Origin of the sequence: Geobacillus uzenensis, from assembly GCF_002217665.1 — a bacterium.
Lineage (GTDB): Bacteria > Bacillota > Bacilli > Bacillales > Anoxybacillaceae > Geobacillus > Geobacillus subterraneus.
The window spans coordinates 57292-114962 of sequence record NZ_NEWL01000010.1 but is presented as its reverse complement, the minus strand read 5'-3'; the positions used below and the strand labels follow the sequence as shown (position 1 = coordinate 114962).

The window sequence follows — 57671 nt, the reverse complement described above, 5'->3', positions numbered from 1 at the left end:
ACGACAACGTTTCATCGGCGCGCGCCATCACTTGTTTGCTTAAGCCGAGCGAGCCGCCGATGACAAAAGCCACCTTGCTTTTTCCGTAAGTGGCGAGCTCATCAAGGCGGGCGGCAAATTGCTCGGACGATTTCATTTTCCCTTCAATGGCGAGCGCGATGACATGGGCATCGGGCGAAATTTTCGCCAGCAGCCGCTCGCCCTCGCGCTCTTTTATTTGCTCTTCCTCAGGTTCGCTGGCCCGCTCTGGCGTTTTTTCGTCCGCGACTTCAATGATCTCTATTTTGGCGTATGCGGATAGACGCTTTGTATACTCGTTCACCCCAGCGATCAAATATTTTTCCTTCAACTTACCTACAGCTATAATGGAGATATGCACAAGCGATCCCTACCTTATAAACAACTTATCAACAAGATTTATCCACATATGCACAATATATATCCACATGTTGTGCAAAAATATTAGTTTCCTACTACATATACAGCCTTTTTTTCACAAAAACTGCACTGTTTTTCATTGTTATCCATAGGTGCAATGTCGGGCGCCTGTTCGGTTTCATCCACATATTCGTCAATGGCGATATCAATATGTTCTTCACATGTGAATATCATCTTTCCCGCCCCTTTCCTTGTGGAAAAAAGAAGGAGCGTTTCCGCTCCCTCCATTTGTGTTTGTTTAATACGACTCGCGCGCTAATTTCAGCGTAACGGTTCGTTTCTCCCCGTCGCGATAAAACGTTACTTCCATTCGATCACCGATCGATTTTTTTGTGTACAAATACTTGCGCAAATCAAGCACGTTACGGACTTTTTCGCCGTCAAGCGCTACAATGACGTCAAACTGCTGCAAGCCTGCTTGCGCAGCCGGCGACATCGGGACCACCTGGATGACCGCTACTCCTTCCGTCACGTTCGGCGGCAAATGAAGCGTCGCCTGCCAATGATACGATGGGATGTCGCTGAGCGAGCGGAGCTCCACGCCCATGTACGGACGGCGCACTTGTCCGTATTTCTCTAGGTCAGAAATAATCGGGATCGCTGCATTGATCGGGATGGCAAACCCGATCCCTTCGACTGCTTCTTGGGCGATTTTCATCGAATTGATGCCGATCACTTGCCCTTTGATGTTCACGAGGGCGCCGCCGCTGTTGCCCGGGTTGATCGCCGCATCTGTCTGCAGTACTTCCGCGTTCCAGTCCGGTGCGCCGTCTTGATCCAAGTCGACTTCCACCGTCCGGTTCGTCCCGGAAATAATGCCTTGTGTCACCGATCCGGCGAACTGCAAACCGAGCGGATTGCCGATGGCGATGACCGGTTCGCCCGGCTTCACCGTATCGGAGTTGCCGAATGGGGCGACTTTTTTCACATGTTTCGCATCAATTTCCAACACGGCTAAATCCATAAGCACATCGCTGCCGAGCAGCTTCGCCGGCACTCTCGTTCCATCTTGTAAACTCACTTCCAGCTGGCTGGCGTTTTCGATGACGTGATGGTTCGTGACGACAAACGCCCGTCCGCCCACTTTCTTGTAAATGACGCCCGATCCGACCCCAGGTTCGCCGCCTTGCGACCAGAAGCCCGCTGCTTGAATATTGACGACGCCGACGACCGCATCGGACACTTGATCGATCGCTTTCGTCACCGCTGTCGTCACATCAACCGAAACACTTTGCCGGATGGAGGGGACTCCGTTTTCCTCTTCCCGTTCTTCTTCTCCGCCCTGTGGCGGCACGACATCGTACGGGAGGACGTCCCAACGAGAAAGCGCCGGGATGGACATAAGGACGAGCAGTCCCCCCAATACAGCACCGACAAGCGCAGAAACGAACGAACCGCTGCGCCGTTTTCGTCTCGTCTGCCCGTACGATTCATAATGGTCATCGTAATATCCCATGCTCACCATCCCTTCCTCATTCGTCTCCACTCCTCATTATAATCATGAACAGGAGAAAAAATCCAACAAATGCGTGTTCCTCAGTTTAGACAAAATGGTCATCATACATACGCCAATGCTGTCGCCTGGCGCGGATCGGTATCGTACAAACGAAAGCGGACACCGACCGCGAGCCCCCTTTGCTCGAGCGTTTGCGCCACGGTCATGCGCGCCAGCTCCTTCATATTGTTATCTTGGCTTAAATGGGCCAAATAAATTTGTCTCGTCCGTTCGCCAATCACATCAGCGAGCGCCAGACCCGCTTCTTCATTGGAAATATGGCCGACATCGCTTAAAATGCGGCGCTTGACGTTCCACGGGTACCTCCCCATTCGCAACATCCCGACATCATGATTGCTCTCCAACACAAATACGTCGGCGTTTTCAATCGTCTTTTTCATCCGCTCGCTCACATAGCCGGTATCGGTCAACAAGGCGAGCTTTTTCCCTCCGGAGTGAAAGACATAAAACATCGGTTCGGCTGCATCGTGAGAAACGCCGAATGATTCAACGTCGACATCGCCGAACGTTCTCACCGCGCCGAGCGGAAAGACAAACTTTTGCTCGGTCGGGATGTCGCCGACAGCCTGCTCCATGGCCCGCCACGTTTTTTCATTCGCATAAATCGGCAGACGGTACTTGCGGGCAAGGACACCAAGTCCTTTAATATGGTCGCTATGTTCATGGGTCACAAGCAGCGCGTCAAGCTGCTTCGGATGACGGCCGATTTCCGCGAATAACTGCTCCAGCTGTTTGCCGCTTAAACCGGCATCGACAAGCAGGCGCTGGCGATCCGTTTCGATATAAAAGGCGTTGCCAGTACTGCCGCTTGCCAGTACACTAAATCGCATGGTCATCTGTTTTCACTCCAGCACATTTCCTTGCTCATTAATGACTTGCCCTTCAAACGCATTAACAAAATAGTCTTCCTTCCGGTTGACAACGATATGCCATGTCGGCGTCAGCACTTGCGAGGCGGTAAATTGGACAAGCCCGTAGTAGCCAAGTTCAACCTTAGTAACGCGATCCCCCGGCTGCAAATGCCCCTTTCGATAAAGCGTCTCAATCGCCTTAATGGCCGGAACGATATCTTGTTTCCGTTCGTACTTTTCCAAGTCATCGAGCATCGTCTGTTCGTAGGAAAGGGCCTCCTTCTGCTCATTAACGTGGATGACGAGCTTGCTGTTTTCATTGCCGTAAATCATTTTCCCATCGTACACTTGGTAGCAAGTCACTGTTCCTTCCTGTTTATCAAACGACCAGAAGGCGTACTGTTCTCCGTTTAAGATGTGACGCTGTAAAAACTCGCGCAGTTGATATGGATCCTCGACGTTTAAGGCGACCGGATGGGTGAACGTCCCTTTCAACTTCGTTTCCCCTTTAATTTCTACTCTTTGTCCAGAGAGCTGTTTCGTATCGGCGGCGGTAAACGATCGGCTTTTGCCGCTCACATACGCCGCTTTCGTCACCTCTTTCGGCAGTTCGACATACGTAATGCCGTTCGCCTCGAGCTGTTCTTCAATCGTCGTTTCTAAAATGACGTCAAGCTGGCTGCTGTTTCGCTTTTCCATAAACTGATAGACTAAAAAGCAATCAAGGACGAGGAACACAATAATAAAAATCGTCTTCGTTTTATTCCAGTCCATTGGTTCCCCCTCCTCTGCTCTCTTCGCCAACGTTCACCTTTTTCCACGTTTGCCCGTACAAATAAAACCAAGCCGGTTCCAGACGGATCACCTTTTCCCGTTCCGGATCTTTGACGAGCTCATAGCCGATGGCGATATCTTTCACGAGCGCTTTACGGAAGCCTTTCATTTTTTCGAGCTGCTTGACAATATCGCGTCCGGACGGCAACGTTTTCGGGGTGCGGTTGCGGTCAGCAATTTCAAGACGGAACAGCGGGCGCTGGTATTTCATTAAATCGCTTGCTCCCCATGTTTCCACGATTTCTGACATGCCATATTCGTTGAAAACCGGATAGCCGTTCACAACCAGGCGGAAAATGACTTTCCGGTCTTCTTCACTCCAGCGGGCAAAATGGTACAGATCGGTCCAGCCGCCATGTTCGTTGACAAAATCGATGCTTTTTTGAATGAGATGGGTTTCCGGATTCGTTTGACTAATGTTCGAAGCGCGTGCTGCCGGATTGACATACAACAGCGTGCGTTGGAGAAAATCAACGCCCATCAGCCGTGAACCGTCCGTATACTCTTCACCAAATGGGATCAAATCTTTTTTGACAAAGCTCGGATCGCTAAACAGCGCCTCTTTAAATTTATCGACATCTAATTCATCGGTATAGTATTGCAAGCTGCTGAGCGCCACTTCGCTTTCCGGCAAGTAAAGCTGTTTCGTTTCGCTGACCGGATAAGCAAAATAACGGGGAAAATGGTTAGCTTCTTTCGCCAGCCGTCTGATTGCCGCCAGCGAAGCGTCACTGGCGGTTGCTTTATAAATGTTTTGCTTGTCCGTTGCCATAAAATACACTAGAAACTCATCGTCTCCTTCAAGTGGGACGAGAATACGGTCGAATGACAAATCGTCCAATCCTTTATCTTCGACAGTGAAAATTAACCGGTATATGTCAATGGGTATTTCGTCTGGATAAATAATTTCCAGGCGCTCCTTGCCATTTAAAAATGTCAAAAATTTCCCCGACGGGACAGAAGACGAAATGTTTTCGAAGTCGTCGAGCGTCCACTTTTTCATTTCTTTCAGCACTTCATTTTTCTCTTCTTCCTTCGTTACGGCATAGTGGACACCATTTTTATGGATGAGCATCTGCTTCGGCTGCACAACCATCGCCGTATCCACTTGCGTGTTGCTCACGGAAACGTGCTGAATGTACTCGTCGTTTTGCAGCACGTCATATTTCGGGTGGTATGTCCATAAAACGAACGTTAACGTAATGCTGATCAGCACGAGCACTGTCAACACGACTGTTTTGATCGCCTCATACATCGTACCAGTCATCCTTTTGTTCTCGGTCTAACGGCAACGTAAAGTAAATCGTCGTCCCTTTATGTTCTTTACTTTCCGCCCAAATCGTCCCGCCGTGGGCGAGCACAACTTCTTTGGCAATGGCCAGTCCGAGGCCGGTGCCGCCCAATTTGCGCGACCGCGCCTTATCGACCCGGTAAAAGCGCTCGAAAACTTTAGCCAAATCGGCTTTCGGAATGCCGACTCCTTCGTCGCTAACGCTGACGATGATCTCATCTGCCAGCTCGCGCACGCGGAACGTAATCGTCCCGCCGTGAGGAGAGTATTTTAATGCGTTGGAGATAATGTTGTCCAACACTTGCGTAATTTTATCTTCATCCACTTCGATGAAAATCGCCTCGCGCGGAATTTTGCGGACAAACCGGATATTGTCGCTTTTCGTCAGCTCAAACCGATCAATAATGTTATGAAAATAAGCTGAGAAGTTGATCCACGTTTTTTTCAGTTTATAGTCTTTGCTGTCGAGCTTCGACAGATGAAGCAAGTCATTGACGAGCCGAATCATTCGTTCGGTTTCGTTTTGCACGACTTGAATGAACCTTGGTGCGATCTCCTTGTCTTGCCAGGCGCCATCCGCTAACGCTTCTAAATAACTTTTCATCGTCGTCAGCGGCGTGCGCAATTCATGCGACACATTGGCGACGAACTGCCGCCGCTCGCGGTCGATTTTTTCTTGCTCGGTAATGTCGTGCAAAACGACGATCAACCCGTTGACAAATCCGCCCTCTTTTTGAATGACGGACAACGATGCGCGCAAAATATACAATTCCTCATCCGTGCTGAAATCCAAAATGAGCGAATCGCGCTCCTCGAGCAGCGTTTCAAACGTATATTGATCAGCGATGCCAAGCACATCGACAATCGAACTCGACAGCACTGTTTCACGTGAAACATTCAAAATGTTGATCGCTGCGTCATTAATCAAAATCACGCGGCCGCGGCGGTCGGTCGCGATCACTCCATCAGTCATATGTGTCAGCACCGACTCAAGTTTGCGCCGCTCCCCTTCGGTCGTCGCCTGCGCTTCTTGCAGCTTTTTCGTCAAGTTGTTAAACGTCATCGCTAATTGGCCAATTTCATCATAGCCATACACCTTCACCTTGCGGGAAAAATCGCCTCTCGTCATCGCCAGCGCTTGCCGGCGCATATCGGAAATGGGCCGGGTGATCGTGCGCGACAAAAAAATGCCGAGCACGGCGGTAATGGCGAGGGCGATCCCCGTCCCGGTCGCCAAAATCATATTAATTTGCCGCATTTGTGAAAAGACGTTTTCCATTGAGGCGATGACGTAAATGACACCTTTGACTTCCCCGCTCGTTTTGATCGGCGTTGAGGAAATGTACATGCGATAGCCTGTCTTCGAATCGAGCAGCATCCGATCGACAATTTCCCCCGTGACGAGCGAACGTTTCACATAAATCTCCGTCGTTCGCTTTCCGACGATGTTTTGCATGTACGGGTTGGATGTCGCCAATACTTTTCCTTTCTCATCGATGGCGCGCACTTCTGAAATATCTTGGGAAACGAAATCATGAAGAAGCGAACGGATGTCTTCCTCCAATATCGGGCTTTTCTCATCCCGCTCCCGATTCATTGCCTGCTCCACGTTATAAGCAAGCAGCGTCACCCGTTCGTTCAATGAGCTTTTGAAGTTTTGCACAAGTTCCGTTTCCAACTTGCGGACGAAGTAGACGCCGATAATTTGCATGGCGATGAGAATCAACAATACATAAATGATGACAAACTTAAAGTGGATCGAACGAAATGGGCCTACTTTTTTCATCTCGGTTCATGACTCCTGTTCTGGGTTGCGCAAGTAGTAGCCGACTCCCCGCCGAGTAACGATCCATGACGGATGGGAAGGGTTGTCCTCAATTTTTTCGCGCAGCCGCCTTACCGTCACATCGACCGTGCGCACATCGCCGTAATAGTCGTAACCCCAGACCGTTTGCAGCAAGTGTTCGCGCGTCATCACCTGGCCAATATGTTTCGCCAAGTAATGGAGCAGTTCAAATTCGCGGTGAGTCAATTCGATCGTTTCTCCGCGCTTTTGCACGACGTAGGCGTCCGGTCGGATCACAAGCGGACCGATGACGATTTCATTCGTTTCGTTATCCTCCTCTTGGGAGGCCGTTTGCGCATGGCGGCGCAAGTTCGCTTTCACCCGCGCCAACAACTCGCGCGTGCTGAATGGCTTTGTCACGTAATCGTCCGCCCCCAGCTCCAGCCCAAGCACTTTATCAATCTCTGAATCTTTCGCCGTCAGCATAATGATCGGCATATCATATTTTTTTCGCACTTCGCGGCATACTTCCATCCCGTCTTTTAACGGAAGCATAATATCAAGCAAAATTAAATCCGGCATCGTTTCTTCAACTTTTTGAAGCGCTTCTTCACCGTCGTAAGCGCAAATGACTTCGTATCCTTCTTTTTGCAAGTTAAATTGCAAAATATCCGCAATCGGTTTCTCATCATCAACGACTAAAATGCGTTTTTCCATCTGGCTCACATCCTTCCTTCGGCGATGGAATGCTATCATTACTAATTTACCATGTTACGACGATGAAATCACTCTTTGCTGATTGCCATTTTGAGGGGCGGTTGGACGATCTCCCGCCTCTTAAAGGTTGGCAGCTTCGAAAGCATCATTCTCCCGCGCGAAAACGATGAAACAGGCATAGACGCACACGCATCTATGCCTGTTTCCTATCCGCTGCCGGCCGCTTACGCGTAGACGCTGCGGACAACGTTCGTTTGCGAGCGATCCGGGCCGACGGAGAAAATCGAGAGCGGAATGCCGGTGAGCTGGGAAATGCGCTCGACGTAATGGCGGGCGTTGGCCGGCAGTTCGTCTAGGCTTTTCACACCGGTGATGTCTTCCGTCCAACCCGGCAGTTCTTCATAAATCGGCTCGCATTCAGCCAATACTTTTAAGCTGGCCGGAAATTCCTCGATCACTTCGCCGCGGTAGCGGTAGGCAACGCAAATTTTCAACGTTTCAATACCGGTTAACACGTCAATCGAGTTGAGCGACAAGTCGGTAATGCCGCTCACCCGGCGAGCATGGCGGACGACGACGCTGTCAAACCAGCCGACGCGGCGCGGGCGGCCAGTTGTTGTCCCATATTCGCGGCCGACCTCGCGGATGCGGTCGCCGATTTCATTGTGCAGCTCAGTCGGGAATGGTCCGTCGCCGACGCGCGTCGTGTACGCTTTCGCCACTCCGACGACATGCTTGATTTTCGTCGGGCCGACGCCGGCGCCGATCGTCACCCCGCCAGCCACCGGGTTCGACGACGTGACAAACGGATATGTCCCTTGGTCGATATCGAGCATGACGCCTTGCGCCCCTTCAAACAAGACGCGGCGTCCTTCGTCGAGCGCATTGTTCAATACGACCGAGGTGTCGCAAACGTACTTAGCGATTTGTTGGCCGTACTCGTAGTATTCTTCGAAAATGTCTTCCAGTCGGAAGCCTTCAACTCCGTACACCTTTTCAAACAGCATGTTTTTCTCTTCCAAATTGCGGGCCAGCTTTTCCGCAAACACATCACGGTCGAGCAAATCGACGATGCGGATGCCGATGCGCGCCGCTTTGTCCATGTATGCCGGCCCGATCCCTTTTTTCGTCGTGCCGATTTTGTTCGCGCCTTTCCGCTCTTCTTCCAGCCCGTCCAGTTTTAAATGGTACGGCAAAATGACGTGGGCGCGGTTGCTGATGCGCAAGTTGTCGGTCGAAACGCCGCGCTCATGCAAATACGAAAGTTCAGCGACGAGCGCTTTCGGGTCGACCACCATTCCGTTGCCGATGACACAAATTTTGTCTTTATAAAAAATGCCCGACGGGATTAAGTGCAGCTTATACTTTTCCCCGTTAAACACGATCGTGTGTCCAGCATTGTTTCCTCCTTGGTATCGGGCAATCACTTCCGCATTTTCCGATAAGAAGTCAGTAATTTTTCCTTTCCCTTCATCGCCCCATTGTGTGCCGACAACAACAACTGACGACATGGCGAGCACCTCCAGTTTCCTCGGTCTAAACATTGTAAGTGTAACAGTTTTCAAGCATAAAGTCAATGAAACACGAACATTAAAAACGATTATAAGTCCTTTTATTCGTTTATTTACCGAGACAATGAAAAGATGCGCCCGCCGTCGGCACCGCGCTGTTTTATGCTCCCGGCGGAATGTGCGCCTCATCGAAGCGGCGCTCTAAGTTGACAAATTTATTATACTCCTTGATAAAAGCGAGCTGCACGGTTCCAACCGGACCGTTGCGCTGTTTAGCGATGATGATCTCGATAATGTTTTTGTTCTCGGAATCTTTGTTATAGTAATCGTCGCGGTATAAAAAGGCGACGATATCCGCATCTTGCTCAATGCTTCCGGATTCGCGAATGTCGGACATCATCGGCCGCTTGTCTTGGCGCTGCTCGACGCTGCGCGACAGCTGTGACAAGGCGATGACTGGCACCTCAAGCTCGCGGGCGAGCGCCTTTAACGAACGGGAAATTTCCGACACTTCCTGCTGGCGGTTTTCTTTGCTGCGGCCGCTTCCTTGGATGAGCTGCAAATAGTCAATGACAATCATGCCAAGGCCGCTTTCTTGTTTCAGCCGGCGGCATTTGGCGCGAATATCACTGACGCGGATGCTCGGCGTATCGTCAATGTAAATGCCAGCGTTCGATAAGCTTCCCATCGCCATCGTCAGCTTGCCCCAATCTTCCGGCGTCAGTTTGCCGGTGCGCAAGTTTTGCGCATTGATGTTGCCCTCCGCGCAAAGCATCCGCATCACAAGCTGTTGAGCGCTCATTTCTAAACTGAAAATGGCGACATTTTCGTTTGTTTTCGTCGCCACGTTTTGCGCGATGTTTAAGGCGAACGCCGTTTTCCCGACCGATGGCCGGGCGGCGACGATGATCAAATCGCTCCGCTGAAAGCCGGATGTCATCCGGTCAAGCTCAGTAAACCCGGTCGGGATGCCGGTAATTTCCCCGCTCCGGTTGTGAAGCATCTCAATGTTGTCGTACGTTTGAACGAGAATGTCTTTAATATTTTTAAAGGCGCCCGAATGTTTTCGCTGGGAAACCTCCATAATTTTTCGTTCTGCTTCATCAAGGAGAAGGTCGATCTCGTCTTCTCTTGTATAGCCATCTTGAGCGATCGATGTCGCCGTGCGGATGAGGCGGCGAAGCACCGATTTTTCTTCCACGATGCGGGCGTAATATTCAACGTTGGCCGCTGTCGGCACGGCGTCGGCGAGCTCGCTTAAGTATGAGACGCCGCCGATTTCTTCAAGCTGTTCGGAAGCGGCAAGTTCCGCCGTCACTGTAACTAAATCGACCGGCTCGCCTTTGTCGGCGACGCGAAGCATGGCGTGGAAAATTTTTTGATGGGCCGCGCGGTAAAAATCTTCCGGAATCAACATTTCCGAAGCGAGCGTTAACGCAGTGGGATCTAAAAACACGGCGCCAAGCACAGCCTGCTCGGCTTCAATGCTCTGCGGAGGAATTCGTTCAGAAAAAAGTTCGCTCATCGTTTCACCACCTTTTCCCCTATTCGCCGATAAGCAAGGAAGCCCCGCCGCAGCGGGCGGGGGCATCTTCGCATCCGGGAGTGAACCGTCACCGTTATTTTTGTTCCGTCACGTGCACTTTTAACGTTGCTGTCACTTCCGGATGAAGCTTCACCGGCACGTTTGTATATCCGAGCGCACGAATGGCATCGGCAAGCTCTATTTTCCGCTTGTCGAGCTTCAGGCCGTGCTGCGCTTGCAGCGCTTCGGCGATTTGCTTGCTCGTGATCGAGCCGAACAAACGGCCTCCCTCGCCTGCCTTCGCCGCAATTTCCACCGTCAGCTTTTCAAGCTGCTCTTTTAACTTTTTGGCATTCGCCAGCTCTTCTGCCGCTTGACGCTGTTCCTTTTGTTTTTGCGCTTCAAGCGCTTTTACATTCGCCGGCGTCGCTTCAATGGCCAGCCCTTGTTTAAACAAAAAGTTGTTCGCATAACCGTCGGCGACGTTTTTGATTTCCCCTTTTTTTCCTTTCCCTTTTACATCTTTTAAAAAGATGACTTTCATGCTGGCTTACCCCCCTCAAAATAATCAAGAATGGCTTCACGCAGCTGCCGCTCTGCCTCTCCGACCGTCACCCCGGAAAGCTGAGCGGCGGCATTCGTTAAGTGCCCGCCTCCGCCAAGCCGCTCCATAATCACTTGCACATTGACATCGCCGAGCGAGCGGGCGCTGATGCCGACCGTCCCATCTGCCCGCTTGGAAATGACGAAAGAGGCGGCGACGCCGCTCAGCGTCAGAAGCGTATCGGCGGTTTGCGCGATCAACACTTGATCGTGCACCTCGTTCTCGCCCCCCTTGGCGATGGCGATGCCATGCTCGTCGATCGCTGCCCGCTCAATCAGCTTCGCCCGTTTGACGTAATTGGCTACGCTTTCCCGCAGCAGCTTTTGCACAAGCACCGTATCCGCCCCTTGGGCGCGCAAATACGACGCCGCATCGAACGTCCGTGAACCGGTGCGGAGCGTGAAGCTTTTCGTATCGACGACAATGCCGGCGAGCAGCGCTGTCGCTTCAAGCATCGACAGTTTCACCCGTTTCGGCTGATACTCCAACAACTCCGTAACGAGCTCAGACGTCGACGAGGCGTACGGCTCCATATAGACGAGAATCGGCGCCTCGATAAATTCTTCGCCGCGGCGATGGTGGTCGATGACAACGACATGGTCGGTGCGGTACAACAGCCGCTCTTCAATGACAAGCGACGGCCGATGTGTATCAACGACGATCAGGAGCGTATCTTCCGTCACGAGCTCAAGCGCCTGTTCCGGCTTCACGCACCTTGCCCATAACTCAGCCTGTTTTTTCATTTCCTCAAGCAGCCGCTGCACCCCAGCATCCGTTTTCGCAGCATCAATGACAAGAAATCCTTCCTTTTGGTTCGATTGAACGACTTTTAAAATGCCAATGGCGGCGCCGAGCGCGTCCATATCCGGATATTTGTGCCCCATGATGAGCACTTTATCGCTCTCGGCGATCAGTTCGCGAAGCGCGTGGGAAATGACGCGGGCACGGACGCGCGTCCGTTTTTCCATCGGGTTCGTTTTGCCCCCGTAAAACTTGACTTTTCCGTTTCCTTGCTTAATCGCCACTTGGTCGCCGCCGCGCCCTAACGCTAGGTCTAAGCTCGACTGGGCGAGCGTCCCAAGTTCTGGAAGCGAGGACACGCCGGCGCCGATGCCGATGCTTAATGTGAGCTGAACCTGCTGTTTTGCCGTCTGCTCGCGCACTTCATCCAAAATCGAAAACTTGCTTTTTTCCAATTGGGTCAGTATATGCTCGTTTAATACGGCAATAAATCGGTCGGATGACGTTCGTTTTAAAAAGATGCCGTAATCATTTGCCCAACGATTTAATATAGACGTGACTAGGCTGTTCATTTGGCTTTTCGCCTGGTCATCCATCCCTTGGGTAATCTCATCGTAATTGTCGAGAAAGATGATCGCCAATACTAGCCGCTCCGCCTCATACCGCCGTCTCATCTCCATATGTTCGGTGACATCGAAAAAGTAAAGGAGCCGTTCAGAGCGGCGGACGATCACTTTCAGCTGTTTTCCATTCAGTTCAATGATTTTTTCGTCCGTTTTGCCTTTTTTGACAAAGGCAGCCAACGGCTCGGAAAGTTCAGCGAGCGGGCGGCCCACTAACGTCTGTTCGTTAAAGTAAGCCGCTAAAAATCGGTTCGACCATTCGATTTCGCCTTCCTCATCGATGAGCATAATGCCGATCGGCATCCGCATCAGCGCTTCCTCGCCGACTTTTTTTACTCGGTGCGACAGGTTGGAAATATATTGTTCGAGCTCCTTGTGTAAAGAGCGTTGCGACCAAATAACGTAGTAAAGCAAAAACCCGACGCCGAGAAGACCGACGAGCCCAAGCAACCATTGAAAATAAAACAAGCCAACAGCCATGAGCACCGCCAGAGCGGCTAACGCATAGGACGGATAGCGGTACGCTTTCCTTTCATAAAAATGGAACATTCAAGTCAGCTCCTACACTGAAGAAATGGCTCACCTTATCCAATTATTATATGCGGCGGCGCAAATCAAATCCTAAATCAATTATACCGAATATCGCCACAAGATAAAGTAGAAAAGGCAGGAATAAGCAAATAACCGTCCCCGTCACAACAACGCCTTTCCCTACGCCTTTTTTGTGAGCGGCGTAGTACAAAAACGAAAACCCTTGGACAATCATGGCCAGCTGCAACACATAAGAGACGTTCAAGACGGCAATGTACGGAAATGTCCCCTCTTCAAGCGGGAGTAGGGAAAGAACGAGCACAAGGACGTAGATCCATAATACGCTTTTGGGCAAGGAGAGCTCACGAAACGGCGGCCACGTGCCGACCGGGAGCTTCAGCCGTTTCATGACAGGCAGCGAGACGATGATCGTCACGTACGCCAGCGCAAACGAAGCGACGACAAACAAAGTCGGAATCATGTAGCCGATCAAGACAATGGCTTGCTCAAACTGTTTTTTCATCTCCGCTGGTGGCGCTTGGCCCATTCCTTCCATCACGCGCATGGCCGTATCAAACGATTCGCGCACTAGCGCGAGCGTATCTTGAATCATATCCACTTGCAGAAACTGAATCGAGATGATGTAGTCAAGCACAATGTTGGCTAAAAATACGAGCGCGCCAACGAGCAAAATAAGATAACGGTTTTTCTTTTTCGCCAGCATCGCACCGACCGCTATGCCAACGGTTCCGAACATGAGCGCCATCGGCAGCGACAAAAGCGAGCCGACTAGGCCGGAAACGACAAGCGCTGCCGCAAGCAGCAGCCAGGCGGGAGCGAGTCCGTGGCGCATGGTAAACACCATAAACGGAAGCGCTAAAAACAAGGCAGCGACGAAACCAATGAATGGCACATATAACGCGAGCAAAAACAAAACGGCAAACAGTGCAAGTTCAATCGCTGCTTCGGTGAGAGCATGCGTCTTTCGCAATGAACGTTCCCCTTTCTAACTAGTTTAACCAGCATAACATAAATAGAAAAAAGCAGTAAGGTCCCCCTTACTGCTTTTTTTCGGCTCACTCGTCCGCAACGTACGGCAAGAGTGCCATTTGGCGCGCGCGTTTGATCGCGACCGTTAATTTGCGCTGATATTTCGCGCTCGTTCCCGTCACGCGGCGCGGTAAAATTTTGCCGCGTTCGGAAATGAATTTTTTCAGCAAATCGACGTCTTTGTAGTCGATATGCGTGATGTTATTCGCCGTGAAATAACATACTTTACGGCGTTTGCCGCGTCCGCCTTTCCGTCCTGCCATTACCAATTTCCTCCCTTCTGCCTCTGTTTTGTTATCAAGTGAACTCCCCACCACCTACGCTTCGCTTAGAGGCAGGGTCTTCAAGCGACTTGTGCGTGTTCGCCGAACAGTACGCCACACACAAGAAATCCTTTCCGCTTCCCTTCGTTCCGACGGTGTCCGTTCGAACCATCAACGGTCCGATTCGTCGGCGATTGTCAGCCGGCATCCGTCTTCCGCCTGCTCATTAGGCGATCGGCCTGCACATTCCTTGAAGCAGGAGACTTGTTTCGAAAATGACGTTAAAACGGCAAATCATCGTCAGAAATATCGATCGGCTGGCCGTCATTGGCGAAAGGATCTTCATCGATGCGGCCAAACCCTTTTTCATTCGGATATCGGTGGTTCTGATCTTGTCCGAATGGGAATGGATCCCCATAGTAGCCGCCCGCTGCTGCCCCTCGTTGCTCGTTGCTTCCTTTTGGCTCAAGAAATTGGACGTTATCAGCCACCACTTCCGTCACATACACGCGCCGGCCTTCTTGGTTTTCATAGCTGCGGGTTTGCAGCCGGCCGTCCACCCCGGCCAAGCTTCCTTTTTTCAAGAAGTTGGCGACGTTTTCCGCCTGGCGACGCCAAACGACGCATTGGATAAAATCGGCTTCCCGCTCGCCCTGCTGGTTCGTGAACGGGCGGTTGACCGCGAGCGTAAACGTGGCAACAGCCACTCCGCTTGGAGTGTAGCGCAACTCCGGATCTTTCGTTAACCTGCCGACTAAGATGACACGGTTAATCATCAGAACCACCTCTTAACATGTCCAAAAAATTATTCTTCTTCTTTCAGGACGATATGACGGATGATATCTTCGCTAATGCGCGCTAAGCGGTCGAATTCTTGCACGGCTTGCGGTTCTGCCATGACGTTGAGAATCATGTAATAACCGTCGCGGTATTTTTCAATTTCATAGGCTAAGCGGCGCTTGCCCCAATCCGTCACATTCGTAATCTCCGCGCCGTTTTCTTTCAACACGTTGTTGAACCGTTCGATGACAGCTTGTCTCGCTTCATCGTCCATGTTCGGGCGGATGATGTACATAATTTCGTATTTTCTCACGCTCGTCACCTCCTTTTGGTCTAAACGGCCCTTCCGCTGAAGGGCAAGGAGCAATAACCATTACTCACATTCGTTGATTATACCATGACTAACAGCGATAAGCAAGGGAGTGTCTCGCATTCTGTCCGCGCAAACATCTTCCAGCACCACTGCTGAAAACAGCGCACGAACGGGAGAATGGTTGCTTCGGCAAATGTTATCTTTTCCCCGGACATACCGTTATGTTACACGTTAAACCGGAAGTGCATAATATCGCCGTCTTGCACTTCGTAGTCTTTTCCTTCGAGGCGCACCTTGCCGGCTTCGCGCGCCGCAGCCATCGATCCGGCGGCAACTAAGTCGGCGTACGAAACGGTTTCAGCGCGAATGAATCCACGCTCAAAGTCGGAATGAATAATGCCGGCGCACTGCGGCGCTTTCATTCCTTTTCGGAATGTCCATGCCCGCACTTCCTGCTCGCCGGCGGTGAAAAACGTCGCCAGCCCGAGCAAGCTGTAAGCGGCGCGGATGAGCTGGTCAAGTCCAGACTGCTCAATGCCGAGCTCTTGCAAAAACTGTTGTTTTTCTTCGTCGCTGAATTCCGCAATTTCCTCTTCAATTTTAGCGCAGACAACGATGACCTCGGCGTTGTCGTTCTTCGCAAACTCACGCACGGCAACGACGAACGGGTTGCTGTTTGGATCCACAACATCCTCTTCCCCGACATTGGCGACGTAAAGCATCGGCTTTGTCGTCAGCAAGTGCAGCTGTTTGACAACCTTCATTTCTTCAGCGGCAAATTCGATCGTGCGCGCCGGCCTGCCAGCTTCAAGCGTCTCTTTCAACCGCAGCAAAATGTCGTGTTCAAACGCGGCCTCTTTATCTTTTTGCTTGGCGATTTTGCCGACCCGCTCGATTCGTTTGTCAACTGTCTCTAAATCGGCAAAAATAAGTTCCAAATTGATCGTTTCAATATCGGCGAGCGGATCGACTTTGCCGGCAACATGGGTAATGTTTTCATCGTTAAAACAGCGGACGACTTGGCAAATCGCGTCCACTTGACGGATGTGCGACAAAAACTTGTTGCCGAGTCCTTCCCCTTTGCTCGCGCCTTTGACGATGCCGGCAATATCGGTAAATTCAAAGACGGTCGGCACGGTCCGCTTCGGCTGGAACATTTCCGTCAATACGGTCAACCGCTCATCAGGCACTTCGACGACACCGACGTTCGGTTCGATCGTGCAAAACGGATAGTTGGCTGATTCAGCTCCTGCCTTTGTAATCGCGTTAAACAACGTCGATTTGCCGACGTTCGGCAAGCCGACGATTCCTGCTGTCAATCCCATTCGTTCCACTCCTCTTTCCCGTTCACATCTTCCCTCATTATATGGGCTGGCGCGAAAAATGACAAGCGTACCGCCGGCCCATCACAAAAAAGCGGTTTTAAACCGTTTGCTTTGCTTCCGGCACGGTTTTTTCAATGTTGACCAAACAGTCATAAAGCGCGCTGCCGCAGCCGTTGTCCGACTCCAAATCCGACGTAAGCACGTTAACCGGCCCGCCAAACGCCCCCCATTGTCCTTCGTGAATATTGATTGTTCCCGGATAGGCGCCATCTAGCACTTTGACTGTGCCGATGAGCGAGCTGCGGTCGTTGTAGACGCGCGCTTTGTCGCCATCAGTGAGCCCTTTGTCGGCAGCCACATCGGCCGCGACTTCGATGCGCACCGTCTGCAGCGCCGGAATGAGCGGATAGTGCTGCGAATGGTTCGACCGGAGCGGGTGGATCGTCAACAGCCGGTACGGATATTTTGCGGCCAATGACGGATTTGACTCTTTTGATTCAGCCGGATACATGATGGTCAGCCGGCCATCTTTCCCTTTTTGTATTCACCCGCTCTTTCAACATCCGCCCGCGCCCGCAAATGTTCCCTTTCGTGATCGGGTGTTGTTCATCGCCGTCAATGCGCACAACGTTTCCGTCCTTCACCGTCACTTTCAGCCCGCATACGTCCCAGCAATTGAGCGGGCACGACGTCACATGTGTTGTTTCCATTGTTTCCCCTCTTCCCCTCTTCTTAAACAAAAGAGCATGGGACAACTGCCCATGCTGTGGTGGCTCACTTTCTTTATTCCCCATGCTTGACCAGCACTTTTTTCATTTTGCGGATAAACTCTTTGCGCGGCAAAAGAACGCTATGGGCGCACCCTTCACATTTAATGCGGATATCGGCGCCTAAACGGATCACCTTCCAGCGGTTCGTCCCGCACGGATGCGGTTTTTTCATTTCGACGATATCGTATAAACCAAATTCTTTCTCCTCCATCCGCTCACCCCCATGTTACAACGATTGTTCTCTTTGCGGCTTCGCCGCCGACTGTTCCTCTCCATCGCGGCGGTGCAGCACGAGTCGTGGATACGCAATCTCGATCCCCCGCTCGTCTAAAAGCATCTTCACCTCTTTGCGAATGGCCCTTCCTACACCGATATGGCGCATCGGTTTCGTTTCACACGTAATGCGAAGCACGACTTCCGGACCGGTCACATTTTGCACGCCGAGCAGTTCCGGCGGCGCGACCATATCTTCATATTTTGCCGGCAGCTGCGGCAGGAGCTCGCGAATCGCCTGCTCCGCCGCTTCAATATCCTCTTCGTAGGCGATGCTGACGTCCACAACTGCCAAGCTGTTGTGAAGCGAATAGTTCGTCACTTGCGTGATGCTGCCATTTGGCAAAATGTGCACTTCTCCAGTCCAACTTTTGATTTTCGTCACCCGCAGCCCGATCTCTTCTACGTACCCTTCAAAATTACCGATGCGAACATAATCGCCGACCGCAAACTGATCTTCAAAAATGATGAAAAACCCGGTGATGATGTCTTTCACTAAGCTTTGCGCCCCGAAGCCAACGGCCAAACCGACGACCCCAGCCCCGGCCAGCAGCGCTTTAACGGGAACACCAAACGTATCTAAAATCATCAATAGCGCAATAAAATATAGTACGTACGTAATGACGTTGTCGAGCAGCCGCGCTAACGTCATCTCCCGGCGTTCCGAAATGCGGATCGGCGCCCTTTGGCGCACTTTAAACGCATTATGGACGGCCATTTTCAACACTTTCACCGCTATGGCGCATATGAGTAGGATAAGCACAATCTTGAGCGCCCCTGTTCCGATCCGAATCCACAGCTCCTCATCCGTCAAAAACTCAAACAACCGACTAACTGTTCTTTCAATCATACTCAACGCTGGCGACACCTCTACCTTTTTTCAGTCTGCGCTTTTTATTTTAACAAGACAGACCGTTGATTTGTAGTCATGCACCGGACGAAAAAGAAAAACAAACGTCAACATGTATATCATTCTTTCATTTTCCGTATACTGTTAATACTTTTGAATCGAAAGTAGGAGTGAAGCGAATGAGCATACCGTCGATATTTTTCTCTTCCAAAGAGGAAAGAGATCGCGTTTTTTACGATGAACAAGGGGCGGCGTCCTCGATCGCCTGGCGGATCGCCTCGCTGCTTCCGGATCCGCTCGTCCAGCCGGTCGCCATCGTCTGCATCGGCACAGATCGTTCGACCGGCGATTCACTCGGACCGCTTGTCGGCACGATGCTGAAAGAGAAGCCATTGACCCGCTTTCACGTATACGGAACGCTTGAGGAACCGATCCACGCCGTCAACCTAGAAGAAAAAGTAGGAGCCATTCAGCTCATTCATCGCGATCCGTTTATGATCGCGGTCGATGCTTGCCTCGGGCGGCTGAAAAGCGTCGGCGCCATCACCGTCGCCAAAGGGCCGGTTCGCCCCGGAGCCGGGGTGAATAAGCAGCTTCTTCCCGTCGGCGACGCCCATATTACCGGAGTAGTGAATGTGAGCGGATTTATGGAATTTTTCGTCCTGCAAAATACGCGCCTTCATCTCGTCATGAATATGGCCAAAACGATCGCCAACGGCATTTATGAGGCGGAGCGGCATCTCATCCGAAAGGAGCGGCTCGCCGCCCATCCGCTTCCAAAAGACCGCCATTCATTATGGTAGGCGGCCCATCCCCCTCTTGACAGGCTATTCAAGAAGGGGATTTCTTTTCTCCTCGCCTGAAAGGAGGCAGCCGCAACGGCTAAGCGAGCGAAAGAAGGAAAACAGCTGCCGCCGTTACAAGAATGCTCGGAAGCAAATTGGCCACACGAATGTTCGTCAAACCGAGCATGTTCAGTCCGATGGCTATAATTAAAATTCCCCCGGTCGCTGTCGATTCAGCGATGAACGAATCTAACACTTCCTTTGGCACAAACCGCTCGATTTGCGTCGCCAATAAAGCGATGCCGCCTTCGTATATGACCACGGGCAGCGCAGAGAACATGACGCCGATGCCAAGCGTCGTCGTCAAAATGACGCTCGCAAAGCCGTCCAAAATCGATTTCGTATACAAGACGCTATGATCGCCGCGCAACCCGCTGTCGAGCGCCCCGACAATCGCCATCGCACCGATGACAAATAACAACGTCGCGCTGACAAACCCTTTCGCAATGCTTCCTTCCCCGTTGCCGCCAACTTTTTTCTCGAGCCATTGGCCGAGCCGGTTCAGCTTTTCTTCCCAGTTCCAAATCTCCCCGAGAATGCCGCCGAAAACGAGACTGAAAATGACGACGAGAAACTGCTCGCTTTTCATTCCCATCTGAATGCCAAGAAGCGCTACCGCCAGCCCGATGCCTCCCATTACCGTCTCTTTTACCCGTTCGGGAATTCGGTGAAACCATATCCCGATCAAAGCCCCGACAACAATGCTTATCCCGTTGACAATCGTTCCTAGCAATACCATGCTGTTCAATCCCCTCTAGCAAAAATAGATCGGCCTTTATTAAGGGGCCGCTCTACTCATCGAACTGCACGTCGAGCAGTTCCAATATTCTCTCTAAGTCTTCCGGGGAAAAAAATTCGATTTCGATTTTCCCTTTTTTCTTCGTCTGTTTAATCGTAACGTTCGTGCCGAATTTTTCGCGCAACAGCGACTCACTTTCCCGGAGAAACACGCTTTTTTCCGGCGGTTTCCGTTTCGATGTTTCACGTGAAACATTTTCGTTCATTTGCTGGACCAGTTTTTCGAGCTGACGGACGTTCAGCCCGTCGCGAACCGTTCGCTCGACGATGAACTTCATTTTTCCTTTTTGCTTTAGCCCTAAGAGCGCTCGACCGTGTCCCATCGACAGCTTGCCGTCAACGAGCAGCTTTTGTACTTCCGGAGGAAGCGACAATAGGCGCAAATGGTTGGCAATGTGCGGGCGGCTCTTCCCGACGCGGCTGGCGATTTCCTCTTGAGTCAAGTGCAGCCTGTCCATCAGCATTTTATACGCCATCGCTTCCTCGATCGGATTTAAATCCTCACGCTGCAAATTTTCCAACAGGGCAAACTCCATCATTTGCTCGTCCGTTAACTCACGCACGACAACGGGAACCGACGGCAAATTCGCCTCCTTCGCCGCCCGGTAGCGGCGCTCGCCAACGACGATTTCAAACCCCTTCGGCGAACGGCGGACGATGAGCGGTTGCAGGATGCCGTGCTGCAAAATGGATTGTTTCAGCTCCTCAATCGCCTCGGGCTGAAACGTTTTCCGCGGCTGATATGGGTTCGGATGGAGATCAGAAATGCTTACTTCGAACACCGTTTCCTCTTTCCCGTTGAGCGCGAGATTGTTAAACAGCGCATTGATGCCTTTGCCGAGACCTTTAGCCACGTTCAAGCACCTCCTTCGCCAGTTCCAAATACACTTCCGCTCCCCGCGATTTGACATCGTACAAAATAATCGGCTTGCCGTGGCTTGGCGCCTCACTCAGCCGCACGTTTCTCGGGATGATCGTTTCGTACACCTTTTCGCGGAAGTACTTTTTGACTTCCTGAATCACTTGCAAACCTAAATTCGTCCGTGCATCGAGCATGGTCAACAAGACGCCTTCAAGGCGCAAATCGTAATTGAGGTGCCGCTGCACGAGTCGGATCGTATTCAGCAGCTGGCTGAGCCCTTCAAGCGCATAATATTCGCACTGGACAGGAATCAAGACAGCATCCGCCGCCGTCAACGCGTTTAACGTCAGCAGCCCTAGCGAAGGAGGACAGTCAATAATGATAAAATCATAGACCGCTTTGAGCGGCTCGAGCGCGTTTTTGAGCCGGATTTCGCGGGAGATGACCGAAACGAGCTCAATTTCTGCACCTGCAAGCTGAATCGTCGCCGGAATCACGTATAAGTTTTCAATGTTCGTCGGGCGGATGACATCTTTTGCTTTCATATCGCCAATAATGACGTTGTAAATGCATTCGTCAACATCGCCCTTTTCAATGCCGATTCCGCTCGTTGCATTTCCTTGCGGATCAGCGTCAACAAGCAGCACTTTTTTTCCGAGATGCGCCAAACAAGCCGACAAGTTGACGGCTGTCGTCGTTTTTCCGACTCCGCCTTTCTGGTTCGCAATAGCAATGACTTTGCCCACGGTGCCACCTACCTCTACCTCTTACTCATAAATTCTATTTTATCATGAAAAGAAGAAAAATGACTTTGTTTTCTGAAAGAAAAAACCCCATCAGCCGCGCTTGATGAGGCAAAAGGTAACTTCGTTATTTTTTGGCGATGCGGATTGTAATTTGATAATAATCGTCAAACTCTTCTTCTTCGGAATGGACCGACACCCCGCTATTTTCCACCATGGAAAGCGATTGGCGGATCGTATTGACGGCGATGCGCATATCGCGGCTGAACGCCTTTCGCTTCGGCTTCGGCTTTCGTTCGCCTGCCTCGAGCATCTTTAGCACCCGGTCTTCCGTCTGTTTGACGTTTAATTGTTTATCGATGATTTCTTGCAGCAGTTTCAGCTGTTTCTCTTTATCTTTCAACACGATCAGCGCGCGCGCATGGCGTTCAGTGATCATCCGCTGCAGGAGCGCCTCCTGCACTTCTTGCGGAAGCTTGAGCAGGCGCAGCTTGTTGGCGATGGTCGACTGCCCTTTGCCGAGGCGCTGGGCGAGCGCTTCTTGCGTTAAATCATGGAGCTCGATCAATCTCGCATACGCCATCGCCTCTTCGATTGGCGTCAGTTCCTCACGCTGCAAGTTTTCAATGAGGGCGACGGAGGCGGTTTCTTTATCGTTTAAGTTTTTAATAATAGCGGGGATTTCCGTCCAGCCAAGCTTTTGCACCGCCCTCCATCTTCGCTCGCCGGCGATGATTTCAAATTGTCCGTTTCCGCATTCGCGGACGACGATCGGTTGAATGATGCCGTGCGTCCGAATTGTCAACGCCAGCTCGGCAATTTTCTCTTCATCAAACACCGTGCGCGGCTGAAAACGGTTCGGGATAATGCTGGCAACCGGAATGTGGCGAACTTCCTCCCTCTCTTGCTTTTCCCCCGCCTCTTCTTGCTCTTTTTCTCCAAAGCTGAACAAGCGTGAAAACGGATGCTTCATCCCCCTACACCACCTTTGGACATACTTGGCCAAGTTCTCTGTTTCGCCCGGCAGGCGCCGCTGCTTATGGCCATCTTCGTTTTCCTCAGCACGGGACGCAGGGCGGGAGCCGCACAGCCCCTTTTCCCTCTGCCTCTCCCACCGCGCCCGCAAAACGTTACTGAATCGGTTGTTTGTTTGGCGTCCCCGGTTTGCGCGGGTATTGGGACGGCGTCTTTTTCGTTTTATGGACGAAAATAACCGTCCGTTCGCCCTCCTCAAACGGCAACGTGAACGTTTTCGCCGCCGCCACTTCCCCGCCGAGCACGGCGATCGCTTTTTTCCCTTCTTTCAACTCTTCAGGTGCCGAAGCAGCTTTCATCGCGATGAATGTACCGCCGACTTTCACAAGCGGAAGGCAAAGTTCAGCAAGCACCGGCATGCGCGCCACCGCCCTGGCCGTAACGACGTCGAACGATTCACGCATCCCCTTTTCGCGGGCAAACGTCTCCGCGCGATCGTGATAAAAGGCGATATCCGTAAGCCCCAGTTCTTCGGCAAGATGCTGCAGAAAGCGGATGCGTTTTTGCAGCGAGTCAACGATCGAAACGCGCAAGTGCGGAAAACAAATTTTCAGCGGAATGCTTGGGAATCCTGCCCCAGCGCCAACGTCGCAAAGCGAGAACGGCTCGGAAAAGTCGTAATAAAAGGCCGGAGAAACGGAATCAAAAAAATGTTTCACATACACGCCGGGCTTGTCCGTAATGGCGGTCAAATTCATCTTCTCGTTCCATTCGACGAGCAATTCATAATAGCGCTCAAACTGCGCAAGCGCCTGGGAAGAGAGGGAAATTCCCCTCTCTTCAAGCAAGGCTTGAAATTGTGTCGCCTCCATAAGCCAATCCTTTCCCTCATGTTTATTCATTCGACACACGCGCGATTCTTCCTTGTTCCAAATACACTAATAATATCGAAATATCGGCCGGATTGACGCCGGAAATGCGCGATGCTTGGGCAATCGAGAGCGGACGCACTTGTTTCAGTTTTTGCCGCGCTTCGGTCGCCAGTCCTTGGATGGCGTCGTAGTCGATATCTTCCGGGATTTTTTTGTTTTCCATTTTTTTGAGCCGTTCGACTTCTTGCAGCGATTTTTGGATATAGCCTTCATATTTGATTTGAATTTCAACTTGCTCGGCGACTTCTGGAGCGATGTCTTCGTCAGCCGGAGCGAGTTTTTGGATATGTTCGTACGTCATTTCCGGACGCCTTAGCAGATCAGCGGCGCGGATGCCGTCTTTCAACTCGCTTCCGCCCGCCTGGCGGATCACTTCTTGCACCTCTGGCGTCGGTTTAATGATGACCGTTTGCAGCCGTTTTTTCTCCCGTTCGATCGCCTCTTTTTTTGCCAAAAATGCTCGGTATCTCTCTTCGGAAATCAGGCCGATCCGATACCCGAGCTCGGTCAAGCGCAAATCGGCGTTGTCGTGGCGGAGCAACAGCCGATATTCGGCGCGCGATGTCAGCAGGCGGTACGGCTCGTTTGTCCCTTTGGTCACCAAATCGTCGATCAAGACGCCAATATAAGCGTCCGAACGGCTTAAAATGATTTCCTCGCGGCCGAGCGCGCGGTGGGCGGCGTTAATGCCGGCCATAATCCCTTGACCCGCCGCTTCTTCGTAGCCGGATGTGCCGTTAATTTGCCCGGCGGTGTACAAGTTTTTCACCAGCTTTGTTTCCAACGTCGGCCAAAGCTGTGTCGGCACGATCGCATCGTACTCGATCGCATAGCCGGCCCGCATGAGCTGCGCTTTCTCGAGCCCTGGGATCGTCTCAAGCAGTTTGCGTTGGATATGTTCCGGCAAACTTGTCGACAGCCCTTGCACGTAGACTTCTTCCGTTTCCCGCCCTTCCGGCTCGAGGAAAATCTGGTGACGAGGCTTGTCGTGGAACCGGACGACTTTATCTTCGATCGATGGGCAATAGCGCGGTCCGGTTCCTTTAATCATGCCGGAGTACATCGGCGACAAATGCAAATTTTCATCAATGATGCGGTGCGTTTCCTCTGTCGTATACGTCAGCCAGCACGGCAGCTGGTCGGTGATGTATGTTGTCGTCTCGTATGAAAACGCCCGCGGCTCTTCGTCTCCCGGCTGAATTTCTGTTTTGCTGTAGTCGATCGTCCGGCTGTTGACGCGCGGCGGCGTGCCTGTTTTGAAACGGACGAGCTCGAACCCAAGCTCTTCTAAATGCTCGGACAACTTGATTGACGGCTGCTGGTTGTTCGGCCCGCTTGAATATTTAATATCGCCGATAATAATTTCCCCCCGCAGAAACGTCCCGGTCGTAATGACGACCGCTTTGGCGTAATAATGGGCCCCTGTTTGTGTAATGACGCCTTTGCAGACGCCGTCTTCGACGATGAGCCGCTCAACTTTCCCTTGCAGCAGCGTCAAATTTTCCTCATTTTCGAGCGTCTTTTTCATTTCCCGCTGGTACAGCACTTTGTCAGCCTGTGCCCGCAGCGCGCGGACGGCCGGACCTTTGCCGGTGTTAAGCATCCGAATTTGAATGTATGTTTTATCAATGTTTTTCCCCATTTCCCCGCCGAGAGCGTCGATTTCACGCACGACGATCCCTTTCGCCGGTCCGCCAATCGACGGGTTGCACGGCATAAACGCAATCATGTCGAGGTTAAGCGTAATGACGAGCGTTTTCGCCCCGATGCGCGCCGCCGCCAAAGCCGCCTCACAGCCGGCGTGGCCGGCGCCGATGACGATGACGTCATACGATCCTCCGTGATACTCCATTTCGTTTCCTCCTTGCTTATTTTCCTAAACAAAATTGGGCAAACAGCTGATCAATCAAACTTTCGTGCAATGTATCGCCAACGATTTCGCCAAGCAGCTCCCACGCCCGGCGCAAATCGATTTGAACGAGGTCGACCGGCATGCCGGCGTCAATGCCGGAAAGCGCATCATCGATCGCCTTTTTCGCTTGCTCGAGCAACGCGATATGGCGGGAGTTCGAGACATAAGTCAAGTCGCCGGCTTCTAGTTCACCGCCAAAAAATAAATCGGCGATTGCCTTTTCGAGTTCATCAATCCCTTGTTCGCGCAATAGTGATGTTGCCACAATCGGCCGGCCGGCCGCAAGCTCTTTGACCCGTTCCATATCAATATTTTCGGGCAAATCCGTTTTATTGACGATTACGATGACATCCATTCCCTCTGTCATCGCAAACAGCCGCTCATCCTCTTCGGTCAGCGGTTCATGGTAGTTCAAAACGAGCAAAATTAAATCAGCCCGCTTCAACATTTGCTGCGAGCGCTCAACGCCAATCCGCTCAACAACATCTTCTGTTTCGCGGATGCCGGCGGTGTCGATCAAGCGGAGCGGCACGCCGCGGACGTTGACATACTCTTCGATGACATCGCGCGTCGTTCCCGGGATATCGGTGACGATCGCCCGGTTTTCGTGAGCGAGCGCATTTAACAGTGATGACTTGCCGACGTTCGGCCGTCCGATAATGACCGTCGCCAAGCCTTCGCGCAAAATTTTCCCTTGGGCGGCGGTCGACAGCAGCTTTTCAATTTGTCCGCGCACGTATTCTGCCTTCTCCTTCAACAGACGCGGCGTCATCTCCTCGACATCATCGTATTCTGGATAGTCGATGTTGACTTCAACGTGCGCCAACGTTTCTAAAATGGTCTGCCGCAATTCGCGGATTAATGTCGACAACCGCCCTTCCATTTGCTGCAAGGCGACGTTCATCGCGCGATCCGTTTTGGCGCGAATCAAGTCGATGACTGCTTCAGCTTGGGATAAGTCGATGCGCCCGTTCAAAAACGCCCGCTTCGTAAACTCCCCCGGCTCAGCGAGACGCGCCCCGTTCGCGAGCACAAGCTGCAACAACCGATTCACGGAAACGAATCCGCCATGGCAATTAATTTCTACTACATCTTCGCGCGTAAATGTTTTCGGCGCCCGCATGACCGATACCATGACTTCCTCGACGGTTCGTCCGCTTTTCGGGTCAACAATATGCCCGTAATGAATCGTGTGTGACGGCGCATCTTTCAGCCGCTTTCCGGTCGGGCTGCGGAAAAGCCGATCGGCGATTTCTATCGCCTCGTCCCCGCTCAGGCGAACGATGGCGATCGCCCCTTCCCCCATCGGCGTTGAAATGGCGGCAATCGTATCAAATTCTGTCATGGCTTGTTCACCTCGCTTTTTCTCCGTTCCATCTATATCCACAGCTTTTTCGCCGTATTCACCTTGTGAATTTTTGCTTAGTTCAATTTTAACTTATCCACATGTGAATAACAATATGGCACACTTCTCCTGATTGTCTAAAAATGAATAGGGCCCGCCGCAAACCGGAACGCGCAGTTGTTTACACCGGGTCTATGTTGCGTTAGACATAAACATATCGGCATCTCGCCGCTTAGAAAAACGGAAGCCAAAACAAAAAAAGAGAGGCCTCCTCTATGTGGTTTAGAGAGGTGCCTCTTTCCTTGACGGTTGTTTTTTGCCTACGGCGGGCGAAACGACGATCGAACGGTGCGGATCAGCTCCGATCGAGTAGGTGGAGACATGTTTATGGCCGGCCAGTGCCGCATGAATGATTTTTCGCTCATGCGCCGGCATCGGCTCAAGCTTGACTTCTTTCCCTGTCTTGACCACCCGGGCTGCCAGCTTGTGTGCCAATTCGACAAGCGCCTGTTCTCTTCGTTCGCGGTAATTTTCTACATCGACGGTGATCGACACGTATTCATCGGCATGGCGGTTGGCGACGAGCTGCGCCAAAAACTGAAGCGCGTTTAACGTTTGTCCGTGTTTGCCAATCAGCAAACCGATCGGCCCCCCTTGAACGCGGAGCGTTACTTGTTTGCCGCGGCGGACGGCCTCGACGTTTGCCCCTTCCGCCCCCATTTGCACGATAACTTGTTGCAAAAAACGCACTGTCTCCTCAACCGGATCGATTTTCAGCACCGCTTTCACAACCGCCGGCCGGCCGCCAAACAGGCCGAACCAGCCTTTTTTCCCTTCATCGATCACGACGATGTCCGCGCGCTCCCGAGGTGCACCGAGCTGTGTGAGCGCCAGCTGCACCGCTTCTTCGACCGTTGCGGCAGTCGCGGTAACTTCCTTCACTTTTTCGCTCCTCCTGGATGGGCAGAAACAGTCGGCCCTTTAATGAGATATGTTTGCACGATGGAGAAAATATTTCCGACAACCCAGTAAAGCGACAAGGCGGCCGGGAAGTTGATCGCAAAAATGACGATCATAATTGGCATCATCCAAAGCAGCATCGCCATTTGTGGATTTTGCTGAGCCGAGCCGGCCATCATTATTTTTTGCTGGATAAACATCGTCACTCCAGCGATCACCGGCAAAATATAGTACGGGTCCTTTTCGCCAAGGTCAAACCATAAAAAGTTATGCTGGGCGATTTCCCTTGTGCGCATAATGGCATGGTAAAAACCGATTAAAATCGGCATTTGAATTAAAATCGGAAAGCAGCCGGCCATCGGGTTGACGCCATGCTTTTGGAACAATAACATCATCTCTTGCTGGAGCTTTTGTTGGGTTTGCGCGTCTTTAGAACTGTATTTTTTGCGCAACGCCTCGATTTCAGGCTGAAGCGCTTGCATCGCCTTCGCATTGCGCGTCTGTTGAATCATCAGCGGCAAGATGAGCAGGCGGATGAGAATGGTAACGACAATGATCGACAGCCCGTAGCTTCCGCCAAGCATCTCGGCGACGTATTTAATAAGCCAAGAAAGCGGATAAACGATATACTCGTTCCAAAACCCCTTGCTTTCTCGGGTGATCGGTTCATTAATCTCCGTGCATCCAGACAACATGGCAGCCAATGCACTGAGCAATACAATGAATGTAATTCGCCTTTTCACCTTCTTTTTCCTCCCACATGTACAAGTTCATGTATGTATTTTACCACCTTTTTTTGCCGCGTGGAGCATTTTTTCAAGCCGAATCCGACGTTCGGCCTCCCTTTTTCAACCCCCCGGCTTTCCGCAGCACATGGACCAAACTCTTTTTTACTTCGGCATAGCCCATTTCAGCCGCAGGCTGTCTCGCGATAATGACATAGTCCTTGCCAGGAACGACTTGTTCCTTTAACTCGAGAAAACATTGGCGGATGTATCGTTTAATTTGGTTTCTGACAACGGCCTTGCCAAGCTTTTTGCTGACCGAAAGCCCGATGCGAAAGTAAGGCTGCTCCGGGCGGTCAAGCGTATACACGACAAACTGCCGATTGGCCGTCGAAACGCCCCGTTGAAACACTTCTTGGAATTCCTCGTTTTTTTTGATCCGATACTTTTTTTTCATTTTCCCGAAACACTCCATTTGCCTAATTTCCCAGCGGCAAAATGTTGAGAAAAAAGACCACTGATGCTTCAGTGGCCTATTATGCAGACAATACTTTTCTTCCTTTGCGACGGCGACGCGCCAATACTTTTCTCCCATTTTTCGTGCTCATGCGCGCGCGGAATCCGTGCACTTTGCTGCGCTTCCGTCTATTTGGTTGATACGTCCGTTTCATCTATGACACCTCCCTAGGGAATAACTGTTACGGGCAGTCTTTCTCATTATATTGAACAATCTTAGCAAATGTCAACCGCCTTCGCATTTTTCTTGCCTTCATCAGCGGTGTGGATAATTTTTCTCCCCTAAATAACAATCCACAACATTTATCGACATTTTTTTCACATGTTCAACCGTGTGGATAGCGATTTTTTCACAACCTGTCCGTTTTGTGGATAATCAAAAAATTCCGTTGCAACAAGCCGCTTTATTTGCTATTATTATTGTGTTTTCACTATGAATAACCGTGTGGATAAAGAAAGATATCCACATTTTGTGGATAGACTGTGGATATATTTTTGCACAACTTGTTTATAGTGTTGTCCACAGATGGTGGATTTTGTCGAAAAGCCGCCTTGTTTCCTTAATATATTTTTTCCACAAATTATTTTTTAAACGAACGATTATCCTCTGACCAAGGGAGGGGCAACGGGTGGAAAATATCCATGATTTATGGGATCGCGTGCTCGGGGAAATTGAACAGAAAATCAGCAAGCCGAGCTTTGAAACTTGGCTCAAATCGACGAAAGCCCACTCTTTACGAGGTGACACGCTCGTCATCGTAGCCCCAAACGAGTTTGCTAGAGACTGGCTTGATTCCCGCTATTCCCATTTAATTGCCGAAACGATTTACGCGATTACCGGCGAAGAGCTGGCGGTCAAATTTATCATTCCGCCAAACCAAGCTGACGATGAATTGGAGTTTCCGCCGTCGGCGAAAAAACAGCGAAAGCCGTACGAAGAGGCGAACGACTTCCCGCAGAGCATGTTAAATCCAAAATATACGTTCGACACGTTTGTCATCGGCTCTGGCAACCGGTTTGCTCACGCCGCCTCGTTAGCGGTCGCTGAAGCCCCGGCCAAGGCGTACAATCCCCTCTTCATTTACGGCGGAGTCGGGCTCGGAAAAACACACTTAATGCACGCGATCGGCCATTACGTAATCGAACATAACCCGTCCGCGAAAGTTGTCTATTTGTCTTCGGAAAAATTTACAAACGAGTTTATTAACGCCATCCGCGACAACCGCCCTGACGACTTTCGCAATAAGTATCGGAATGTCGATGTTCTGCTGATTGATGACATTCAATTTCTAGCTGGAAAGGAACAAACACAGGAGGAATTTTTCCATACGTTTAACACGCTGCACGAGGAAAGCAAACAGATCGTCATTTCGAGCGACCGGCCGCCAAAAGAAATTCCGACGCTTGAAGATCGCTTGCGCTCGCGCTTTGAGTGGGGGCTAATCACGGACATCACGCCGCCCGATTTAGAAACGCGGATTGCCATTCTTCGCAAAAAGGCGAAGGCGGAGGGGTTTGACATCCCGAACGAGGTCATGCTTTACATCGCTAACCAGATTGATTCAAACATCCGTGAACTCGAAGGTGCTCTCATTCGGGTCGTCGCCTACTCATCGCTCATCAATAAAGAAATCACGGCTGACCTGGCAGCGGAGGCGTTGAAGGATATCATTCCAAGCGCGAAGCCGAAAGTCATTACGATCCAAGACATTCAGCGCGTTGTTGGGCAGCATTTCAACATTAAGCTCGAGGATTTTAAAGCAAAAAAACGGACAAAATCGGTCGCGTTCCCCCGGCAAATCGCCATGTATCTCTCCCGTGAGCTGACCGACTGCTCGCTGCCGAAAATCGGCGACGAATTTGGCGGCCGCGATCATACGACGGTCATCCATGCCCATGAAAAAATATCAAAGCTTTTGCAAACCGACACGCAGCTGCAAAAACATATAAAGGAAATCCAAGAAAAGCTGAAGCAACTGTGAATAACCAGCCTTGTTTTATGCACAGCCTATCCACATGTGGACAGGCTGTGCTTACTTCGCTTTTCTTGCTTATCCACATACTAACAAGCCATACGACTATTACTATGATTTTTATTTTTATATTTTTATAATTTATTTCCGAACATCAACAAAATGGGGAGGAACGACAAGTGAACATTTCCATTGACCGCGAAGCGCTGGCGAAAAGCGTCCAAGACGTAATGAAGGCTGTATCGACGAGAACAACGATCCCGATTTTAACCGGGATTAAGCTGACGGCAACCGCCCGCGGAGTGACGCTGACGGGAAGCGACTCTGACATTTCGATTAAGTCGTTTATTCCGCTCGAAAAAGAAGGACGCTTGCTTGTTGATGTAAAAAGACCAGGAAGCATCGTACTGCAAGCGCGCTTTTTTGCCGAAATCGTCAAGAAGCTGCCCCAACAAACGGTTGAAATCGAAACCGAAGACAACTTTTTGACCGTCATTCGCTCGGGCCACTCGGAATTCCGTCTCAACGGCCTAAACGCTGAGGAATATCCTCGTTTGCCGCAAATTGAAGAGGAAAACGTGTTTCAAATTCCGGCTGATTTGTTAAAAACGGTCATCCGACAAACTGTATTTGCCGTATCAACATCGGAAACACGCCCAATCTTGACAGGTGTCAACTGGAAAGTCGAAAACGGCGAACTGATTTGTACGGCAACAGACAGCCATCGCCTGGCGATGCGCAAGGTGAAAATCGAAGCGGAAAACGCTGTTTCGTATAACGTTGTCATTCCGGGGAAAAGTCTCAACGAACTAAGTAAAATTTTAGATGACGGCAGCGCTCCGGTCGATATCGTTATTACGGCCAACCAAGTGTTGTTTAAGGCGGAACATCTTCTATTCTTTTCTCGGCTGCTTGACGGAAACTATCCGGAGACAGCCCGCTTGATCCCGAGCGACAGCAAAACGAACATGGTCGTCAATGCAAAAGAATTTTTGCAGGCGATCGATCGGGCGTCCTTGCTTGCGAGGGAAGGAAGAAACAACGTCGTGAAGCTGGCGACGCTCCCAGGAGGATTGCTCGAGATTTCTTCGATTTCTCCAGAAATCGGAAAAGTAACTGAGCAGCTGCAGACGGAATCGATTGAAGGTGAAGAATTAAACATTTCCTTCAGCGCAAAATACATGATGGATGCGCTGCGGGCGCTTGATGGCAACGATATTCAAATCAGCTTCACAGGGGCGATGCGGCCGTTCTTATTGCGCCCGCTCCATACGGACTCGATGCTTCAGCTTATTTTGCCGGTAAGAACGTATTGATTCCGCAGCTTTGCGCGCATAACGGGTGTGCTGTCTTGAGCATGGCTCTTTTTATGCCCGATGGGGAGGATGGGAATGTTTGTTGTCCTCGCTCATCGGCTTTCTTTGCGAGTGGAAGAGTTTTTCGGTAAAATAAAAGAATAGGCAGTTTGAAGGAAAGCGAGCGATACGCGGATGGAACAAAAGGTAACGATTATAACAGAAACGATTACGCTAGGGCAGCTGCTGAAGCTGATGAATTTGATCGAGACGGGCGGCGCAGCCAAATGGTTTTTACAAGAGTATAATGTGTTTGTCAACGGCGAAAAAGAAGACCGACGCGGCCGGAAACTGAAAGACGGCGACCGGGTCGACATTGAACGGATCGGCACGTTTATCGTCACGCAGGTGAAGTAGGTGAAGGCCGAGTGTTTCTAACTAACTTAACGTTAACGAACTATCGCAATTATGAACATGAAACGTTAAGCTTTGACCGGGGCGTAAGTATCATCTTAGGGGAGAACGCCCAAGGAAAGACGAACATGATGGAGGCCATTTATGTTTTGGCCATGGCAAAATCGCATCGCACTGCCAACGATAAAGACCTTATCCGTTGGAATGAAGAATATGCTAAAATAGAAGGAAGAGCGGAAAAACGAAGCGGTTCTTTAGCGCTTGAACTGACGATCTCGAAAAAAGGAAAAAAGGCGAGATGCAACCATATTGAACAGCAGCGGCTCAGCCAATATGTCGGCCATTTGAACGTTGTCATGTTCGCTCCTGAGGACTTGAATTTAGTCAAAGGAAGCCCGCAAGTGCGGCGCCGGTTTGTCGACATGGAGATCGGGCAAGTATCGCCCGTTTATATACATGATTTGAGCCAATATCAAAAACTGTTGCAGCAGCGCAATCATTACTTGAAAATGATGCAGGCGCGTGAGCGAAGCGACGAGGCGGTGCTCGATGTATTAACCGAGCAGCTCATGGTGCTGGCGGCAAAAATCACCTTGCGACGCCGCCAGTTTTTGTCGTTGCTCGAGCAATGGGCGATGCCGATCCATCACGAAATCAGCCGCGGCGCCGAACGGCTTCACATCCGGTACGAACCATCGGTCGACGTATCAGAAAAGGCAGAATTGTCGAGAATAGTAGAGGCATACAGCGAAACGTTTGCCGCTATGAGGGAGCGGGAAATTCAGCGGGGAACGACGCTTGTCGGCCCACATCGCGATGATATCGCGTTTATTGTCAATGGAAAAAACGTACAAACATTCGGCTCCCAAGGACAGCAGCGCACAACGGCGCTGGCAGTCAAACTGGCGGAAATTGAGCTTATCTTTTCTGAGTTAGGCGATTACCCCATTTTATTGCTCGATGATGTGTTGTCGGAACTTGATGACTTTCGGCAAACCCACCTCCTTGATGCAATCCGAAAAAAAGTGCAAACTTTTGTCACTACAACAAGCATCGACGGCATTAAGCACGACATCATTCAAGAAGCGGCCATTTATCGAGTTCGCTCCGGTTCGGTAACCGCCTCTTCTTGACTGTGGAACGTTGAACGTTTGCAAAGAAAGCGTAGGTGATATGGCATGACAATGGAACAGCGGGTTGAGCAGGCGTACGATGCGAGTCAAATACAAGTGCTTGAAGGCCTCGAGGCGGTTCGAAAACGCCCGGGGATGTACATTGGCTCGACAGGACCAAAAGGATTGCACCATCTCGTCTGGGAAATCGTCGACAACAGCATCGATGAGGCGTTGGCCGGCTATTGCACGGAAATTCATGTGACGATCGGAGAAGATAACAGCATCACTGTCGCTGACAACGGACGAGGCATTCCGGTTGATGTGCATGAGGCGACGGGGCGTCCGGCTGTTGAGGTCATTATGACTGTCCTTCACGCCGGCGGAAAGTTCGGCGGAGGGGGCTATAAAGTGTCCGGCGGCTTGCACGGCGTCGGCGCCTCGGTTGTGAATGCCTTATCGGAATGGCTGGAAGTTTATGTGTACCGCGACGGAAAAATTCACTACCAAAAATATGAACGGGGTGAACCTCGCACCGACTTGCAAGTCGTCGGTGAAACGGACCGGACCGGGACGACGACCCGTTTCAAGCCGGATCCGGAAATTTTTACAGAAACGACTGAGTTTGACTATGAGACGCTGGCCACCCGGCTGCGCGAGCTCGCTTTTTTAAACCGCGGCTTGAAAATTATCTTGACGGATGAACGGGTCGACAACCGGAAAAACGAATATTTTTATGAGGGCGGCATCCGCTCTTACGTGCGCCATTTAAACCGCACGAGGGAAGTGCTGCATGAGGAGCCGATTTATATCACTGGCGAGCGCGACGGTATCGCCGTTGAAATCGCCTTGCAATATAACGACGGCTACACAAGCAACATTTACTCGTTCGTTAACAACATTCATACGTATGAAGGGGGCATGCATGAGTCCGGCTTTAAAATGGCGCTGACGCGCATCATCAATGACTATGCGCGCAAACAGCAAATTTTTAAAGATAACGACGCCAATTTGACCGGTGAGGATGTGCGCGAGGGGCTGACGGCCATCGTGTCGATCAAGCATCCATCTCCGCAGTTTGAGGGGCAGACGAAAACGAAGCTTGGCAACAGCGATGCGCGCACCGTGACAGACGCCGTCTTCTCCGAGCAGTTCGAGACGTTTTTACTTGAACACCCGGCCGTTGCCCGAAAAATTGTCGAAAAAGGCATGATGGCGGCGCGCGCCCGGTTAGCGGCGAAAAAAGCGCGCGAACTGACACGGCGGAAAAGCGCGCTCGAAATTTCCAACTTGCCCGGCAAGTTGGCCGACTGTTCGTCAAGAGATCCATCTATCAGTGAGTTGTATGTCGTTGAAGGCGATTCGGCGGGCGGTTCGGCGAAACAAGGGCGTGACCGCCATTTCCAAGCCATTTTGCCGCTGCGCGGGAAAATCATCAACGTTGAAAAAGCGCGATTGGATAAAATTTTGTCGAACAATGAGGTGCGGGCGATCATCACTGCGCTTGGCACCGGTATCGGGGAGGATTTCGACATCTCGAAAGCGCGTTACCATAAAGTCATTATCATGACCGACGCGGACGTCGACGGCGCCCACATCCGCACGCTCCTGTTGACGTTCTTTTACCGCTATATGCGCGAATTTATCGAGCGCGGCTACGTCTATATCGCCCAGCCGCCGCTGTATAAAATCGAACAAGGAAAACAAGTGCGCTACGCTTACAACGACCGCCAGCTCGAAAAAATTCTTGCCGAGCTGCCGGATCAGCCGAAACCGACGATTCAGCGCTACAAAGGATTGGGCGAAATGAATCCGGAGCAGCTTTGGGAAACGACGATGAATCCGGAAACGAGAACGTTGCTGCAAGTGAGCTTGCAGGACGCCATTGAAGCGGACGAAACGTTTGAAATTTTGATGGGCGACAAAGTGGAACCGCGCCGCCAGTTTATTGAAGAAAACGCCCGTTATGTGAAAAACTTGGATATTTAAGGCTGAAAAAGAGAGGGAAGCGGCCGCCCTCCCCGCTTCACCTTGCCGACGGGGCCATCCGGCGCGCGAGCGAAGCGGCGCCCGCCATCCGTTCGTTTCTGCCGCCGATTAGGCAGACCGGAACGGAGGAGGTTCAAAAGGGAGGTTTGGACGAATGGAAGAACATGAACAACCGCGCATTCGCGAAGTGAATATTAGCCAAGAAATGCGTTCTTCGTTCCTCGATTATGCAATGAGCGTCATCGTTTCACGGGCCTTGCCGGACGTGCGCGACGGATTGAAACCGGTGCATCGCCGCATTTTGTACGCCATGCACGATCTTGGCATGACCGCTGATAAACCGTACAAAAAATCGGCCCGCATCGTCGGCGAAGTGATCGGGAAATACCACCCGCACGGCGACGCCGCCGTGTACGATACGATGGTGCGCATGGCACAAGATTTCAACTACCGGTACATGCTCGTTGATGGGCACGGCAACTTCGGATCGATCGACGGCGATGCCGCCGCCGCTATGCGTTACACAGAAGCGCGCATGTCGAAAATCGCAATGGAGCTGTTGCGCGATATCAATAAAGACACGATTGACTACCAAGACAACTATGATGGCTCGGAAAAAGAGCCAGTTGTGCTGCCATCCCGGTTTCCGAACTTGCTTGTCAACGGTTCATCGGGCATCGCCGTCGGGATGGCGACGAACATTCCGCCGCATCAACTTGGCGAAGTGATCGACGCCTTGTTGGCGCTAAGCCAAAACCCGGAGATGACAGTCGCTGACTTAATGGAATACATCCCTGGGCCTGATTTTCCGACTGCCGGACAAATTATCGGCCGCAGCGGCATCCGCAAGGCGTATGAAACTGGACGGGGTTCGATTACGTTGCGCGCCAAGGCTGAGATCGAGCAACACGCCAACGGCAAAGAAACGATTATCGTGAGCGAACTCCCTTACCAAGTGAACAAAGCGAAACTGATTGAACGAATCGCTGAACTTGTGCGTGAGAGAAAAATTGACGGGATTACTGATTTGCGCGACGAGTCGGACCGGAGCGGGATGCGCATCGTCATTGAAGTACGGCGGGATGCCAACGCGAAAGTCGTTTTAAACAACTTATACAAACATACAGCATTACAAACGAGTTTCGGAATCAATATGCTCGCCTTGGTCGACGGCGAGCCGAAAGTGCTGAACTTAAAAGAGTGCTTGGAGCATTATTTAACCCATCAAAAAACAGTTATCCGCCGACGGACGGCATTCGAGCTTAAAAAAGCTGAGGCGCGTGCCCACATCTTAGAAGGCTTGCGCATCGCTCTCGATCACCTAGATGAAGTGATCGACCTCATCCGGCGTTCACGAACGACGGAAGCTGCGCGCGAAGGGCTGATGGAGCGATTTTCGCTCAGCGAACGGCAGGCGCAGGCGATTTTGGATATGCGTCTGCAACGGCTGACCGGCCTTGAACGGGAAAAAATCGAACAAGAATATCAAGATCTTGTCCGTCTTATCGCCGAGCTGAGAGCGGTGTTGGCTGACGAAGAGAAAGTGTTGCAAATTATTCGCGACGAGCTTAGCGAGATTAAAGAGCGGTTCAACGATGAGCGGCGTACCGAAATCGTTGTTGGAGCCGTCGAACAGCTCGACGATGAAGACTTAATCCCTCATGAGCATATTGTCATTACGCTCACCCATAAAGGCTATATTAAGCGTCTGCCTTTATCGACGTATCGGAGTCAGAAGCGCGGCGGCCGGGGCGTGCAAGGAATGCACACGGCGGAAGACGATTTTGTCGAACATTTGCTCATTACATCGACCCACGACAACGTGCTGTTTTTCACGAACAAAGGGAAAGTATATCGGGCGAAAGGCTACGAAATCCCGGAGTTCGGCCGAACGGCCAAAGGGCTGCCGATCATTAACTTGCTTGAGCTCGATAAAGATGAGTGGATCAACGCGATGATCCCCATTGAGACATTCGACGACGAACGTTACCTTGTGTTTGCGACAAAACAAGGGATCGCCAAGCGTTCTCCACTTTCCTCCTTCGCCCACATCCGCAACAACGGGTTAATTGCTATTCATTTGCGCGAAGGGGATGAGCTGATTTCCGTCAGGCTGACGGACGGCAAAAAACATTTGATCATTGGCACGAAAAAGGGGATGCTCATCCGCTTCCCGGAAACCGACGTCCGAACGATGGGCCGCAGCGCAACCGGAGTCAAAGCGATCACGCTCGACGGCGACGATGAAGTCGTTGGCATGGAGATTTTAGAAGATCACCACGACGTGCTTGTCGTCACGAAAAAAGGGTTCGGCAAGCGCACCCCAGCTTCGGAATACCGGGTGCAAAGCCGCGGCGGCAAGGGATTGAAAACGTGCAATGTTACAGAAAGAAACGGTTCTGTCGTCGCAGTGACAACGGTCGTCGGCAACGAAGACTTAATAGTGATTACGACCGGCGGCGTGCTCATCCGCATCGCGGTCCATGATATTTCCCGAACAGGGAGAATTGCCCAAGGCGTCAAACTCATTCGCCTCTCCGGCGAAGATGAACACGAATGCGTCGCCACCGTGGCGAAGGTACCCGAGGAAGAAAAAGAGGAAGAGGAAAACCATTTGGCTTAGTTTCTATGACGTTCCGGCCACAAAGGCACGGAGCGTCTTTCCTTTTGGTGCTGAAGCACTCCCATTACAGGAAAAATCATGTTAAGATAAACATAAATGTTATAGGCAGAGGTGCATAAACCGATGGTGCGCGTTAAATTGGACCAGCTTTGCGAAGGCTGTGTGCTTGCTGAGGATGTGCTTGGCAAAACAAAAAAACCGATCATGTTGAAAAACACGGTGATCACGAAGCCCCTGCTGCACGTGCTCAGCAAGTTTCTCATTGATGAAGTGGAGGTCGAACCAGTACTAGTCAATGGTGAGCCCTTCCTTGGGGGCGACCCCTCCTTGACGAAACCCGACGAGCGGCCGGTTATGCTGTATTTAGAGGCAGTGCAACAGTATAAAAGGGTGTTTCAGTCATGGCAATCCGGGTTGCCGGTCGATATCCGCGAAATAAGAGAGATCGCCATCCCGCTGTTCAACAAAATGATAAAGCATAAACGAGAGTTGCTTGTGCTTCATCATTACACAACAAAAGAAGAATATTTATACCATCACGCTGTCAGCGTTGGTTTGCTCGCCGGGTTTCTAGCCATGCAGCTCGGCTACGGCCAAGGCGAATGTCACCAAATCGTGCTTGCTGGCGTTTTATCTGACTGCGGCATGGCCAAAATAAGCAGCCAAATTTTGTTGAAGCCTTCGGCGCTTACCGAGGCAGAGTTCCGTGAAATAGAACAACATCCTATTTTTGGTTACCGAATGGTGCAAAAAATTGCTGCGTTAAACCAAGGAGCAAAATTAGCTGTGCTGCAACACCACGAGCGAAATGACGGCAGCGGATATCCGTTGCGAGTCAAAGCGGAAAAAATTCATCCATATGGCCAAATTATTGCAGTCGCTGACGTATACTATGCAATGACTTCAGAACGTCTGTACCGCCGCAAGCAGTCCCCCCTTCGTGTTATTGAAACAATGCAGCGGGAGCAAGCGGGCAGATTAAATACAGAGGTGGTCGCTTTGCTTTTCAACCATCTAGTCAGCTTGCAAACGGGAACTATGGTCAAACTATCAAACGGTGAAACAGCTGAAGTAGTATTTACTCAGCGCGACGAGCCACTAAGGCCGATCGTCAAGGTGATCGAAACTGAAGAGTTGCTTCCGTTAGCCGAGCACCGAGATCTGTACATCGAGGAAATCTTATCACCTTGATTGAGAAATCCCACCTTAAACCAAAAGCGGGAGATGGATCATCTATTTTCTGTGAAAATCCCGTCGGTAAGCGGTGATTTTCATCCCCGGGTGGAGGGCAAAACGTTGCCCATGGACTTTTTTGTGAACCGTTTATCCAAAAAATACCGTTGCATAAACAACAACAACATGATACAATCAATTTTGCTTGCGAAGACAACGAAATAAAAAAACACTATTGACTTTTCGTTGTCCATACGTTATTATTTAATAGCTGTCATCATTAAGAGATGCAAGGTTCCTTGAAAACTAAACAAAACACAAGCGTCATACGAAAAGCTGAGGCCGCCCGTCTATCGGCGAAACGCGCTGGAGGGCCTGCGAGGAGGCTATCGCCGCCGCAGCAGGACCGAAGCGTCGCGAGTCGATGGCGGCCGAAGCTAGACAATACGAAAAGCTGAGGCCGCGGCGCCTTTGGTGCTGAGGCCGAAGCCAAAGCCAATCAACTTTCTATTGGAGAGTTTGATCCTGGCTCAGGACGAACGCTGGCGGCGTGCCTAATACATGCAAGTCGAGCGGACCGAATGAGAGCTTGCTCTTATTTGGTCAGCGGCGGACGGCAAGGTAGCCGTACCGGAAGGTGCGGCTGGATCACCTCCTTTCTAAGGACGAAAAGCGGAGGCCGCCCGCCTATCGGCGAAACGTGCTGGAGGGCCTGCGAGGAGGCTATGCCGCCGCAGCAGGGCCAAAGCGTCGCGAGCCGATGGCGGCCGGAGCTAGACAGTCGGTTTGATATATAATGACGCTTGTTGTTTTGTTTAGTTTTGAGGGAATGGGTTATTCTCTGCACATACATTATGGGCCTATAGCTCAGCTGGTCAGAGCGCACGCCTGATAAGGTTTAGTTTTGAGGGAATGGGTTATTCTCTGCACATACATTATGGGCCTATAGCTCAGCTGGTCAGAGCGCACGCCTGATAAGCGTGAGGTCGGTGGTTCAAGTCCACTTAGGCCCATCCTATATTGCGGGGCCTTAGCTCAGCTGGGAGAGCGCCTGCTTTGCACGCAGGAGGTCATCGGTTCGATCCCGATAGGCTCCACCATTTTAAGTGAACAGAAATCGTTCCTTGAAAACTAGATAACCGGAAAAGCTGAGGTGCCGCGGTTAGCTCTCGAAGCCAAATGTTCTTCACCCGCAGGGATGCTTGCATCCCAAGGGGGGAGGTTATTTGGCAGAAGAGAGCTAGGTGCCGAAGCTAGACAATAAGGAAGAAGCCGAGATGCTTTAGGTTAAGCTAGAAAGGGCGCACGGTGGATGCCTTGGCACTAGGAGCCGATGAAGGACGGGGCAAACGCCGAAACGCTCCGGGGAGCTGTAAGCAAGCGTTGATCCGGAGATGTCCGAATGGAGATTTCCCATCGCGTTAGGCGAGTAAGATCCCTCGAAGATGACGAGGTCGATAGGTCCGAGGTGGAAGCGTGGCGACACGTGGAGCTGACGGATACTAATCGATCGAGGGCTTAACCTAGAAAAGCGGAGGCCGCCTGCTTATCGGCGAAACGCGCTGGAGGGCCTGCGAGGAGGCTCGAACCAAGCAAAGCTTGGTTCTGCGTGGGTGGTGTCACAGGAGCGTATGCAATGTGTCGCCGCCGCAGCAGGACCGAAGCGTCGCGAGCCGATGGCGGCCGGAGCTAGACAGTACGAAAAGCAGAGGCCGCCTGCTTATCGGCGAAACGCGCTGGAGGGCCTGCGAGGAGGCTCGAACCAAGCAAAGCTTGGTTCTGCGTGGGTGGTGCCACAGGAGCGTATGCAATGTGTCGCCGCCGCAGCAGGACCGAAGCGTCGCGAGCCGATGGCGGCCGGAGCTAGACAAAAAGCGGAAGCGCCGCGGCTTCTTCCCCCACACGGTTATCTAGTTTTGAGGGAATGATCCCACAACATTATATCGCCTAGTGGTGATAGCGGAGAGGAAACACCCGTTCCCATCCCGAACACGGAAGTTAAGCTCTCCAGCGCCGATGGTAGTTGGGGCCAGCGCCCCTGCAAGAGTAGGTCGCTGCTAGGCGAAGAAGTCCCCTGCTGTTTTAAACAGCAGGGGATTTTTCATTTGGTTTAGCCAAAAACTTTTGCATTAAATATTCGTTCAACAATAACGGAGCTTTTTCTGCCGACACCGAAAGGAATTGAAGGATAAAAATGTACGCCTTGCTCGAGTAGGAGTGGAGGAGTTCGCTCCACCATTCGGTCTCGTAGCGGGAAATCATGCTTAAGTTGTACAACAACAAGTAATGGGCGTGGATCTCCGGGAGAGTAAAAATTTTTTCTTTCTTGGTCGGGATATAGTATGTTCCGTTAAGATGAAATAAAAACGGACCCTCTCCAACGGAAGATAGCGGCATCGCTGTCTCAAAATAGAGAAATTCTCCTTCCTCTTTGATGAAGACGAGCTGTCTTCCTTGTCCCTCTTCACCAATATATTGGACAAATCGGGGCAAAGTCATATGGTAGTGATCTAAAATTGTTTTTGGGATGGCCAGCATCGACGGTGAAACGGTATGTACAATCGGCAAAGATAATGGCTTTTTCCGTCCATTTAGAGAGAAAAACGTTTCATGCAGCTCGCAAATCCGTTGCAACAGCGTGCCCATGCGAAACTTTTCTCCGGCTTCTTGTTTCACATGAAACATTTTTTCAGAAAAATGAGTGAACAAACCGTTTTTCTGTACTTTTACTTCGTCATCTAAAAATTCATAGCCTTGTTTTTTTCGTTTTCTCGTTGACACTCCGTGGGCTAAAACGGATGTCGATTCCGGGTAATCGGGGTCGACGGTAAGCAGGCAAGCTTTTAACAGCTGCACCATGCCGTAAAATAAAAGAACCGGTTTGATCGACAGCGGCGCCTGTTGGGCGGCGGCGTAGAAGTTTTGCCCGTGTTCCAAATAATATAAAAACGGGTAACAGTTCGTATAACTTCGTTGAACCGCGTCGTCGCGCCCCTGCTGCTTGTAGCATTGCTGTAAAAAGTGTTGCGCGGTATCCGCGGAGCGGAAAACAGAAAGGCTGAACGCCCTATTCGTATTTCCGAACATTTTTACCCCCCTTATGGCTAAATTGTAGGCAAATAACTGAAAAGTTGGACATTTTTTTGATTCCTTGACAGTAGTTTAACCAGTTGTTAAGCTACTAATAATATTTCCGGACAAGGGGGAGAAAACATGTGGGAAGCGAAATTCGCAAAGGAAGGATTGACGTTTGACGATGTTCTTCTCATTCCGGCAAAATCTGATGTGCTGCCGCGCGATGTTGATGTCACGACGAGGCTGAGCGACACACTGCAGTTGAACATCCCGATTATTAGCGCTGGCATGGATACAGTTACTGAGGCGGAAATGGCGATTGCGATGGCGCGTCAAGGCGGTCTTGGTGTCATTCACAAAAACATGCCGATTGAGCAGCAGGCCGAGCAAGTCGACAAAGTAAAACGGTCGGAACGGGGGGTTATTACTGATCCGTTTTTCTTAACGCCTGATCATCAAGTGTACGATGCGGAGCATTTAATGAGCAAATATCGCATCTCAGGCGTACCGATCGTGAACAACGTTGAGGAACAAAAGCTTGTCGGCATTATTACGAACCGCGATTTGCGCTTTATTCAAGACTACTCGATTAAAATTTCCGAGGTAATGACGAAAGAAAATTTGATTACGGCCCCAGTTGGAACAACGTTGGAGGAAGCGGAGAAAATTTTGCAAAAGCATAAAGTCGAAAAATTGCCGCTCGTTGATGAAAACGGAATACTAAAAGGGTTAATTACCATCAAGGATATTGAGAAAGTGATTGAGTTCCCGAACTCAGCGAAGGACGCAAAAGGACGTCTTGTCGTCGGGGCGGCTGTCGGAGTGACGGCGGACACGATGATCCGCGTTAAAAAGCTTGTTGAGGCAGGGGTTGACGTCATTGTCGTCGATACAGCGCACGGCCACTCGAAAGGTGTCCTCGAGACAGTGGCTACTATCCGCCGCCAGTATCCGGATTTAGACATTGTCGCTGGCAATGTCGCGACAGCTGAGGCGACGCGCGACTTAATTGAGGCGGGGGCGAACATTATCAAAGTCGGGATCGGTCCAGGCTCTATCTGCACGACACGGGTTGTCGCCGGGGTTGGGGTGCCGCAAATTACAGCGATTTACGACTGTGCGACAGAGGCGCGCAAGTATGGCGTCCCGATTATTGCCGATGGCGGGATCAAGTATTCCGGCGACATCGTGAAGGCGATCGCGGCTGGGGCGCATGCCGTTATGCTTGGCAGTTTGCTTGCCGGCGTCTCGGAAAGCCCAGGTGAGACAGAAATTTATCAAGGACGCCGCTTTAAAGTGTACCGGGGCATGGGATCGGTTGCAGCGATGGAGCGCGGCAGCAAGGACCGCTATTTCCAAGAGGAAGCGAAAAAGTTTGTCCCAGAAGGCATCGAAGGGCGTGTGCCATACAAAGGACCGCTTGCGGATACGATTTATCAGCTTGTCGGCGGACTGCGCGCTGGTATGGGCTATTGCGGGACGCGAAACTTGGATGAGTTGCGGGAGAAAACGCAGTTTATCCGCATGACGGGCGCGGGACTCCGCGAAAGCCATCCGCACGACGTGCAAATTACGAAAGAAGCGCCAAACTACTCCGCGTTTTAACTTCCCTCCGAAAGAAGTCTCCTACTTCTAAACGTGAAGGTGCGCCAGCACCAGTGAAAGTGGGAGATGAATTTCGGTTGGCGTTAGCCAACGAATATGATAGAATATGGCTAGAACGGACACCTTCGGAACGAAGGGAAGCGTAAAGGGTTCTTGTGTGTGGCTTACCGTTCAGCGAACACACACAAGTCGCTTGAAGCCCCCACCTCTAAGCGAAGCGTAGGTGGTGGGTAGTTCACGCGAGGTTGCGCCAATTGACCTAACTTTGACGGAGACATGCCCTCCGTCTATTTTTTTGGCTGTCCATATGTTACAATAACGGTTGTGTAAGGAGGGTGCGACGTGAAGACGAGGAAACGAAACTGGTTTTTTTGGCTGCTGTCGATTTGTCTTTGTTTGACATTATGGCCGTTTCAACGAACGGTGAAAGCGGAGAGCGCACCGCTTGATATTCGGGCGGACGCCGCTATTTTAGTGGACGCGCAAACGGGAAGGATTTTGTACGAAAAGAATATTGATACGGTGCTTGGCATTGCCAGTATGACGAAAATGATGACTGAATATTTGCTTCTTGACGCCATTAAAGCGAAACGTGTTAAATGGGACCAAACGTATACGCCAAGCGATTACGTATATCGGTTGTCGCAGGATCGGACGCTGTCAAACGTCCCGCTGCGTAAAGACGGGCAATATACGGTTCACGAGCTGTATGAGGCGATGGCCATCTATTCAGCGAACGCGGCAACGGTCGCGATCGCCGAAATCATTGCCGGATCGGAGAAAAATTTTGTGCGAATGATGAACGAAAAAGCGAAGGAGCTCGGACTCAAAGATTATAAATTTGTCAATGCCACCGGGTTAAGTAACAGCGACTTAAAGGGATTCCATCCGGAAGGAACAAGTCAGGACGAGGAGAACGTCATGTCTGCACGGGCGATGGCGACGCTTGCCTATCGGCTGTTGAAAGATCATCCAGAAGTGCTGGAAACAGCGAGTATCCCAAGAAAACTGTTCCGAGAAGGAACAGAAGATGAAATCAAGATGGACAACTGGAACTGGATGCTGCCAGGGCTTGTGTACGGATATGAAGGGGTAGACGGGTTAAAAACCGGCTATACAGAGTTTGCTGGCAATTGCTTCACCGGAACAGCAAAGCGGAACGGTGTGCGCCTCATTTCTGTTGTCATGAACGCGAAAGACGCGAGCGGAAAAACGACGAAAGAGGCGCGCTTTGAGGAGACGGAAAAACTATTTAACTATGGATTTAATCAATACTCGCTTCAAACGCTTTATCCGAAGGGATATCAGCTGAAAGGAAAAGAGACGCTTCCAGTCGTGAAAGGGAAAGAAAAAGAAGTTCGTGTCGCCACGGCCAAAAAGCTATCGCTGCTAGTGAGACACGGCGAGGAAAAACAGTACAAACCGGTCTATGTATTGGATAAGAAAAAGATGACAAATGAGGGCGAGTTGACCGCTCCGTTGAAAAAGGGAGAGACGGTCGGATATATGACGCTTGAATATAAGGGAGATGACTCTCTTGCCTTTTTGAGCCCGGACATGCAAAAAAACATTCGTGTGCCGCTTGTGACGACCGTTGAGGTGGAAAAAGCAAACTGGTTTGTGCTCTCCATGCGTGCGATCGGCGGACTGTTTGCCGACTTATGGACGAGCGCTGCGAAAACGGTGAAAGGCTGGCTGTAAAACGACTCCCCTGCCGGGGGAGCTTTTTTCCATTGTGATTTTTGTAAAAATTGAGGTAAAATAAAACAGTGGAATCATCCTTTTGCGTACATGGCAAAGCATAAGGATAGGAATAGGGGGAATCAACGTTGGCATTGACAGGCACAGACCGCGTCAAACGCGGCATGGCGGAAATGCAAAAAGGCGGCGTCATTATGGACGTCGTCAACGCAGAACAGGCTAAAATTGCTGAGGCGGCAGGGGCTGTCGCGGTTATGGCGCTCGAGCGCGTCCCGGCGGACATTCGCGCTGCCGGCGGCGTCGCGCGCATGGCGGACCCGACGGTGGTCGAAGAAGTGATGAACGCTGTGTCGATCCCGGTCATGGCGAAAGTGCGCATCGGTCATTATGTGGAAGCGCGTGTCCTTGAGGCGCTCGGCGTTGACTATATCGACGAAAGCGAAGTGTTGACGCCGGCTGATGAGGAATTCCATATCGATAAACGGCAGTTTACGGTTCCATTTGTATGTGGGTGCCGCGACTTAGGTGAGGCCGCCCGCCGCATTGCGGAAGGGGCGTCGATGCTGCGGACAAAAGGGGAGCCGGGGACAGGCAACATCGTTGAGGCGGTGCGCCATATGCGCAAAGTCAACGCGCAAATCCGCAAAGTCGTCAGCATGAGCGAGGACGAGCTTGTCGCTGAGGCGAAGCAGCTTGGGGCTCCGGTCGAAGTGTTGCGTGAAATCAAACGGCTTGGCCGCCTCCCGGTCGTCAATTTCGCCGCCGGTGGTGTCGCGACACCGGCTGACGCCGCTCTCATGATGCACTTAGGCGCAGACGGCGTCTTTGTCGGGTCAGGCATTTTTAAATCGGAAAACCCGGAAAAATATGCGCGCGCGATCGTTGAAGCGACGACTCATTACGAGGACTACGAGCTGATCGCCCACTTATCCAAAGGGTTGGGCGGCGCGATGCGCGGCATCGATGTCGCGACGTTGCTGCCGGAGCACCGCATGCAAGAACGCGGCTGGTAAAGCCATGCAAAGGAGTAAAGGGACGATGAAAATAGGTGTACTCGGACTGCAAGGGGCCGTGCAAGAACATATCCACGCCATTGAGGCGTGCGGCGCCGAGGCGGTCATCGTGAAAAAGCCGGAGCAGCTCGCTGGACTCGATGGACTCGTGTTGCCGGGCGGCGAAAGCACGACGATGCGGCGCCTCATTGACCGGTACGGACTCATGGAGCCGCTGAAGCAATTTGCCGCCGACGGCAAGCCGATGTTCGGCACGTGCGCCGGGCTCATTTTGCTGGCGAAACGAATCGTCGGTTACGACGAGCCGCACTTAGGTTTGATGGACATTACGGTTGAACGGAACTCGTTCGGACGGCAGCGGGAAAGCTTTGAAGCGGAGCTGTCGATTAAAGGGGTCGGCGACGGGTTCGTCGGCGTCTTCATCCGTGCGCCGCACATCGTCGAGGTCGGAGACGGGGTCGATGTCCTCGCGACATACAACGACCGCATTGTCGCGGCTCGGCAAGGCCAATTTCTTGGCTGCTCGTTCCACCCCGAACTGACCGATGACCATCGATTCATGCAATACTTCTTAAATATGGTCAAGGAAGCAAAAACGATATCAAGCGTATAGTGAATGCGAACGCGATGAGAGGAACTAGTAGCAGGCATCCCTCCTTTCAGAGAGCTGGTGGTTGGTGCGAACCGGCAGGCGGCGCCTGTGAATCCATCCTCGAGCAAAATGCTGAACACCTGAGCGGTCAGTAGGCGTTTTCGGCAGCCGCCGTTATCGGCATGAGCGGAAGGCGTAACGGCCTTCAATGAGGGTGGCACCGCGGGAACGCTCCCGTCCCTTTTTTGGGACGGGAGCGTTTTTATGTATAATAAATGGTGGGTAAGGAGGTAAAACAAATGTTGGATGTAAAATTACTGCGCACTCAATTTCAAGAGGTAAAAGAAAAGCTGATGCAGCGGGGCGGGGACTTGGCCCACATCGACCGGTTCGAGCAGCTCGACAAAGAGCGCCGTCGCTTGATCGCTGAGGCCGAGGAACTCAAAAGCAAACGCAATGATGTGTCGCAACAAATCGCCGTCTTAAAGCGCGAAAAAAAGGACGCTGAACCGTTGATCGCTGAAATGCGTGAAGTCGGTGATCGCATTAAAGAGATGGATGAGCAAATTCGCCACCTTGAGGAAGAGCTCAACAGCCTTCTTTTGTCGATTCCAAACGTGCCGCATGAGTCCGTGCCGGTCGGCCAATCGGAAGAAGATAACGTTGAAGTGAGAAGATGGGGAGAACCACGCTCGTTTCCGTTTGAACCGAAGCCGCATTGGGACATTGCTGACCAGCTCGGTTTGCTTGATTTTGAGCGGGCCGCCAAAGTGGCAGGAAGCCGGTTTGTGTTTTATAAGGGGCTAGGGGCTCGTCTTGAGCGGGCATTAATCAACTTTATGCTCGACATTCATCTCGATGAGTTTGGTTACCAAGAGGTGTTGCCGCCGTATTTAGTGAACCGGGCGAGCATGATCGGAACCGGGCAGCTTCCGAAGTTTGCTGAGGATGCGTTTCATTTGGACGGCGAAGACTATTTTCTCATTCCGACAGCGGAAGTGCCGGTGACGAACTTGCATCGCGATGAAATTTTAGCGGCTGACGATTTGCCGCTTTACTATGCGGCTTACAGTGCGTGCTTCCGCGCCGAAGCCGGATCGGCTGGCCGCGACACGAGGGGGCTCATTCGCCAGCACCAATTCAATAAAGTCGAGCTCGTCAAGTTCGTCAAGCCGGAGGATTCATATGACGAGTTGGAAAAATTGACGCGCCAAGCGGAAACGATCTTGCAGCGGCTTGGGCTTCCGTATCGTGTCGTCGCCTTGTGTACAGGGGATCTTGGATTTTCCGCGGCAAAGACGTATGATATTGAGGTGTGGCTGCCAAGCTATGGTACGTACCGGGAAATTTCGTCGTGCAGCAACTTCGAGGCGTTCCAGGCGCGCCGCGCCAATATCCGCTTCCGCCGCGAGCCGAAAGCAAAGCCGGAGTATGTGCATACGCTAAACGGCTCAGGGCTGGCGATCGGGCGCACCGTTGCCGCCATTTTGGAAAACTACCAGCAAGAAGATGGATCGGTCGTGATCCCGGAAGCGCTCCGTCCGTACATGGGGAACCGGGATGTCATTCGCTGAACAAAAGGTGCTAAGTAAATCGTTAGTTGACTTTTCCCGGCAACCGTGTTATAGTGAATGACGTTGGCAACGAGGATAAAGGGACGGCGGACGCCGATTTCTTGTTCTCAGCCACGGCGATAACGAACAATACTGACGCGCATAAGAGGAGATTGCCACCCGAAACGGCTGATCAAAATGGCGTTTCCCGCCATAAAAAAACCCGCCAGGCGAAGGCGGGTTTTTTTATTGTTTTTGGTCTTAGCGGCACTATTTTTTCACCACTGTGAATTGATCGGCGATTAGCAGCCAGTTTTGCGGGAAGTCAAGACCTAGTTTCCAGTAACTGACTCCACGCAAACCAAGTTCTTTGACTAAATGAAACTTCGCTTGGATGGAACGGGCATCTTCAAACCATACTTCATGTTCGCGGCCGTTCTCATCGCGATAGCGAAAGTGGGGCGCCTGCGCCTCGATGTCGTATTCAATGGCGACGTTATATCTTGCAGCGAGGGCGATGGCTTGCTGCGGGCTAATAGCTCGGGCGTATGGACCGCCCGGTACGTACGGCAACGTCCAGTCATAGCCATACAAGTTTTGCCCCATTAAAATTTTTCCTGCCGGCATTTCCGAAATGGCATACTCAAGTACGCGTCGAACCGGTCCGATTGGCGAAACAGGCATTGGCGGTCCGCCGCTGTAACCCCACTCGTACGTCATAATGACGACAAAATCAGCAATTTGTCCGTGGGCGCGGTAATCGTGCGCCTCATACCAGCGCCCGCGTTGGGTCGCACTCGTTTTTGGCGCTAAAGCGGTCGACATCAACCACCCTTCTCGTTCAAACCGCCGTTTCGCCTTGCGCAAAAAGGCGTTGTATGCCTCGCGGTCTTCCGGGCGCAAATATTCAAAATCGAAATGAATGTCGCGAAAGCCGTAACGTCTGGCGGTCGCGACAATGTTGTCGAGCAGGCGGTTTTGCAGTGTCTCATTCGTTAAAATGAGCGCACCGAGCTCGTCGCTGAACTGTCCGTTCTCAATGTTGGCGACAACCATAACAAGCGTGACGCGGTTGGCGCGGGCGATGGCCGGAAAGTCGTCAAGCGGCGGCCCTTGCAGTGTCGCGTCGCGCCGGATGGAAAAATAAAAGGGGCTTAAATAGGTCAAATACGGGGCAGCCTCGCGGGCGCTCGCTTCCAGTGCTGGGCTGACGGTCGTTCCGCGCGGCTCGATATACGCGTTAAACTCCGCCCTCCGCTTGGCGCCGGGAGGGATGTACAGCCGCTGACCGACCCGCAGCGGGGCATTTAACGAGAGGCGGTTCACCTCTGCAAGCCGCTGCATCGGAATGGAGAATCGGCGCGCAATCGACCATAAACTGTCGCCGCGCTGCACCCAATAAAAACGGCCGACGATCGGGATGACGAGCGTCTGGCCGACAACAAGTTCATCAGGATTTGGAAGCTTGTTGGCCCGGACAATTTCCTCGACGGTCGTTCCGTATGCCTCAGCGATCCCGCTCAACGTTTGTCCGCTCTGTATGACATGGATTTGCATACTTAACCTCCTAGTTGCGTCTTTATTCTCCATATTTTATGATGGAAAGGCAAGAGAAATGACCGTTTGCGCAAAGGGGTATACGATGAACCACGATGAGTATTACATGAGGTTGGCGATTGAAGAGGCAAAAAAAGCCGAGCAAATCGGTGAAGTGCCGATCGGAGCCGTTATCGTCCAAGACGGACGCGTCATCGCCCGCGCCCATAATTTGCGGGAAACGGAGCAACGCGCCATTGCCCATGCGGAAATTTTAGCGATTGATGAAGCGTGCCAGGCGATCGGTTCATGGCGGCTTGAGCGGGCGACGTTGTATGTGACGCTTGAGCCATGCGCCATGTGTGCAGGAGCGATCGTTCTTTCCCGCATTGAGCGGGTTGTGTTTGGCGCCAGCGACCCAAAAGGGGGATGCGCCGGGACGTTGATGAACTTGCTGCAAGAGAGCCGGTTCAACCACCAAGCCGACGTTACTAGCGGCGTATTGGCTAGCGAGTGCGGGTCATTATTAAGCGACTTTTTTCGCCGATTGCGTGGACAAAAGAAAAATGTTGGCGGAAGTTCCAACTAAAATTCCGCCTATTTACGTTGCATTTTTCCGGCAAACGAGCTATACTGATAGTGCCGTGCTAAGCGGGGAGGTAGCGGTGCCCTGTACTCGCAATCCGCTCTAGCGAGGCTGAATCCCTTCTCGAGGTTAGTCTGTTGTGAGGCCTGTCTCAAGCAAGTGGCGTTGACGTCTGGGTCCCGCGCAATGGGATTCCGTGAACCCTGTCAGGTCCGGAAGGAAGCAGCAGTAAGCGGATGCTCCCATGTGCCGCGGGGGTGCCTGGGCTGAGCTAACTGCTTGAGCAACGCTCGGGGCAGCTAATCGACAGAAGGTGCACGGCCTTACATAGGCGAAACAAAGGGGCTGACCCAAAACGCGAATGCGTTTTGGGATCAGCCCCCACTTTTTTGCCTCAAATATAGAAGAATCGCCCTTTTTTCTGGTAGAATAGAGTCACCAAAACCACTACCACCGAAAGAAGGGCGATTGTCCTTGGTGGCGTAAATGAGGGGGAGAACAGAGTCGGAATTTTGTTCCGTTTGGTAAAATATACAAAAACCAGAGAGGGCTGACTCCAAAAGTCCGCTTTTTGGCGGACTTTTGGGTCAGCCCCTTTTTGTTATTTTAAATTGAAACGAGAAGTTATATAATAAATAGGATGAGAGGAAGAGGAGGGCCGTTTTCCGTGGCATATCAAGCGTTATACCGTGTTTTCCGGCCGCAGCGCTTCGCTGACATGGTCGGTCAGGAACACGTAACGAAAACATTGCAAAGCGCCCTGCTTCAACATAAAATATCGCACGCTTACCTATTTTCCGGTCCCCGCGGAACGGGAAAAACGAGTGCGGCGAAAATTTTCGCCAAGGCGGTCAATTGCGAACATGCTCCGGCGGCTGAACCGTGCAACGAATGCCCCGCTTGCCTCGGCATTACGAACGGAACGGTTCCTGATGTGCTGGAAATTGACGCCGCTTCCAACAACCGTGTCGATGAAATCCGCGACATCCGCGACAAAGTCAAGTTTGCACCGACCTCGGTCCGCTATAAAGTGTACATTATTGACGAAGTGCACATGTTGTCGATCGGCGCGTTTAACGCGCTGCTGAAAACATTAGAAGAGCCGCCGAAACATGTCATTTTTATTTTGGCCACGACCGAGCCGCATAAAATTCCGGCAACGATTATTTCCCGCTGTCAACGGTTCGACTTTCGCCGCATTCCGCTATCGGCCATCGTTTCTCGGCTGAAATACGTAGCGAATGCCCAAGGGGTGGAAGCATCCGATGAGGCGCTGTCAGCCATTGCCCGCGCCGCCGATGGGGGGATGCGCGATGCGCTCAGCCTGCTTGACCAAGCGATTTCGTTTAGCGATGGGAAGCTTGAGCTCGACGATGTGCTGGCGATGACGGGGGCGGCGTCATTTGCCGCATTAGCCGACTTTATTGGGGCCATCTACCGCAAAGATACAGCAGCGGTTCTCCAGCAGTTCGAAGCAACGATGGCGCAAGGGAAAGACCCGAACCGTCTAGTGGAAGATTTAATTTTGTATTATCGCGACCTGTTGCTGTACAAAACCGCCCCCCATGTGGAAGGAGCTATTCAACTTGCAGCCGTCGATGAGGCGTTTACCTCGCTTTCGGAAACGATTCCTCTTTCTGATTTATACGGAGCGATTGAGCTGTTGAACAAAAGCCAGCAAGAGATGAAGTGGACGAACCACCCGCGCCTCCTTTTGGAAGTGGCGCTTGTGAAGCTTTGCCATCAGCCGCCCGCCGCTCCGGCGCGGACCGCCTCCGAGCTGGAACCGTTAGTGAAGCGGATCGAGACGCTGGAAGCCGAACTGCGCCGCCTGAAGGAACAGCCGCCCACTCTTTCATCAGCTGCCGTCCCGACGAAAAAAACGGTGAAGGCGGTAAAAACTGGGGGGTATAAAGCGCCGGTCGGCCGCATTCACGAACTGTTGAAGCAGGCGACGCACGAGGATTTAGCATTGGTGAAAGGGCGCTGGGCTGATGTGCTTGACACGCTGAAGCGGCAGCATAAAGTGTCGCACGCCGCCTTGCTTCAAGAGAGCGAGCCGGTCGCAGCGAGCGCCTCGGCATTTGTGTTAAAGTTTAAGTATGAAATTCACTGCAAAATGGCGACAGATCCGGCGAGCTCCGTGAAGGAAAACGTTGAGACGATTTTGTTCGAACTGACGAACCGGCGGTTTGAAATGGTCGCCATTCCGGAAGAAGAATGGGGAAAAATAAGGGAAGAGTTTATCCGCAACAAAGAAGCCAAAGCGGAAAAAAGCGAAGAAGAACCGTTGATCGCCGAGGCAAAACGGCTGTTCGGCGAAGAGCTGATCGAAATTAAAGAATAAGCGATTGAAGGAGGATCCTAGAATGATGCGTGGTGGAATGGGAAATATGCAAAAAATGTTAAAGCAAATGCAAAAGATGCAAAAAGAAATGCAAAAGGCGCAAGAAGAGTTAGCGGAAAAAACGGTAGAAGGCACAGCTGGGGGCGGCATGGTGACGGTCGTCGCCAATGGTCATAAACAAATTTTAGAGGTCAAAATTAAGGAAGAAGTCGTAGACCCAGACGATATTGAAATGCTGCAAGATTTAATTTTAGCGGCGACAAATGATGCGCTCAAAAAGGCAGATGAACTGGCGAACGACACGATGGGGCAGTTTACGAAAGGGTTAAACATCCCAGGACTGTTCTAGGGGGAAATTATGCATTATCCTGAGCCAATATCGAAGTTAATTGACAGTTTTATGAAACTGCCCGGGATCGGTCCAAAAACAGCCGCCCGCCTTGCATTCCATGTGCTGGCGATGAAAGAGGACACCGTGCTCGAGTTTGCCAAAGCGCTCGTCGATGTGAAGCGCCATATTCATTATTGCACGATTTGCGGACATATTACGGATACAGACCCTTGTTACATCTGCAAAGATGAACGGCGCGACCGAACGATGATTTGCGTCGTCCAAGACCCGAAAGATGTCATCGCTATGGAGAAGATGAAGGAATATAACGGTCTATATCATGTGTTGCACGGGGCCATCTCCCCAATGGAAGGGATCGGTCCGGAAGACATTAAAATCGCCGAGCTGCTGGCAAGATTGCAGGATGAAACGATCCAAGAAGTAATTTTAGCGACCGACCCAAACATTGAAGGGGAGGCGACGGCCATGTATTTATCGCGCCTGCTAAAACCGACAGGGATCAAAGTCACCCGCATCGCCCATGGCCTGCCGGTCGGCGGCGATTTGGAATATGCGGATGAAGTGACATTATCCAAAGCGTTGGAAGGACGCCGTGAGCTGTAGAGAGAAAGAAGGTGGGGATCGGTTTGCTATGGCGGCGGAAGGGAAAACTAAAAAGACAATTTGATGAAAAACTAATCGCCGAGCTGCAAAAAGCAAGAACCGAGTGGCTCGAACAAAAACAGCTTATCGAAAAAAGCGTTGATCCATCGCAGGAGGTGCTGAGCGCGCTCCAACTGGCGGAGGCGAAATATTTTTTTCTCCTCCGCGAAGCGAAGCACCGCCGCATCACTTTGAAGGAAGTGCGTTGACTTCCTTATTTTTTTGTTCTTTTTTCCCCTTTGTTTCATACGTTTGTAGTACAAGCGTGCAAAAAAGGGGGTTCAATCATTGGAACCGGAAATCGTCATTACGGTGCTGTTAACGCTGATCGCCGTGCTCCTTATTGTCGGCGCTCGCCTTAAGGCGCTTCGCTTTGTCGGCTATGCCGCCATCCGCTTAATCGTCGGCGCACTCGCGCTGTTTGTCATCAATGCCGTTGGCGGACATTTTAACATTCATATCCCGATTAACCTGATTACCTCGCTTGTTTGTGGATTTCTTGGCCTCCCAGGGGCTGCAGCATTAATTGTGATTGACCAATATATTTTGTGAAGAGCAGTTCATCTGAAATAAAGTTATGAAAAGGCACCATTCTAGCCAAAATGCCTTTTCATTTTTTTTGTTAAAAAACTATTGACTTTTATATAGATATCAAGTATATTGATAAACGTCGCTGTTAATAAACAAAAAACGATTGACAACGACGTGGATGGTAAGTATAATAAGAAAAGTGTGCAACACTTAATCAAAAGTTCCTTGAAAACTAAACAAAACACAAGCGTCATACGAAAAGCGGAGGCCGCCCGTCTATCGGCGAAACGCGCTGGAGGGCCTGCGAGGAGGTTATCGCCGCCGCAGCAGGACCGAAGCGTCGCGAGCCGATGGCGGCTGAAGCTAGACAATTCGAAAAGTGGAGGCCGCTTGACACGTTTGGTGTCGGCGCCGAAGCTTACAAAGCCAATCAACTTTCTTTGGAGAGTTTGATCCTGGCTCAGGACGAACGCTGGCGGCGTGCCTAATACATGCAAGTCGAGCGGACCGAATGAGAGCTTGCTCTTGTTTGGTCAGCGGCGGACGGGTGAGTAACACGTGGGCAACCTGCCCGCAAGACCGGGATAACTCCGGGAAACCGGAGCTAATACCGGATAACACCGAAGACCGCATGGTCTTCGGTTGAAAGGCGGCCCCTGCATGAAGCCGGAATCGCTAGTAATCGCGGATCAGCATGCCGCGGTGAATACGTTCCCGGGCCTTGTACACACCGCCCGTCACACCACGAGAGCTTGCAACACCCGAAGTCGGTGAGGTAACCCTTACGGGAGCCAGCCGCCGAAGGTGGGGCAAGTGATTGGGGTGAAGTCGTAACAAGGTAGCCGTACCGGAAGGTGCGGCTGGATCACCTCCTTTCTAAGGGGAAAAGCGAAGGCCGCCCGCCTATCGGCGAAACGCGCTGGAGGGCCTGCGAGGAGGCTATGCCGCCGCAGCAGGGCCGAAGCGTCGCGAGCCGATGGCGGCCGGAGCTAGACAGTACGAAAAGCGGAAGCGCCGCGATCGGCTCTCGAAGCCAAATGTTTTTCACCCGCAGGGGTGCTTGCACCCCGAGGGGGAAGGTTATTTGACAGAAGAGAGTCAGGCGCTGGAGCTAGACAGTCGGTTTGATATATAATGACGCTTGTTGTTTTGTTTAGTTTTGAGGGAATGGGTTATTCTCTGCACATACATTATGGGCCTATAGCTCAGCTGGTCAGAGCGCACGCCTGATAAGCGTGAGGTCGGTGGTTCAAGTCCACTTAGGCCCATCCTATATTGTGGGGCCTTAGCTCAGCTGGGAGAGCGCCTGCTTTGCACGCAGGAGGTCATCGGTTCGATCCCGATAGGCTCCACCATTTTAAGTGAACAGAAATCGTTCCTTGAAAACTAGATAACCGGAAGAGCTGAGGTGCCGCGGTAGCTCTCGAAGCCAAATGTTCTTCACCCGCAGGGATGCTTGCATCCCAAGGGGGGAGGTTATTTGGCAGAAGAGAGCTAGGTGCCGAAGCTAGACAATAAGGAAGAAGCCGAGATGCTGTAGGTTAAGCTAGAAAGGGCGCACGGTGGATGCCTTGGCACTAGGAGCCGATGAAGGACGGGGCAAACGCCGAAACGCTCCGGGGAGCTGTAAGCAAGCGTTGATCCGGAGATGTCCGAATGGGGGAACCCCCTGTCCGTAATGGGAGCACGGTGGATGCCTTGGCACTAGGAGCCGATGAAGGACGGGGCAAACGCCGAAACGCTCCGGGGAGCTGTAAGCAAGCGTTGATCCGGAGATGTCCGAATGGGGGAACCCCCTGTCCGTAATGGGACAGGATCCATGCCTGAATCCATAGGGCATGGAGGGCACACCCGGGGAACTGAAACATCTTAGTACCCGGAGGAGAAGAAAGCAAACGCGATTCCCTGAGTAGCGGCGAGCGAAACGGGAACAGCCCAAACCAAGAGGCGTGCCTCTTGGGGTTGTAGGACCGCTCATATGGGAGTGAGAAAGGAACGGGGTAGACGAACCGGTCTGGAACGGCCGGCCAGAGAAGGTGAGAGCCCTGTAGTCGAAACTTCGTTCCCTCCCGAGCGGCTCCTGAGTACGGCGGGACACGGGAAATCCCGTCGGAAGCAGGGAGGACCATCTCCCAAGGCTAAATACTCCCTAGTGACCGATAGTGAACCAGTACCGTGAGGGAAAGGTGAAAAGCACCCCGGAAGGGGAGTGAAAGAGAACCTGAAACCGTGTGCCTACAAGTAGTCAGAGCCCGTTCATGGGTGATGGCGTGCCTTTTGTAGAATGAACCGGCGAGTGACGATGGCGTGCGAGGTTAAGCCAGGAAGGCGGAGCCGCAGCGAAAGCGAGTCTG

At 51.6% G+C, this 57671-nt stretch carries 52 protein-coding genes, 4 tRNA genes, 2 rRNA genes, 1 other RNA gene, 1 pseudogene and 3 other annotated features (2 of these 63 only partly in view); of the genes and pseudogenes, 26 read left to right on the top strand and 34 right to left on the bottom strand.

Annotated features, from left to right (window positions below; all coding sequences use genetic code 11):
• The 21 genes and pseudogenes from rlmH to B9L21_RS15935 all read right to left on the bottom strand — a co-directional run.
• Window positions 1-379 carry the 5' portion of a 23S rRNA (pseudouridine(1915)-N(3))-methyltransferase RlmH gene (rlmH, locus tag B9L21_RS16035; RefSeq protein ID WP_063167113.1) on the bottom strand. It extends 101 nt beyond the left edge of the window, so 379 of the gene's 480 nt are visible here — the first part of the coding sequence; it begins with the start codon at window positions 377-379; its stop codon lies off the left edge, out of view.
• An 83-nt stretch (window positions 380-462) separates the two neighbouring features.
• Window positions 463-612, bottom strand: coding sequence for a CxxH/CxxC protein (locus tag B9L21_RS16030; protein ID WP_082816589.1), 150 nt, complete (start codon window positions 610-612; stop codon window positions 463-465).
• 64 nt (window positions 613-676) lie between these two features.
• Window positions 677-1894, bottom strand: a complete 1218-nt coding sequence (locus tag B9L21_RS16025) for a S1C family serine protease (RefSeq protein WP_063167112.1) — start codon at window positions 1892-1894, stop codon at window positions 677-679.
• Window positions 1895-1995: 101 nt separating this feature from the next.
• A complete protein-coding gene (locus tag B9L21_RS16020) occupies window positions 1996-2790 on the bottom strand; it encodes an MBL fold metallo-hydrolase (protein WP_063167111.1) in 795 nt (264 codons plus the stop codon).
• A gap of 6 nt (window positions 2791-2796) precedes the next feature.
• On the bottom strand, window positions 2797-3579 hold the full coding sequence (locus B9L21_RS16015; RefSeq protein ID WP_063167110.1) for a two-component system regulatory protein YycI: 783 nt from the start codon (window positions 3577-3579) through the stop codon (window positions 2797-2799).
• Window positions 3566-4894: a YycH family regulatory protein gene (locus B9L21_RS16010; RefSeq protein WP_063167109.1), complete on the bottom strand. Its 1329-nt coding sequence runs from the start codon at window positions 4892-4894 to the stop codon at window positions 3566-3568. The genes B9L21_RS16015 and B9L21_RS16010 overlap by 14 nt, the downstream gene beginning before the upstream one ends.
• The gene (gene walK, locus B9L21_RS16005; RefSeq protein ID WP_063167108.1) at window positions 4887-6716 is read right to left on the bottom strand and encodes a cell wall metabolism sensor histidine kinase WalK; all 1830 of its coding nucleotides are present in this window, start codon (window positions 6714-6716) and stop codon (window positions 4887-4889) included. The genes B9L21_RS16010 and walK overlap by 8 nt, the downstream gene beginning before the upstream one ends.
• A 6-nt stretch (window positions 6717-6722) precedes the next feature.
• Window positions 6723-7433 carry a response regulator YycF gene (gene yycF / locus B9L21_RS16000; protein WP_063167107.1) on the bottom strand — a complete coding sequence of 237 codons (711 nt, stop codon included), beginning with the start codon at window positions 7431-7433 and terminating at the stop codon, window positions 6723-6725.
• Between the two features lie 224 nt (window positions 7434-7657).
• Window positions 7658-8944 carry an adenylosuccinate synthase gene (locus tag B9L21_RS15995; RefSeq protein ID WP_063167106.1) on the bottom strand — a complete coding sequence of 429 codons (1287 nt, stop codon included), beginning with the start codon at window positions 8942-8944 and terminating at the stop codon, window positions 7658-7660.
• Between the two features lie 160 nt (window positions 8945-9104).
• Entirely contained in the window at window positions 9105-10469 is a 1365-nt protein-coding gene (gene dnaB / locus B9L21_RS15990; RefSeq protein WP_063167105.1) for a replicative DNA helicase, read from the bottom strand.
• Window positions 10470-10563: 94 nt separating this feature from the next.
• A complete protein-coding gene (gene rplI / locus B9L21_RS15985) occupies window positions 10564-11013 on the bottom strand; it encodes a 50S ribosomal protein L9 (RefSeq protein ID WP_063167104.1) in 450 nt (149 codons plus the stop codon).
• Window positions 11010-12986 carry a DHH family phosphoesterase gene (locus B9L21_RS15980; RefSeq protein WP_063167103.1) on the bottom strand — a complete coding sequence of 659 codons (1977 nt, stop codon included), beginning with the start codon at window positions 12984-12986 and terminating at the stop codon, window positions 11010-11012. The genes rplI and B9L21_RS15980 overlap by 4 nt, the downstream gene beginning before the upstream one ends.
• Window positions 12987-13032: 46 nt before the next feature.
• The gene (locus tag B9L21_RS15975) at window positions 13033-13959 is read right to left on the bottom strand and encodes a YybS family protein (RefSeq protein WP_063167102.1); all 927 of its coding nucleotides are present in this window, start codon (window positions 13957-13959) and stop codon (window positions 13033-13035) included.
• An 85-nt stretch (window positions 13960-14044) separates the two neighbouring features.
• On the bottom strand, window positions 14045-14281 hold the full coding sequence (rpsR, locus tag B9L21_RS15970; RefSeq protein ID WP_008880812.1) for a 30S ribosomal protein S18: 237 nt from the start codon (window positions 14279-14281) through the stop codon (window positions 14045-14047).
• A gap of 281 nt (window positions 14282-14562) precedes the next feature.
• Entirely contained in the window at window positions 14563-15057 is a 495-nt protein-coding gene (ssb, locus tag B9L21_RS15965; protein ID WP_063167101.1) for a single-stranded DNA-binding protein, read from the bottom strand.
• 29 nt (window positions 15058-15086) lie between these two features.
• On the bottom strand, window positions 15087-15374 hold the full coding sequence (gene rpsF / locus B9L21_RS15960) for a 30S ribosomal protein S6 (protein ID WP_063167100.1): 288 nt from the start codon (window positions 15372-15374) through the stop codon (window positions 15087-15089).
• A gap of 224 nt (window positions 15375-15598) precedes the next feature.
• Window positions 15599-16699: a redox-regulated ATPase YchF gene (ychF, locus tag B9L21_RS15955; protein ID WP_063167099.1), complete on the bottom strand. Its 1101-nt coding sequence runs from the start codon at window positions 16697-16699 to the stop codon at window positions 15599-15601.
• Window positions 16700-16796: 97 nt separating this feature from the next.
• A pseudogene (locus tag B9L21_RS15950) lies at window positions 16797-17240 on the bottom strand (molybdopterin dinucleotide binding domain-containing protein); the annotation flags it as partial.
• Window positions 17197-17409 (bottom strand): hypothetical protein, encoded by a 213-nt coding sequence (locus tag B9L21_RS15945; protein ID WP_063167097.1) that lies wholly within the window; start codon window positions 17407-17409, stop codon window positions 17197-17199. The gene B9L21_RS15945 and the pseudogene B9L21_RS15950, both read right to left, overlap by 44 nt.
• A 73-nt stretch (window positions 17410-17482) precedes the next feature.
• Window positions 17483-17680, bottom strand: a complete 198-nt coding sequence (locus B9L21_RS15940; RefSeq protein WP_063167096.1) for a DUF951 domain-containing protein — start codon at window positions 17678-17680, stop codon at window positions 17483-17485.
• 15 nt (window positions 17681-17695) lie between these two features.
• Entirely contained in the window at window positions 17696-18592 is an 897-nt protein-coding gene (locus tag B9L21_RS15935) for a mechanosensitive ion channel family protein (protein WP_063167095.1), read from the bottom strand.
• Between the two features lie 179 nt (window positions 18593-18771).
• On the opposite strand from B9L21_RS15935, the gene yyaC reads away from it, so the two are divergent.
• Window positions 18772-19395, top strand: a complete 624-nt coding sequence (yyaC, locus tag B9L21_RS15930) for a spore protease YyaC (RefSeq protein WP_063167094.1) — start codon at window positions 18772-18774, stop codon at window positions 19393-19395.
• A 79-nt stretch (window positions 19396-19474) separates the two neighbouring features.
• On the opposite strand, the gene B9L21_RS15925 is transcribed toward yyaC, so the two are convergent.
• From B9L21_RS15925 to rpmH, 11 genes are all read right to left on the bottom strand, one after another.
• Window positions 19475-20176, bottom strand: a complete 702-nt coding sequence (locus tag B9L21_RS15925; protein WP_063167093.1) for a DUF554 domain-containing protein — start codon at window positions 20174-20176, stop codon at window positions 19475-19477.
• Window positions 20177-20228: 52 nt separating this feature from the next.
• The gene (locus B9L21_RS15920; protein WP_063167092.1) at window positions 20229-21089 is read right to left on the bottom strand and encodes a ParB/RepB/Spo0J family partition protein; all 861 of its coding nucleotides are present in this window, start codon (window positions 21087-21089) and stop codon (window positions 20229-20231) included.
• Window positions 21082-21843 carry a ParA family protein gene (locus B9L21_RS15915; protein WP_063167091.1) on the bottom strand — a complete coding sequence of 254 codons (762 nt, stop codon included), beginning with the start codon at window positions 21841-21843 and terminating at the stop codon, window positions 21082-21084. The genes B9L21_RS15920 and B9L21_RS15915 overlap by 8 nt, the downstream gene beginning before the upstream one ends.
• 124 nt (window positions 21844-21967) lie before the next feature.
• The gene (gene noc / locus B9L21_RS15910; protein ID WP_063167090.1) at window positions 21968-22813 is read right to left on the bottom strand and encodes a nucleoid occlusion protein; all 846 of its coding nucleotides are present in this window, start codon (window positions 22811-22813) and stop codon (window positions 21968-21970) included.
• A 157-nt stretch (window positions 22814-22970) separates the two neighbouring features.
• Window positions 22971-23687, bottom strand: a complete 717-nt coding sequence (gene rsmG, locus B9L21_RS15905) for a 16S rRNA (guanine(527)-N(7))-methyltransferase RsmG (RefSeq protein ID WP_063167438.1) — start codon at window positions 23685-23687, stop codon at window positions 22971-22973.
• Between the two features lie 22 nt (window positions 23688-23709).
• Window positions 23710-25599: a tRNA uridine-5-carboxymethylaminomethyl(34) synthesis enzyme MnmG gene (gene mnmG, locus B9L21_RS15900; RefSeq protein WP_063167089.1), complete on the bottom strand. Its 1890-nt coding sequence runs from the start codon at window positions 25597-25599 to the stop codon at window positions 23710-23712.
• Between the two features lie 16 nt (window positions 25600-25615).
• Complete coding sequence (gene mnmE, locus B9L21_RS15895; RefSeq protein ID WP_063167088.1) at window positions 25616-27004, bottom strand: tRNA uridine-5-carboxymethylaminomethyl(34) synthesis GTPase MnmE; 1389 nt, start codon at window positions 27002-27004, stop codon at window positions 25616-25618.
• Window positions 27005-27286: 282 nt separating this feature from the next.
• The gene (gene jag / locus B9L21_RS15890) at window positions 27287-27946 is read right to left on the bottom strand and encodes an RNA-binding cell elongation regulator Jag/EloR (protein WP_063167087.1); all 660 of its coding nucleotides are present in this window, start codon (window positions 27944-27946) and stop codon (window positions 27287-27289) included.
• Window positions 27943-28707 carry a YidC family membrane integrase SpoIIIJ gene (gene spoIIIJ / locus B9L21_RS15885; protein ID WP_063857352.1) on the bottom strand — a complete coding sequence of 255 codons (765 nt, stop codon included), beginning with the start codon at window positions 28705-28707 and terminating at the stop codon, window positions 27943-27945. The genes jag and spoIIIJ overlap by 4 nt, the downstream gene beginning before the upstream one ends.
• A gap of 73 nt (window positions 28708-28780) precedes the next feature.
• Complete coding sequence (gene rnpA / locus B9L21_RS15880) at window positions 28781-29146, bottom strand: ribonuclease P protein component (RefSeq protein WP_063167437.1); 366 nt, start codon at window positions 29144-29146, stop codon at window positions 28781-28783.
• A gap of 79 nt (window positions 29147-29225) precedes the next feature.
• Window positions 29226-29360 (bottom strand): 50S ribosomal protein L34, encoded by a 135-nt coding sequence (gene rpmH, locus B9L21_RS15875; protein ID WP_020961658.1) that lies wholly within the window; start codon window positions 29358-29360, stop codon window positions 29226-29228.
• Window positions 29361-29834: 474 nt separating this feature from the next.
• Between rpmH and dnaA the strand changes: the two genes are divergently transcribed.
• The 10 genes from dnaA to rrf all read left to right on the top strand — a co-directional run bounded on the left by dnaA (window position 29835) and on the right by rrf (window position 41847).
• Window positions 29835-31187: a chromosomal replication initiator protein DnaA gene (dnaA, locus tag B9L21_RS15870; RefSeq protein ID WP_063167085.1), complete on the top strand. Its 1353-nt coding sequence runs from the start codon at window positions 29835-29837 to the stop codon at window positions 31185-31187.
• A 170-nt stretch (window positions 31188-31357) separates the two neighbouring features.
• On the top strand, window positions 31358-32494 hold the full coding sequence (gene dnaN / locus B9L21_RS15865) for a DNA polymerase III subunit beta (protein ID WP_063167084.1): 1137 nt from the start codon (window positions 31358-31360) through the stop codon (window positions 32492-32494).
• Window positions 32495-32668: 174 nt separating this feature from the next.
• Entirely contained in the window at window positions 32669-32890 is a 222-nt protein-coding gene (gene yaaA, locus B9L21_RS15860; RefSeq protein ID WP_063167083.1) for a S4 domain-containing protein YaaA, read from the top strand.
• Window positions 32891-32901: 11 nt separating this feature from the next.
• Window positions 32902-34020 carry a DNA replication/repair protein RecF gene (gene recF, locus B9L21_RS15855; RefSeq protein WP_063167082.1) on the top strand — a complete coding sequence of 373 codons (1119 nt, stop codon included), beginning with the start codon at window positions 32902-32904 and terminating at the stop codon, window positions 34018-34020.
• Window positions 34021-34065: 45 nt separating this feature from the next.
• A complete protein-coding gene (gyrB, locus tag B9L21_RS15850; RefSeq protein ID WP_063167081.1) occupies window positions 34066-35988 on the top strand; it encodes a DNA topoisomerase (ATP-hydrolyzing) subunit B in 1923 nt (640 codons plus the stop codon).
• Window positions 35989-36142: 154 nt separating this feature from the next.
• A complete protein-coding gene (gene gyrA / locus B9L21_RS15845) occupies window positions 36143-38611 on the top strand; it encodes a DNA gyrase subunit A (RefSeq protein ID WP_063167080.1) in 2469 nt (822 codons plus the stop codon).
• Between the two features lie 123 nt (window positions 38612-38734).
• Complete coding sequence (locus tag B9L21_RS15840) at window positions 38735-39802, top strand: HD-GYP domain-containing protein (RefSeq protein WP_063167079.1); 1068 nt, start codon at window positions 38735-38737, stop codon at window positions 39800-39802.
• Window positions 39803-40723: 921 nt separating this feature from the next.
• Window positions 40724-40797, top strand: a tRNA-Ile gene (locus tag B9L21_RS15835).
• 11 nt (window positions 40798-40808) lie between these two features.
• Window positions 40809-40884, top strand: a tRNA-Ala gene (locus B9L21_RS15830).
• 314 nt (window positions 40885-41198) lie between these two features.
• Window positions 41199-41298 (top strand) — a sequence feature (23S ribosomal RNA rRNA prediction is too short).
• 432 nt (window positions 41299-41730) lie between these two features.
• A 5S ribosomal RNA gene (rrf, locus tag B9L21_RS15825) occupies window positions 41731-41847 on the top strand.
• 19 nt (window positions 41848-41866) lie between these two features.
• Here the strand turns inward: rrf and B9L21_RS15820 are convergent.
• Entirely contained in the window at window positions 41867-42871 is a 1005-nt protein-coding gene (locus B9L21_RS15820) for a YaaC family protein (RefSeq protein ID WP_063167078.1), read from the bottom strand.
• 126 nt (window positions 42872-42997) lie between these two features.
• On the opposite strand from B9L21_RS15820, the gene guaB reads away from it, so the two are divergent.
• The 5 genes from guaB to serS all read left to right on the top strand — a co-directional run bounded on the left by guaB (window position 42998) and on the right by serS (window position 49344).
• Window positions 42998-44464 carry an IMP dehydrogenase gene (guaB, locus tag B9L21_RS15815; protein ID WP_063167077.1) on the top strand — a complete coding sequence of 489 codons (1467 nt, stop codon included), beginning with the start codon at window positions 42998-43000 and terminating at the stop codon, window positions 44462-44464.
• 342 nt (window positions 44465-44806) lie between these two features.
• Window positions 44807-46165, top strand: a complete 1359-nt coding sequence (locus B9L21_RS15805) for a serine hydrolase (protein ID WP_063167076.1) — start codon at window positions 44807-44809, stop codon at window positions 46163-46165.
• 128 nt (window positions 46166-46293) lie between these two features.
• Window positions 46294-47178: a pyridoxal 5'-phosphate synthase lyase subunit PdxS gene (pdxS, locus tag B9L21_RS15800; protein ID WP_033018342.1), complete on the top strand. Its 885-nt coding sequence runs from the start codon at window positions 46294-46296 to the stop codon at window positions 47176-47178.
• Window positions 47179-47203: 25 nt separating this feature from the next.
• Window positions 47204-47791, top strand: coding sequence for a pyridoxal 5'-phosphate synthase glutaminase subunit PdxT (gene pdxT / locus B9L21_RS15795; protein WP_063167075.1), 588 nt, complete (start codon window positions 47204-47206; stop codon window positions 47789-47791).
• A 5-nt stretch (window positions 47792-47796) separates the two neighbouring features.
• Window positions 47797-48015, top strand: a binding site (T-box leader).
• 54 nt (window positions 48016-48069) lie between these two features.
• On the top strand, window positions 48070-49344 hold the full coding sequence (serS, locus tag B9L21_RS15790) for a serine--tRNA ligase (RefSeq protein ID WP_063167074.1): 1275 nt from the start codon (window positions 48070-48072) through the stop codon (window positions 49342-49344).
• 249 nt (window positions 49345-49593) lie between these two features.
• Here serS and B9L21_RS15780 read toward each other — a convergent pair whose 3' ends face one another.
• Window positions 49594-50880, bottom strand: coding sequence for a glycoside hydrolase family 18 protein (locus B9L21_RS15780; RefSeq protein ID WP_063167073.1), 1287 nt, complete (start codon window positions 50878-50880; stop codon window positions 49594-49596).
• 85 nt (window positions 50881-50965) lie between these two features.
• Here B9L21_RS15780 and tadA point away from each other — a divergent pair, with 85 nt between their 5' ends.
• From tadA to B9L21_RS15730, 10 genes are all read left to right on the top strand, one after another.
• Window positions 50966-51448, top strand: coding sequence for a tRNA adenosine(34) deaminase TadA (tadA, locus tag B9L21_RS15775; protein ID WP_063167072.1), 483 nt, complete (start codon window positions 50966-50968; stop codon window positions 51446-51448).
• A 53-nt stretch (window positions 51449-51501) separates the two neighbouring features.
• Window positions 51502-51766, top strand: an RNA gene (gene ffs / locus B9L21_RS15770) — signal recognition particle sRNA large type.
• A 346-nt stretch (window positions 51767-52112) separates the two neighbouring features.
• Entirely contained in the window at window positions 52113-53792 is a 1680-nt protein-coding gene (gene dnaX, locus B9L21_RS15765) for a DNA polymerase III subunit gamma/tau (protein WP_063167071.1), read from the top strand.
• A gap of 25 nt (window positions 53793-53817) precedes the next feature.
• A complete protein-coding gene (locus B9L21_RS15760) occupies window positions 53818-54141 on the top strand; it encodes a YbaB/EbfC family nucleoid-associated protein (protein ID WP_409071365.1) in 324 nt (107 codons plus the stop codon).
• A gap of 9 nt (window positions 54142-54150) precedes the next feature.
• Window positions 54151-54747 carry a recombination mediator RecR gene (gene recR / locus B9L21_RS15755; protein ID WP_029761869.1) on the top strand — a complete coding sequence of 199 codons (597 nt, stop codon included), beginning with the start codon at window positions 54151-54153 and terminating at the stop codon, window positions 54745-54747.
• A 23-nt stretch (window positions 54748-54770) separates the two neighbouring features.
• Window positions 54771-54995, top strand: a complete 225-nt coding sequence (locus B9L21_RS15750) for a YaaL family protein (protein WP_063167069.1) — start codon at window positions 54771-54773, stop codon at window positions 54993-54995.
• A gap of 79 nt (window positions 54996-55074) precedes the next feature.
• Window positions 55075-55338, top strand: a complete 264-nt coding sequence (locus tag B9L21_RS15745; RefSeq protein WP_063167068.1) for a pro-sigmaK processing inhibitor BofA family protein — start codon at window positions 55075-55077, stop codon at window positions 55336-55338.
• 416 nt (window positions 55339-55754) lie between these two features.
• Window positions 55755-56193: a sequence feature (16S ribosomal RNA rRNA prediction is too short), on the top strand.
• A gap of 318 nt (window positions 56194-56511) precedes the next feature.
• Window positions 56512-56585: transfer RNA gene (locus B9L21_RS15740), tRNA-Ile, on the top strand.
• A gap of 11 nt (window positions 56586-56596) precedes the next feature.
• A tRNA-Ala gene (locus tag B9L21_RS15735) sits at window positions 56597-56672 on the top strand.
• Between the two features lie 184 nt (window positions 56673-56856).
• Window positions 56857-57671 (top strand): 23S ribosomal RNA (locus B9L21_RS15730) (it continues 2240 nt past the right edge of the window).

What these genes read in the sequence shown, in the direction of transcription:
- B9L21_RS15780 (WP_063167073.1), bottom strand. Translation starts at nt 50,880, where the DNA reads ATGCAAATCCATGTCATACAGAGCGGACAAACGTTGAGCGGGATCGCT.
- rplI (WP_063167104.1), bottom strand. Translation starts at nt 11,013, where the DNA reads ATGAAAGTCATCTTTTTAAAAGATGTAAAAGGGAAAGGAAAAAAAGGG.
- B9L21_RS15980 (WP_063167103.1), bottom strand. Translation starts at nt 12,986, where the DNA reads ATGTTCCATTTTTATGAAAGGAAAGCGTACCGCTATCCGTCCTATGCG.
- gyrA (WP_063167080.1), top strand. Translation starts at nt 36,143, where the DNA reads ATGGAAGAACATGAACAACCGCGCATTCGCGAAGTGAATATTAGCCAA.
- B9L21_RS16020 (WP_063167111.1), bottom strand. Translation starts at nt 2,790, where the DNA reads ATGACCATGCGATTTAGTGTACTGGCAAGCGGCAGTACTGGCAACGCC.
- dnaB (WP_063167105.1), bottom strand. Translation starts at nt 10,469, where the DNA reads ATGAGCGAACTTTTTTCTGAACGAATTCCTCCGCAGAGCATTGAAGCC.
- B9L21_RS15945 (WP_063167097.1), bottom strand. Translation starts at nt 17,409, where the DNA reads ATGGAAACAACACATGTGACGTCGTGCCCGCTCAATTGCTGGGACGTA.
- B9L21_RS15760 (WP_409071365.1), top strand. Translation starts at nt 53,818, where the DNA reads ATGCGTGGTGGAATGGGAAATATGCAAAAAATGTTAAAGCAAATGCAA.
- recR (WP_029761869.1), top strand. Translation starts at nt 54,151, where the DNA reads ATGCATTATCCTGAGCCAATATCGAAGTTAATTGACAGTTTTATGAAA.
- gyrB (WP_063167081.1), top strand. Translation starts at nt 34,066, where the DNA reads ATGACAATGGAACAGCGGGTTGAGCAGGCGTACGATGCGAGTCAAATA.
- B9L21_RS16015 (WP_063167110.1), bottom strand. Translation starts at nt 3,579, where the DNA reads ATGGACTGGAATAAAACGAAGACGATTTTTATTATTGTGTTCCTCGTC.
- B9L21_RS16025 (WP_063167112.1), bottom strand. Translation starts at nt 1,894, where the DNA reads ATGGGATATTACGATGACCATTATGAATCGTACGGGCAGACGAGACGA.
- walK (WP_063167108.1), bottom strand. Translation starts at nt 6,716, where the DNA reads ATGAAAAAAGTAGGCCCATTTCGTTCGATCCACTTTAAGTTTGTCATC.
- noc (WP_063167090.1), bottom strand. Translation starts at nt 22,813, where the DNA reads ATGAAGCATCCGTTTTCACGCTTGTTCAGCTTTGGAGAAAAAGAGCAA.
- ychF (WP_063167099.1), bottom strand. Translation starts at nt 16,699, where the DNA reads ATGGGATTGACAGCAGGAATCGTCGGCTTGCCGAACGTCGGCAAATCG.
- yyaC (WP_063167094.1), top strand. Translation starts at nt 18,772, where the DNA reads ATGAGCATACCGTCGATATTTTTCTCTTCCAAAGAGGAAAGAGATCGC.
- tadA (WP_063167072.1), top strand. Translation starts at nt 50,966, where the DNA reads ATGAACCACGATGAGTATTACATGAGGTTGGCGATTGAAGAGGCAAAA.
- B9L21_RS15940 (WP_063167096.1), bottom strand. Translation starts at nt 17,680, where the DNA reads ATGGAGGAGAAAGAATTTGGTTTATACGATATCGTCGAAATGAAAAAA.
- B9L21_RS15995 (WP_063167106.1), bottom strand. Translation starts at nt 8,944, where the DNA reads ATGTCGTCAGTTGTTGTTGTCGGCACACAATGGGGCGATGAAGGGAAA.
- guaB (WP_063167077.1), top strand. Translation starts at nt 42,998, where the DNA reads ATGTGGGAAGCGAAATTCGCAAAGGAAGGATTGACGTTTGACGATGTT.
- ssb (WP_063167101.1), bottom strand. Translation starts at nt 15,057, where the DNA reads ATGATTAACCGTGTCATCTTAGTCGGCAGGTTAACGAAAGATCCGGAG.
- yycF (WP_063167107.1), bottom strand. Translation starts at nt 7,433, where the DNA reads ATGGAAAAACGCATTTTAGTCGTTGATGATGAGAAACCGATTGCGGAT.
- rpmH (WP_020961658.1), bottom strand. Translation starts at nt 29,360, where the DNA reads ATGAAACGGACGTATCAACCAAATAGACGGAAGCGCAGCAAAGTGCAC.
- B9L21_RS15840 (WP_063167079.1), top strand. Translation starts at nt 38,735, where the DNA reads ATGGTGCGCGTTAAATTGGACCAGCTTTGCGAAGGCTGTGTGCTTGCT.
- B9L21_RS15925 (WP_063167093.1), bottom strand. Translation starts at nt 20,176, where the DNA reads ATGGTATTGCTAGGAACGATTGTCAACGGGATAAGCATTGTTGTCGGG.
- B9L21_RS16010 (WP_063167109.1), bottom strand. Translation starts at nt 4,894, where the DNA reads ATGTATGAGGCGATCAAAACAGTCGTGTTGACAGTGCTCGTGCTGATC.
- B9L21_RS15935 (WP_063167095.1), bottom strand. Translation starts at nt 18,592, where the DNA reads ATGATTGAAAGAACAGTTAGTCGGTTGTTTGAGTTTTTGACGGATGAG.
- rnpA (WP_063167437.1), bottom strand. Translation starts at nt 29,146, where the DNA reads ATGAAAAAAAAGTATCGGATCAAAAAAAACGAGGAATTCCAAGAAGTG.
- mnmG (WP_063167089.1), bottom strand. Translation starts at nt 25,599, where the DNA reads ATGGAGTATCACGGAGGATCGTATGACGTCATCGTCATCGGCGCCGGC.
- pdxT (WP_063167075.1), top strand. Translation starts at nt 47,204, where the DNA reads ATGAAAATAGGTGTACTCGGACTGCAAGGGGCCGTGCAAGAACATATC.
- rsmG (WP_063167438.1), bottom strand. Translation starts at nt 23,687, where the DNA reads ATGGAGGCGACACAATTTCAAGCCTTGCTTGAAGAGAGGGGAATTTCC.
- yaaA (WP_063167083.1), top strand. Translation starts at nt 32,669, where the DNA reads ATGGAACAAAAGGTAACGATTATAACAGAAACGATTACGCTAGGGCAG.
- mnmE (WP_063167088.1), bottom strand. Translation starts at nt 27,004, where the DNA reads ATGACAGAATTTGATACGATTGCCGCCATTTCAACGCCGATGGGGGAA.
- B9L21_RS15820 (WP_063167078.1), bottom strand. Translation starts at nt 42,871, where the DNA reads ATGTTCGGAAATACGAATAGGGCGTTCAGCCTTTCTGTTTTCCGCTCC.
- rpsR (WP_008880812.1), bottom strand. Translation starts at nt 14,281, where the DNA reads ATGGCAGGACGGAAAGGCGGACGCGGCAAACGCCGTAAAGTATGTTAT.
- serS (WP_063167074.1), top strand. Translation starts at nt 48,070, where the DNA reads ATGTTGGATGTAAAATTACTGCGCACTCAATTTCAAGAGGTAAAAGAA.
- B9L21_RS16030 (WP_082816589.1), bottom strand. Translation starts at nt 612, where the DNA reads ATGATATTCACATGTGAAGAACATATTGATATCGCCATTGACGAATAT.